The 54,755-nt window shown below is 55.3% G+C and carries 50 protein-coding genes, 1 tRNA gene and 1 riboswitch; of the genes, 24 read left to right on the forward strand and 27 right to left on the reverse strand.

Features of this window, described 5'->3' with window-relative positions:
* The coding region (gene glyS / locus ABDW13_RS15045; protein ID WP_343553369.1) for a glycine--tRNA ligase subunit beta at window positions 1–1,243 on the forward strand (1,243 nt) is incomplete at its 5' end.
* A gap of 101 nt (window positions 1,244–1,344) precedes the next feature.
* On the opposite strand, the gene ABDW13_RS15050 is transcribed toward glyS, so the two are convergent.
* The 9 genes from ABDW13_RS15050 to fdnG form a co-directional block, all read right to left on the reverse strand.
* On the reverse strand, window positions 1,345–1,632 hold the full coding sequence (locus tag ABDW13_RS15050) for a type II toxin-antitoxin system RelE/ParE family toxin (protein ID WP_343553370.1): 288 nt from the start codon (window positions 1,630–1,632) through the stop codon (window positions 1,345–1,347).
* Window positions 1,619–1,903, reverse strand: coding sequence for a type II toxin-antitoxin system ParD family antitoxin (locus tag ABDW13_RS15055; RefSeq protein WP_343553371.1), 285 nt, complete (start codon window positions 1,901–1,903; stop codon window positions 1,619–1,621). The genes ABDW13_RS15050 and ABDW13_RS15055 overlap by 14 nt, the downstream gene beginning before the upstream one ends.
* A gap of 111 nt (window positions 1,904–2,014) precedes the next feature.
* Window positions 2,015–3,868: a selenocysteine-specific translation elongation factor gene (gene selB, locus ABDW13_RS15060; protein WP_343553372.1), complete on the reverse strand. Its 1,854-nt coding sequence runs from the start codon at window positions 3,866–3,868 to the stop codon at window positions 2,015–2,017.
* Window positions 3,865–5,244 (reverse strand): L-seryl-tRNA(Sec) selenium transferase, encoded by a 1,380-nt coding sequence (gene selA, locus ABDW13_RS15065; protein WP_343553373.1) that lies wholly within the window; start codon window positions 5,242–5,244, stop codon window positions 3,865–3,867. Before selA ends, selB begins: the two co-directional genes overlap by 4 nt.
* 8 nt (window positions 5,245–5,252) lie before the next feature.
* Complete coding sequence (locus ABDW13_RS15070; protein WP_343553374.1) at window positions 5,253–5,864, reverse strand: glutathione S-transferase; 612 nt, start codon at window positions 5,862–5,864, stop codon at window positions 5,253–5,255.
* Between the two features lie 81 nt (window positions 5,865–5,945).
* A complete protein-coding gene (gene fdhE, locus ABDW13_RS15075) occupies window positions 5,946–6,872 on the reverse strand; it encodes a formate dehydrogenase accessory protein FdhE (protein ID WP_343553375.1) in 927 nt (308 codons plus the stop codon).
* A complete protein-coding gene (fdoI, locus tag ABDW13_RS15080; protein ID WP_343553376.1) occupies window positions 6,872–7,513 on the reverse strand; it encodes a formate dehydrogenase cytochrome b556 subunit in 642 nt (213 codons plus the stop codon). Before fdoI ends, fdhE begins: the two co-directional genes overlap by 1 nt.
* Entirely contained in the window at window positions 7,513–8,409 is an 897-nt protein-coding gene (gene fdxH / locus ABDW13_RS15085) for a formate dehydrogenase subunit beta (RefSeq protein ID WP_343553377.1), read from the reverse strand. Before fdxH ends, fdoI begins: the two co-directional genes overlap by 1 nt.
* 11 nt (window positions 8,410–8,420) lie before the next feature.
* Window positions 8,421–11,468 carry a formate dehydrogenase-N subunit alpha gene (gene fdnG / locus ABDW13_RS15090; RefSeq protein WP_343553378.1) on the reverse strand — a complete coding sequence of 1,016 codons (3,048 nt, stop codon included), beginning with the start codon at window positions 11,466–11,468 and terminating at the stop codon, window positions 8,421–8,423.
* Window positions 11,469–11,591: 123 nt separating this feature from the next.
* On the opposite strand from fdnG, the gene fdhD reads away from it, so the two are divergent.
* Window positions 11,592–12,434, forward strand: coding sequence for a formate dehydrogenase accessory sulfurtransferase FdhD (fdhD, locus tag ABDW13_RS15095; RefSeq protein ID WP_343553379.1), 843 nt, complete (start codon window positions 11,592–11,594; stop codon window positions 12,432–12,434).
* Here the strand turns inward: fdhD and ABDW13_RS15100 are convergent.
* A complete protein-coding gene (locus ABDW13_RS15100; protein WP_343553380.1) occupies window positions 12,431–13,207 on the reverse strand; it encodes a DeoR/GlpR family DNA-binding transcription regulator in 777 nt (258 codons plus the stop codon). The two genes, fdhD and ABDW13_RS15100, sit on opposite strands and share 4 nt — an antisense overlap.
* Before the next feature lie 174 nt (window positions 13,208–13,381).
* Between ABDW13_RS15100 and ABDW13_RS15105 the strand changes: the two genes are divergently transcribed.
* Window positions 13,382–14,722 (forward strand): aspartate aminotransferase family protein, encoded by a 1,341-nt coding sequence (locus tag ABDW13_RS15105; protein WP_343553381.1) that lies wholly within the window; start codon window positions 13,382–13,384, stop codon window positions 14,720–14,722.
* Between the two features lie 40 nt (window positions 14,723–14,762).
* On the opposite strand, the gene alsE is transcribed toward ABDW13_RS15105, so the two are convergent.
* From alsE to ABDW13_RS15125, 4 genes are read right to left on the reverse strand one after another with little or no spacing between them, the layout of a single operon-like run.
* Window positions 14,763–15,440 (reverse strand): D-allulose 6-phosphate 3-epimerase, encoded by a 678-nt coding sequence (gene alsE, locus ABDW13_RS15110; RefSeq protein ID WP_343553382.1) that lies wholly within the window; start codon window positions 15,438–15,440, stop codon window positions 14,763–14,765.
* Window positions 15,441–15,490: 50 nt separating this feature from the next.
* A complete protein-coding gene (locus tag ABDW13_RS15115; RefSeq protein ID WP_343553383.1) occupies window positions 15,491–16,750 on the reverse strand; it encodes a PTS ascorbate transporter subunit IIC in 1,260 nt (419 codons plus the stop codon).
* A gap of 42 nt (window positions 16,751–16,792) precedes the next feature.
* A complete protein-coding gene (locus tag ABDW13_RS15120; protein ID WP_343553384.1) occupies window positions 16,793–17,059 on the reverse strand; it encodes a PTS sugar transporter subunit IIB in 267 nt (88 codons plus the stop codon).
* An 18-nt stretch (window positions 17,060–17,077) separates the two neighbouring features.
* Window positions 17,078–17,518: a PTS sugar transporter subunit IIA gene (locus ABDW13_RS15125; RefSeq protein ID WP_343553385.1), complete on the reverse strand. Its 441-nt coding sequence runs from the start codon at window positions 17,516–17,518 to the stop codon at window positions 17,078–17,080.
* Window positions 17,519–17,809: 291 nt separating this feature from the next.
* Between ABDW13_RS15125 and ABDW13_RS15130 the strand changes: the two genes are divergently transcribed.
* The 3 genes from ABDW13_RS15130 to ABDW13_RS15140 all read left to right on the forward strand — a co-directional run bounded on the left by ABDW13_RS15130 (window position 17,810) and on the right by ABDW13_RS15140 (window position 20,763).
* On the forward strand, window positions 17,810–18,835 hold the full coding sequence (locus ABDW13_RS15130; protein WP_343553386.1) for a LacI family DNA-binding transcriptional regulator: 1,026 nt from the start codon (window positions 17,810–17,812) through the stop codon (window positions 18,833–18,835).
* A gap of 158 nt (window positions 18,836–18,993) precedes the next feature.
* Window positions 18,994–19,611 (forward strand): superoxide dismutase [Mn], encoded by a 618-nt coding sequence (gene sodA / locus ABDW13_RS15135; protein ID WP_343553387.1) that lies wholly within the window; start codon window positions 18,994–18,996, stop codon window positions 19,609–19,611.
* 189 nt (window positions 19,612–19,800) lie between these two features.
* The gene (locus tag ABDW13_RS15140; RefSeq protein ID WP_343553388.1) at window positions 19,801–20,763 is read left to right on the forward strand and encodes a VirK/YbjX family protein; all 963 of its coding nucleotides are present in this window, start codon (window positions 19,801–19,803) and stop codon (window positions 20,761–20,763) included.
* 6 nt (window positions 20,764–20,769) lie between these two features.
* Here ABDW13_RS15140 and ABDW13_RS15145 read toward each other — a convergent pair whose 3' ends face one another.
* The 12 genes from ABDW13_RS15145 to ABDW13_RS15200 all read right to left on the reverse strand — a co-directional run bounded on the left by ABDW13_RS15145 (window position 20,770) and on the right by ABDW13_RS15200 (window position 34,148).
* The gene (locus ABDW13_RS15145; RefSeq protein ID WP_343553389.1) at window positions 20,770–21,132 is read right to left on the reverse strand and encodes a YibL family ribosome-associated protein; all 363 of its coding nucleotides are present in this window, start codon (window positions 21,130–21,132) and stop codon (window positions 20,770–20,772) included.
* A gap of 107 nt (window positions 21,133–21,239) precedes the next feature.
* Window positions 21,240–21,785, reverse strand: a complete 546-nt coding sequence (gene mtlR / locus ABDW13_RS15150; RefSeq protein WP_343553390.1) for a mannitol operon repressor MtlR — start codon at window positions 21,783–21,785, stop codon at window positions 21,240–21,242.
* Window positions 21,786–21,845: 60 nt separating this feature from the next.
* A complete protein-coding gene (gene mtlD / locus ABDW13_RS15155; protein ID WP_343553391.1) occupies window positions 21,846–22,994 on the reverse strand; it encodes a mannitol-1-phosphate 5-dehydrogenase in 1,149 nt (382 codons plus the stop codon).
* 93 nt (window positions 22,995–23,087) lie between these two features.
* Entirely contained in the window at window positions 23,088–25,022 is a 1,935-nt protein-coding gene (locus ABDW13_RS15160; RefSeq protein ID WP_343553392.1) for a PTS mannitol transporter subunit IICBA, read from the reverse strand.
* Between the two features lie 471 nt (window positions 25,023–25,493).
* On the reverse strand, window positions 25,494–26,207 hold the full coding sequence (locus tag ABDW13_RS15165; protein WP_343553393.1) for a DUF3053 domain-containing protein: 714 nt from the start codon (window positions 26,205–26,207) through the stop codon (window positions 25,494–25,496).
* A 183-nt stretch (window positions 26,208–26,390) separates the two neighbouring features.
* Window positions 26,391–27,989, reverse strand: coding sequence for a gamma-glutamyltransferase family protein (locus ABDW13_RS15170; protein ID WP_343553394.1), 1,599 nt, complete (start codon window positions 27,987–27,989; stop codon window positions 26,391–26,393).
* A gap of 9 nt (window positions 27,990–27,998) precedes the next feature.
* Entirely contained in the window at window positions 27,999–28,880 is an 882-nt protein-coding gene (locus ABDW13_RS15175; protein ID WP_343553395.1) for an ABC transporter permease, read from the reverse strand.
* 2 nt (window positions 28,881–28,882) lie between these two features.
* Complete coding sequence (locus ABDW13_RS15180) at window positions 28,883–29,824, reverse strand: ABC transporter permease (RefSeq protein WP_343553396.1); 942 nt, start codon at window positions 29,822–29,824, stop codon at window positions 28,883–28,885.
* A 17-nt stretch (window positions 29,825–29,841) separates the two neighbouring features.
* Window positions 29,842–31,359 carry an ABC transporter substrate-binding protein gene (locus ABDW13_RS15185; protein ID WP_343553397.1) on the reverse strand — a complete coding sequence of 506 codons (1,518 nt, stop codon included), beginning with the start codon at window positions 31,357–31,359 and terminating at the stop codon, window positions 29,842–29,844.
* A gap of 16 nt (window positions 31,360–31,375) precedes the next feature.
* On the reverse strand, window positions 31,376–32,437 hold the full coding sequence (locus ABDW13_RS15190) for an oligopeptide/dipeptide ABC transporter ATP-binding protein (RefSeq protein WP_343553398.1): 1,062 nt from the start codon (window positions 32,435–32,437) through the stop codon (window positions 31,376–31,378).
* Window positions 32,434–33,429: an ABC transporter ATP-binding protein gene (locus ABDW13_RS15195; protein ID WP_343553399.1), complete on the reverse strand. Its 996-nt coding sequence runs from the start codon at window positions 33,427–33,429 to the stop codon at window positions 32,434–32,436. Before ABDW13_RS15195 ends, ABDW13_RS15190 begins: the two co-directional genes overlap by 4 nt.
* A complete protein-coding gene (locus ABDW13_RS15200) occupies window positions 33,426–34,148 on the reverse strand; it encodes a FadR/GntR family transcriptional regulator (protein WP_343553400.1) in 723 nt (240 codons plus the stop codon). The genes ABDW13_RS15195 and ABDW13_RS15200 overlap by 4 nt, the downstream gene beginning before the upstream one ends.
* Before the next feature lie 407 nt (window positions 34,149–34,555).
* A riboswitch (guanidine-I (ykkC/yxkD leader) is annotated at window positions 34,556–34,650 on the forward strand.
* Between the two features lie 63 nt (window positions 34,651–34,713).
* Here ABDW13_RS15200 and ABDW13_RS15205 point away from each other — a divergent pair.
* From ABDW13_RS15205 to ABDW13_RS15235, 7 genes are all read left to right on the forward strand, one after another.
* A complete protein-coding gene (locus ABDW13_RS15205) occupies window positions 34,714–35,772 on the forward strand; it encodes a putative urea ABC transporter substrate-binding protein (RefSeq protein ID WP_343553401.1) in 1,059 nt (352 codons plus the stop codon).
* 14 nt (window positions 35,773–35,786) lie between these two features.
* Window positions 35,787–36,599, forward strand: coding sequence for an ABC transporter permease subunit (locus ABDW13_RS15210; protein WP_343553402.1), 813 nt, complete (start codon window positions 35,787–35,789; stop codon window positions 36,597–36,599).
* Window positions 36,600–36,609: 10 nt separating this feature from the next.
* A complete protein-coding gene (locus ABDW13_RS15215; RefSeq protein ID WP_343553403.1) occupies window positions 36,610–37,356 on the forward strand; it encodes an ABC transporter ATP-binding protein in 747 nt (248 codons plus the stop codon).
* Between the two features lie 10 nt (window positions 37,357–37,366).
* Entirely contained in the window at window positions 37,367–38,074 is a 708-nt protein-coding gene (locus ABDW13_RS15220; RefSeq protein ID WP_343553404.1) for an urea amidolyase associated protein UAAP1, read from the forward strand.
* On the forward strand, window positions 38,074–38,709 hold the full coding sequence (locus ABDW13_RS15225) for an urea amidolyase associated protein UAAP2 (RefSeq protein WP_343553405.1): 636 nt from the start codon (window positions 38,074–38,076) through the stop codon (window positions 38,707–38,709). Before ABDW13_RS15220 ends, ABDW13_RS15225 begins: the two co-directional genes overlap by 1 nt.
* Before the next feature lie 79 nt (window positions 38,710–38,788).
* Window positions 38,789–42,388, forward strand: a complete 3,600-nt coding sequence (gene uca, locus ABDW13_RS15230) for an urea carboxylase (RefSeq protein WP_343553407.1) — start codon at window positions 38,789–38,791, stop codon at window positions 42,386–42,388.
* A 185-nt stretch (window positions 42,389–42,573) separates the two neighbouring features.
* A complete protein-coding gene (locus ABDW13_RS15235) occupies window positions 42,574–42,870 on the forward strand; it encodes an HTH-type transcriptional regulator (protein WP_343553408.1) in 297 nt (98 codons plus the stop codon).
* A gap of 41 nt (window positions 42,871–42,911) precedes the next feature.
* Here ABDW13_RS15235 and ABDW13_RS15240 read toward each other — a convergent pair whose 3' ends face one another.
* Entirely contained in the window at window positions 42,912–43,505 is a 594-nt protein-coding gene (locus tag ABDW13_RS15240) for an HD domain-containing protein (protein ID WP_343553409.1), read from the reverse strand.
* 62 nt (window positions 43,506–43,567) lie between these two features.
* Between ABDW13_RS15240 and ABDW13_RS15245 the strand changes: the two genes are divergently transcribed.
* The 11 genes from ABDW13_RS15245 to ABDW13_RS15295 all read left to right on the forward strand — a co-directional run.
* Window positions 43,568–44,029, forward strand: a complete 462-nt coding sequence (locus ABDW13_RS15245) for a MarR family transcriptional regulator (protein ID WP_343553410.1) — start codon at window positions 43,568–43,570, stop codon at window positions 44,027–44,029.
* Window positions 44,030–44,130: 101 nt separating this feature from the next.
* Window positions 44,131–44,559: an organic hydroperoxide resistance protein gene (locus ABDW13_RS15250; protein ID WP_343553411.1), complete on the forward strand. Its 429-nt coding sequence runs from the start codon at window positions 44,131–44,133 to the stop codon at window positions 44,557–44,559.
* 256 nt (window positions 44,560–44,815) lie between these two features.
* Entirely contained in the window at window positions 44,816–46,495 is a 1,680-nt protein-coding gene (gene eptB, locus ABDW13_RS15255; RefSeq protein ID WP_343553412.1) for a kdo(2)-lipid A phosphoethanolamine 7''-transferase, read from the forward strand.
* Window positions 46,496–46,654: 159 nt separating this feature from the next.
* A tRNA-Pro gene (locus ABDW13_RS15260) sits at window positions 46,655–46,731 on the forward strand.
* 1,031 nt (window positions 46,732–47,762) lie between these two features.
* The gene (gene dppA / locus ABDW13_RS15265) at window positions 47,763–49,373 is read left to right on the forward strand and encodes a dipeptide ABC transporter periplasmic-binding protein DppA (RefSeq protein WP_343553413.1); all 1,611 of its coding nucleotides are present in this window, start codon (window positions 47,763–47,765) and stop codon (window positions 49,371–49,373) included.
* Between the two features lie 199 nt (window positions 49,374–49,572).
* Window positions 49,573–50,592, forward strand: coding sequence for a dipeptide ABC transporter permease DppB (dppB, locus tag ABDW13_RS15270; RefSeq protein WP_343553414.1), 1,020 nt, complete (start codon window positions 49,573–49,575; stop codon window positions 50,590–50,592).
* A gap of 9 nt (window positions 50,593–50,601) precedes the next feature.
* Entirely contained in the window at window positions 50,602–51,504 is a 903-nt protein-coding gene (gene dppC / locus ABDW13_RS15275) for a dipeptide ABC transporter permease DppC (RefSeq protein ID WP_343553415.1), read from the forward strand.
* 12 nt (window positions 51,505–51,516) lie between these two features.
* Complete coding sequence (dppD, locus tag ABDW13_RS15280) at window positions 51,517–52,503, forward strand: dipeptide ABC transporter ATP-binding protein (RefSeq protein ID WP_222213140.1); 987 nt, start codon at window positions 51,517–51,519, stop codon at window positions 52,501–52,503.
* The gene (dppF, locus tag ABDW13_RS15285; protein ID WP_343553416.1) at window positions 52,493–53,500 is read left to right on the forward strand and encodes a dipeptide ABC transporter ATP-binding subunit DppF; all 1,008 of its coding nucleotides are present in this window, start codon (window positions 52,493–52,495) and stop codon (window positions 53,498–53,500) included. Before dppD ends, dppF begins: the two co-directional genes overlap by 11 nt.
* A gap of 477 nt (window positions 53,501–53,977) precedes the next feature.
* Window positions 53,978–54,667 carry a cellulose biosynthesis protein BcsO gene (bcsO, locus tag ABDW13_RS15290; protein ID WP_343553417.1) on the forward strand — a complete coding sequence of 230 codons (690 nt, stop codon included), beginning with the start codon at window positions 53,978–53,980 and terminating at the stop codon, window positions 54,665–54,667.
* On the forward strand, window positions 54,658–54,755 hold a 98-nt coding region (locus tag ABDW13_RS15295), incomplete at its 3' end, for a P-loop NTPase (protein ID WP_343553418.1). The genes bcsO and ABDW13_RS15295, both read left to right, overlap by 10 nt.

Genomic DNA, 54,755 nt, shown 5'->3' on the forward strand with positions numbered 1-54,755 from the left:
GCTGGTTTACACCATGAAAGGTGACCAGAAGTACTTCCCGGTGTACGACGCGGCGGGCAAACTGCTGCCGAATTTCATCTTCGTCACCAACATCGAATCGAAAGATCCGCAGCAAATCATCTCCGGTAACGAGAAGGTGGTGCGCCCGCGTCTGGCGGATGCCGAGTTCTTCTTCAATACCGACCGCAAAGAGCGTCTGGAAGAAAATCTGCCGCGTCTGGAAACCGTGCTGTTCCAGAAAGAGCTGGGTACGCTGCGTGATAAAACCGATCGCATTCAAGCGCTGGCGGGCTGGATTGCCGCGCAGATTGGTGCCGACGTGAATCATGCAACGCGTGCTGGCTTGCTGTCGAAGTGTGACCTGATGACCAACATGGTGTTCGAGTTCACTGACACGCAAGGCGTGATGGGCATGCACTACGCGCGTCATGACGGCGAAGCAGAAGATGTCGCCGTTGCCTTGAACGAGCAGTATCAACCGCGTTTTGCCGGTGACGATCTGCCATCCAATCCGGTGGCTTGCGCGGTGGCGATTGCCGACAAGATGGATACCCTGGCGGGCATCTTCGGCATCGGCCAGCATCCGAAAGGCGATAAAGATCCGTTTGCACTGCGTCGTGCTGCCTTGGGTGTGTTGCGCATCATCGTGGAGAAAAACCTGCCACTCGATCTGCAAACGCTGACCGAAGAAGCGGTGCGCCTGTACGGTAGCAAGTTGAGCAACGCGAAAGTGGTCGATGAAGTGATCGACTTTATGCTCGGCCGTTTCCGTACCTGGTATCAGGAAGAAGGCCACAGCGTTGACACCATTCAAGCGGTGCTGGCGCGTCGTCCAACCCGTCCGGCTGATTTCGATGCGCGCATGAAGGCGGTTTCACACTTCCGTACGCTGGAAGCTGCGGCCACTCTGGCGGCTGCCAACAAGCGTGTGTCGAACATCCTGGCGAAATCCACGGAAACCCTGAACGACAGCGTGCAGGCTTCCCTGCTGAAAGAGAACGAAGAGATCCAACTGGCGACCTTCGTGACTGCGCTGGGCGACAAGCTGCAACCGTACTTTGCAGAAGGCCGCTATCAGGATGCGTTGGAAGAACTGGCGCAGCTGCGTGAAGCGGTGGATAACTTCTTCGACAAAGTGATGGTCAATGCTGACGATCAGGCGGTGCGTATTAACCGTCTGACGCTGCTGGCGCAATTGCGTCAGCTGTTCCTGCAAGTGGCGGATATTTCGCTGTTGCAGTAGTTCGCCAGGTCACCATAAATGGCGACCCTACGATTGCGCGGTGTGGTTTTCGTAGGGTGCGATAAATAAACAGAGGGACGAGAAATCGTCCCTCTGTTTATTCAGAACCATATAGGAACTGTTATCTGTGATAATGCATCCTGCGAATGGTGAAGGACGCGCATGATAAATACGTTTTCAGACTCAACAAGATAATAAATTACATGTTCACGATGTGGCATTGAGAATATTGATTGGCCCAAATCAAGTCGTTTCCGACCTAACTCGTTTTCTTCGAGATGATAAAACCTTTGATAGAGCTTCCTGGCATAATCTTCGGCTTTGTTCATTCCAAAATTCCAATATCCGTAAAACCATATCGCTTTTAAATCCGCATCAGCTTCCTGCATTACCTGTATCATTCTCTTCATCGATGCCTACCCTGGCTCTCATTCTTTTAAGAAAAGTTTCTCCGTCCCAATCTTCAGCTACTCCGCTATCCAATCCTTGTTGAATCAATTTCCTTAAATTCTCCAGCTTCGATTCCGCCTGCTTCTCACGCAGCAAGCGCAGCGAATCGCGCACCACTTCGCTTTGCGTACGGTAGTCGCCGGACTCAACCAGAGATTCAACAAACTCGCGCAGTTCATCGCCTAAATCGATCGTCATGGTACGTGCCATCATCGCTGTCCTATGTAAGCGTATTTCTTACATTCTGGCACTTTTTTATACAACAGGGAATCTGCGTTGCAGCGCAGTTACAACCAGAACTGCGAGGCAACGCGAGAGAATTTAGGCGGAAGGGGTGTTAAACAGGCGAGCGTCGCGCAGCAGGTGATCGTTGCCACGGCGGCGAGTAAAGCCGCTGCGGTCAAAAAACTCCAGAATTTGCACCGCGACTTTTCTGCCGGTGCCAAGTTGGGTGCGGAAGTCAGCGGCGCTGGTGCTGCCACCTTGTGTGGCGCGGCTCCGAATCAGATCGGCGAAGATCTGGATCTGGTCGCTGCGGTAGTAGCGATCGCGCACGATCGCGGTGATGTGGCCAAGGCGCGCGGCGGTGAGCAGCAGTGTGCGAATCTCGCTTTCATCCTGCTGCACTTCCAGTGCAATATCGCGTACCCACAACGGTTGATCGCCAAACAGCGGGCCAACTTGCCGCCACAACACTTCTTCCTGCGGGTTAAAGCGCGGTTCGAAATCGGGCAGATGCAGCCAGCCTTGGCGCTGTTGCAGTTGGCCTTGATCCAATAATTGCTCAATCAGCGCCAGCACCCATTCAGCGGGCTGATGCGGTAACGCCACCCGGCGCAGGCGATCGTAGCCAATGCCGGGCACTTCCGGATGCTGTTGATGAAAATGCGCCAGTGATTCCAGCAGCTTCTGTTGCCATGTTGTGGTCTGCGCGGCGCTGAACAACGCGTTGCCCAGTTGCACCGGCGCAACGTCCGTAATCAACGTGTTTAACGCCGGTTCAGTCAGTTGCCGCGCCCACGCCAGCTCGGTGGTTTCAAGTGGTTGATAAGCCAGATGCGCGCGCAGGCTGGCGCTATCATCTTCAGCGACCGCCAACTGGTGCAGCCAGGCGAGATAATCCTCCTGACGCTTGCCGCGCTTTTTGCTGTTCAGCAGCAGCACGCGCGCGCCGCCCAGCGTTTGCTGCGCATTGCTGTCGCGAATGATCAGGCGATCGTTTTCTGCCAGCCACAGTGGCTGCTTCAGTACTATCTCGGCGATATAATCGGCCAGCAAAGTTACGCGTCCGGTGACGTGGCTGGCGGCGTGATGAATATGAATCGGCTGCGAAGTGCTTTTCAGCGGTTGCAACAAACGCAGCGCCACGGTTAAGCGCGTGCAACCTTCTGCTTGCTGCTGCGCCAGCAGCCAGTCGCCGCGCGTAATCTGCGCTTTCTCAACATCGCCAGCGATATTCAGCGCGATGCGTTCCCCGGCCTGTGCGCGAGTTACCGATTGGTTCTGCGCATGCAGCGCACGCACGCGCAGCGGCTGATTGAGGCTGCTGAGCCACAAGGTGTCGCCCACCGCGACTTCGCCCGACAGCGCGGTGCCGGTGACGACCAAACCGGTGCCTTTCAGCGTGAAGGCGCGATCGATGGCAAGGCGGAAGCGGTAGCGATCGTCGAAAGCCGTTTCCGGCAAACTGCCGAGATGTTGGCGCAGCGCATCGATGCCTTGCTGCGTGTGGCTGCTGGTTATAAATTGCGGCACCGCTTGCCAACCGAGTTGCTGCGTTAATTGCGCCACTTGCAGCTGCACTTCAGCGATGCGTGTTTCATCGACGCGATCGGCTTTGGTCAATGCCACGCTGAGCGGCGGCTGCCCGGCCAAACTGAGCAATTGCAGATGTTCGCGCGTTTGCGGCATCACGCCGTCGTCGCAGGCCACCACCAATAACGCATGATGAATGCCGCCGATGCCCGCCAGCATATTGGCGAGGAATTTTTCGTGGCCCGGCACATCGATAAAACCAAGCACGCGACCATCCGGCTGCGGCCAATAGGCGTAGCCGAGATCGATGGTCATGCCGCGCCGCTTCTCTTCTGGCAGGCGATCGGCATCGACGCCGGTTAAAGCCTGTAACAGCGCGGTTTTACCGTGATCGACATGTCCAGCGGTGGCGATAATCATGGTGCTAACGCCTGAATCAGCGCGGCTTCATCATCAAGGCAGCGCAAATCCAGCCACAGTTTGCCTTCCTGAATGCGGCCAATCACTGGACGCGGCAAGCTGCGCCAGCGTTGGGCCAGATTGGCAAGTGCGCTGCCGTGACCATCGCGCGCTGCGAAGGTAATAGCAAAGCTGGGGATGCGTTCAACTGGCAGCGATCCGCTACCGATTTGCGATGAACAAGCAGCGATTGCCAGTGAAAAATCCTCACCGTACGCCTGTTCTAATGCTGGCATTAAACGTTCTGCTTGTTGCTGGATATCGTGCGGAGAGCGGGTTAACCATCGCAGCGTCGGCAAGGCTTCACGCAAGGTATCGGGCTGGCGATAGAGTTGTAGCGTGGCTTCTAATGCCGCAAGCGTCATTTTATCCACGCGCAAGGCGCGCTTCAGCGGATGCTGCTGTAAACGATCAATCAATGCTTGTTTGCCGACGATGATGCCCGCTTGCGGCCCGCCGAGCAGTTTATCGCCGGAGAAGCTCACCAAACTCACGCCCGCAGCGATCAGCTGCTGCGGCATCGGCTCGGCGGGCAAGCCAAACGCAGTCATATCAATCAGCGAACCGCTGCCGAGATCGGTGATTACCGGCAGTTGATGTTCCGCTGCGATGGCCACTAATTCCGCTTCCGCTACCGCATGGGTAAAGCCCTGGATTTGGTAATTGCTGGTGTGCACCTTCATCAGCAAACCGGTGTTTTCGCCAATCGCTGCGCGATAATCTTTGGCGTGGGTACGATTGGTGGTGCCGACTTCCACCAGTTCACAGCCCGCCTGGCGCATCACATCGGGAATGCGGAATGCGCCGCCAATTTCGACCAGCTCGCCGCGCGACACAATTACTTCGCGGCCTGGCGCCAATGCCGCCAGCATCAGCAAAACCGCAGCGGCGTTGTTGTTGACGATGCACGCCGCTTCCGCGCCGGTTAGCTCGCACAGCAGCGCGCTGACGGCACGATCGCGATGACCGCGCGCCGCATCATCCAGCGCATATTCCAGCGTCACCGGCTGGCGCAGGCAATTTGCTACCGCGTTGATGGCGCGATCGCTGAGCTGCGCGCGCCCCAGGTTGGTGTGCAGCACCGTACCGGTGAGATTAAACACCGGGCGCAGCGCGCTTTGTTGTTGTTGCTGGCTGCGGCGCAGCGCTTCATCCGGCCAGCTCGCGTGCCAGTCGGGCAAGGCTTGATGCTGCTGGATATGCTCACGCGCCTCTTGCTGCATGTCGCGCAGCTGGCGCGTGGTGAAAGCGGTGCCGATTTGGTTAAGCAGCGGCTGCAACGCAGGATCGCGCAGCAGGCTATCGATAGCAGGTAATTGACTGTACAGGGATTTCATCGTGTGGCTTAGCTGGTGGGCGGAACGGTGCGGGCAAAACTTTCCCGCTCAAACAGGCTTTCTGCCAGTTTCACCAACGCCGGGCGATTAACGCACCAGTTTGGCATTACACGGCGGAAGTTCAGATAACCAATCATGCAGCCGGTGGCGATATCCGCCAGATTCAGCGTGCCGCTGTTGAGCCACTGGCCTTGCGCGGCAGCGGTTTCGAGTGCATCGAGGCCGCGCTGGATTTTTTCCCGATTGCGCAACAGCACCTCTTCAGATTGCTGATCGCCGGGGCGCATTTGCTCGCGCACGATCATCACCGCGGCATCGTTGATGCCATCCGCCAGTTTTTCCAGCTGGCGAATTTGCAGCGCGTGCAGCGCATCTTCGGGCAGCAATGCTGGTGCATCGCCGCGCAGTTCGAGGAATTGCGCGATGATCGAGGAATCGAACCAGGTCAACTGATTGTCGTCAATCAACGCCGGGACTTTGCCCAGCGGATTGTATTGCGGCACATGACTGTCGTCGGTCCACGGTGATTGGTTGACGAATTCAAAAACCAAGCCTTTCTCCAGCAAAATCACCGAAATTTTGCGTACAAAAGGGCTGGTGTAGCTGCCAATCAGTTTCATCGTTCGCCTCCGTGTTGAATTTCATGGATCGGTGCGCTCATCGTGAAGGTCGCCATGAATGGCGACCCTACGACGGCGCATTTAATCGCCTGGGAACATAAACGGATTCAGACTGCTGCGTGCGAAGCCTTCCTGTTCCATGCGCGCATCCAGCACCAGCGTAGCCAAATCATCGGCAACCGGTTCAACGGCGGGATCTTTTTCCTGATACAACATCTTCAGGTAAGTGCCGCAATCGCCGCAGCTTTCCGCTTTCACCGCGGCTTTTTCGCTATCCAGTGACCAATAATGCAAGTCGCCGGTATTTTCGCAGTTCGAGCACTTGCTGCGCACCACATACCATTCACTTTCACACAGGTTGCAGTGCAGATAGCGCAAGCCTTGCTGACCAACATCCATATGCACCACGCTGGTGACCGGCACGCTGGCGCACACCGGGCAGAACTGGCGATGTTCGCCATATTCCGCACGCGCTTTGCCCGGAATTAACGCCGCCATCTGCGCCCAGTAAATCGACAACGCCGCCCAGATGAACGGAGATTTGTCGCTGCTGACTTGCGCGAAATCGCCTTCCAACAGCGCATGCGCCAGATTTTCCAGCTCGCTGGTGGAGGCTTTTTCCAGATTCTCCAGCACCGCCAGCGCCTGGCCGCTCATCTCCGGTTTTAGCTCGGCGATCAGCGAATGCAGCAAACGCTGCCAGTGCGCGGTACGTGGGAAGGTGTGGATATCGAGCGGCGGTTTGCCTTGCTCGGCGCTGTCGGCCAGCCGCTGTTGCAGATCAATTTGCAGCGGATGGTCATACAGCACGATCTCCTGCGCCTCGGCAATCATCGCGGCAAAGCGCAGATAATCGCCCAGCGGATTCTTCGCCGCCAGATCGCGCAAACGTGCCGCACGGCGGCTATACAGATTTTTCAGCCGAGGGAAAAGTAACGGCGGAACTTGCTCCGCCGTCAGTTTTGCACCTTTCTCCAGCTGGTCCTGCGGGATGATGCGAATACTCATCAGGGACGTTTTTCCTGTTGTGTTTGGCGTTGGCGCTGCTCGCGATACCAGCGTGGATGATGTTTCTTCGCCCACGCAGCCGGAACCCAGCCCTCAACCATGGCGGTAATGGTGCCTTTTACCCACAACGCGGCATAAATGTGCACCATAATCACCACGATCAGCGCCACAGCTGAGACCGAATGCACCACTAACGCGATGCGAATCAGCGGAATGGTAAAGGCACCGGCAAAGTACGGGCGCCAGATAACAATTCCGCTCACCAGCAGCAAGACTAAGCTGATGATAGCAGCCCAGAACACACACTTCTGCCCGAAGTTGTATTTGCCGGTGTCGCCGACCTCTTCATTGCGCACGATTTTGTGGATGTTTTTCGCCCACACCAGATCTTCGCGGTTTATCAGATTATGCTTCCAATAACGCAAGAACATGATGATAAAGGCGGCAAACATCACCGTACCGACGAAGGGATGCAGGATACGCGCCAGCTGCGGCGTGCCAAGCACGTGCATCAACCAGTTAAACGACGGGAAGAAGAAACCTAATCCGCTCAGCGCGGCAAACACAAAACAGAACGCCACAATCCAGTGATTGATGCGTTCCGGCGCACTATAGCGCACCAGGCGATCGCGTTTTTTCATTATTCGCGCTCCTCTTTTTCGTGCAGGTTATCGTCATCCTCTTCCACGCGGTTAGGTCCAACGCCAACGTAGTGGAACACCGCTGCGGCGAAGGTGGCGGCAAAGCCCACCGCGGCCAGCGGTTTCCAGATGCCTTTCCAGAAGGTTACCGCTTTGCTGATGCTCGGATTGTCCGGCAAGCCGTGATACAGCTGCGGTTTGTTGGCATGGTGCAACACGTACATCACGTGCGTGCCGCCAACACCTTCCGGATCGTACAAACCAGCATTGGCATAACCGCGCGTATTCAGCTCGGCCACGCGTTCACCGGCCAGCGCCTGCATATCGCTTTTGCTGCCGAAGTGAATCGCGCCAGTCGGACAGGTTTTCACGCACGCCGGTTCTTGCCCAACATTGACACGATCGACGCACAAGGTGCATTTATACACGCGGTTGTCGTCTTTATTCAGACGCGGCACATCGAACGGACAGCCGGCAATGCAGTAGCCGCAGCCAATGCACTGTTCTGACTGAAAATCGACGATGCCGTTGGCGTACTGAATGATCGCGCCTTCAGACGGGCAAGCTTTTAGGCAGCCGGGATCGGCGCAGTGCATGCAGCCATCTTTGCGGATCAGCCACTCTAACTTGCCGTTCTCCTCGACTTCTGAGAAGCGCATCACCGTCCAGGATTTCGCGGTCAAATCTGCCGGGTTGTCGTACACCCCAACGTTATGTCCGACTTCATCACGGATGTCGTTCCACTCCGAACACGCCACCTGACAGGCTTTGCAGCCGATGCAGGTGGTCACGTCGATCAGCTTCGCCACTTCCTGCTGATGGTTACGCGCCTGCGGGGCAGGCGTGAATCCATTGGTGGCAGAGCGGCGGATAATGTCTTGAGATTGATAAGCCATATTCGTTCTCCTTACACCTTCTCGACGTTAACGAGGAACGCCTTAAATTCTGGCGTTTGCGTGTTGGCATCACCGACAAATGGCGTCAAGGTATTGGCGATAAAGCCTTTTTTCGCCACGCCTTGATAGCCCCAGTGAATCGGAATGCCGATGGTATCGACGATTTTGCCGTCAACATCCAATGGACGGATGCGCTTGGTCACCACCGCTTTGGCTTTGATGTAGCCGCGATTGGAGCTGACTTTTACCGTATCGCCCTGCGTGATGCCCAGCTTGTTCGCTAGCTTCTCGCCGATTTCAATAAACTGTTCCGGCTGCGCGATGGCATTGAGCCGCGCGTGTTTGGTCCAGTAATGGAAATGCTCGGTGAGACGATAGGTAGTGCCGACATACGGGAACTGCTCGGCTTTGCCCATCGCGGCCAAATCGTCTTTGAACACGCGTGCCGCCGGGTTCGAAATCACGTTTGGATGCAGCGGGTTGGTGCCAATCGGCGTTTCAAACGGCTCGTAGTGTTCTGGGAACGGACCTTCAGCCATTTTATCCAGCGCAAACAGGCGACCCATGCCTTCTGGCTGCATGATGAACGGACCGACATCGCTGCCAGGTGCGGCGGCGCTGTAATCCGGCACATCCATGCCGCCCCATTTCGCGCCATCCCACTTGAGGATCTGGCGTTTAGGGTCCCACGGATTGCCTTGCGGATCGGCCGAGGCGCGGTTGTAAAGAATGCGGCGATTCAGCGGCCATGCCCAACTCCAGTTGAGCGTGTTGCCCAGCCCGGTAGGATCGGTGTTGTCGCGGCGCGCCATCTGGTTGCCATCCGGCGTCCAGCTACCGGCAAAAATCCAGCAACCGCTCATGGTGCTGCCGTCATCTTTCAAATGCGCAAAGGTGCTGAGCTGTTGGCCTTTTTTCGCCAGCAGCGTGCCTTTGTCATCGAAGATATCGGCCAGCGCTTTGCCGTTGTTCTCCATCGCCACTTCTTCTGGCGCCGGATTCTCTGGCGTCAGGTAATTCCAGCTCATGTTCAGCACTTGCTCTGGCAACGCGCCGCCTTCACTGGCGTACATTTTGCGCAGACGCGAGTAGATGCCAGAAAGAATTTCACCGTCGTTTAGCGCTTCGCCCGGCGCATCCTGACCTTTCCAGTGCCATTGCAGCCAGCGGCCAGAGTTAACGATTGAACCGTTCTCTTCGGCGAAGCAGGTGGAAGGCAAGCGGAACACTTCAGTTTGAATCTGCGACGGATCGACATTGTTAAATTCGTCGTGATTCTCCCAGAAGGTGGAGGTTTCGGTGTTAAGTGGATCGATCGTCACCAGGAACTTCAGCTTCGACAGCGACGCAATCACTTTGCCTTTGTTCGGGAACGAGGCAACCGGGTTAAAGCCCTGGCACAGATAGCCGTTGACCTTGCCCTGCGACATCATCTCGAAGTACTGCAACACGTCGTAGCCTTTGTCCCACTTCGGCAACCAATCGAAGCCCCAGTTGTTCTCTTTCTGGGCTTTGTCGCCGTAAAAGGCTTTCATCTGGCTGACAAAGAATTTCGGGTAGTTGCTCCAGTAGTTGACCTGGCCCGGCAGCAGCGCTTTTGGCGTATTGGCGGTTAGATAGGTTTGCAGGTCGGTTTGCTTCTCCGATGGCAGCGTCATGTAGCCCGGCAGACTTTGCGACAGCAGACCGAGATCGGTTAAGCCCTGAATGTTGGAGTGACCGCGCAGTGCATTGATGCCGCCGCCAATCATGCCCATATTGCCCAGCAGCAACTGAATCATCGCCATGGTGCGGATGTTCTGCGCGCCAACCGAGTGTTGCGTCCAGCCGAGTGCATACAGGAATGAGGTGGTGCGATCGCGCGCGCTGGTTTCGCCCAGCAGTTCACAGACATGCAGGAAATCAGCTTTTGGCGTGCCGCAGATGCGCTCGACGATTTCCGGCGTATAGCGGCTGACATGCTGTTTCAGCAGGTTCCACACGCAGCGCGGATGCGTCAGCGTGGTGTCGCGTTTGGCAAAGCCATCGTCGCCCAGCTCGTAGTTCCAGCTGGTTTTATCGTACTTGCGATTCGCTTCGTCGTAGCCGCTGAACAGGCCATCTTCAAACTGATAATCCTCGCGCACGATCAGGCTGGCGTTGGTGTACGCCTCAACATATTCGCGCTGGATTTTTTCGTTTTGCAGCAGCCACAGCAGTACGCCCGACAGGAACGTGATGTCGGTGCCCGAGCGGATCGGCGTATAGAAATCGGCTACCGATGCGGTTCGTGTGAAACGCGGATCGATAACAATGATTTTGGCTTTGTTGTGAATTTTGGCTTCCATCGCCCAGCGGAAACCCACTGGATGCGCTTCAGCGGCGTTACCGCCCATCACAACAATCAGATTGGCATTACGGATGTCGACCCAGTGATTGGTCATCGCACCGCGACCAAATGTTGGAGCAAGACTTGCTACCGTTGGTCCGTGTCAAACGCGTGCCTGGTTGTCGACCGCTAACATGCCAAGCGATCGGGTAAATTTCTGGGTTAAATAGCCGGTTTCATTGCTGGAGGCCGAAGCGCACAGCATGCCGGTGGAGAGCCAACGGTTAACCGTCACGCCCGCGGCGTTCTGCGCGATAAAGTTAGCATCGCGGTCGGCTTTCATCAGTTTAGCGATGCGATCAAAGGCATCATCCCAGCTTATACGCTGCCATTTGTCGGAACCTGGCGCGCGGTATTCTGGGAAGTGCAGGCGACTGTCGCTGTGGATGAAGTCGAGCAGGCCAGCACCTTTCGGGCACAATGCGCCGCGGCTCACCGGATGATCCGGATCCCCTTCGATGTGGAAAATGGTTTCTTTGGCGTTTTTCGCGCCGTCACCGAGGCTGTACATTAACAAGCCGCAGCCGACTGAGCAGTAAGTGCAGGTGTTACGCGTCTCGCGCGCGCGCAGCAGTTTATACTGTCGCGTTTCCGCCAGTGCTACTTCTGGCGCAAAGCCCAGCAGCGCTGCCGTTGTCCCTGCCATACCGCCAGCGCATACCTTGAAGAATTTTCTTCGGCTGACGTTCATGGATTATCCTTTCAACATGAATGATTGATTTTACTTTTGCGGTGCAGCGCATCGGGCGTCAGAATAACCCGATGAATATTGCGGCAATAGCGGCTTAATAATACCACTACTTTAGTAAGGTTGTTGCATGAGGCGAAAAAAGTGACAGAGAAGGAACAAGAAAGTCACAGTAATGTGAATGAGATCTCAGGCGCGGTGCAGGCACAGGTGCGACAGCGCCGTGATATCAGCCTTGCGGAAAATGATTGGCTGGCGCAGGAAGTGCCGGTTGCGCTGGTGTATAACGGCATTTCGCATGTAGTCATGATGGCGACGCCAAACGATTTGGAAACTTTCGCATTAGGTTTCTCGCTCTCGGAAGGCATTATTGCGCGCCCGGATGAAATCTTCGGTATCGATGTGGTGCCGGGTTGTAATGGTATTGAAGTGCAGATTGAACTCTCCAGCCGCCGCTTTATGGCGCTGAAAGAGCAGCGCCGCGCGATGGCCGGACGCACCGGTTGCGGCGTGTGCGGCGTGGAACAGCTCGATCAAATCGGCAAACCGCTGCAACCGTTGCCGTTCACGCAAACCTTTGATTTAGCCAATCTCGATACTGGTCTGGCGCAACTGCGCGACTATCAACCGATCGGCAATCTTACCGGTTGTACACACGCGGCGGCGTGGATGTCGCCAGCCGGCCAATTGCAGGGCGGTTGTGAAGATGTTGGGCGCCATGTGGCGCTGGATAAACTGTTGGGACAGCGCAGCCAACAAGCGTGGCAGCAGGGCGCGGTGCTGGTATCGAGCCGCGCCAGCTATGAGATGGTGCAGAAATCGGCGATGTGCGGCGTGGAAATTTTGTTTGCGGTCTCGGCTGCGACGCAGCTCGCAGTTGAGGTCGCCGAGCGTTGCAATTTAACGCTGGTAGGATTTAGTAAGCCGGGACGCGCCACGGTGTATAGCCACCCGCAGCGTTTACGTTAAACCACCTGCACCTGCGGCAGCGCCTGTTGCAGGGCGCTGAGCGCGCCAGGTTTTGCCGGGCCGCCGTCGCAAATCACCAGATCGATCTCGCCAATCGGGGCGTAAACCGTGCGGCTAATCACGCCAAGTTTGCTGTGATCGGCCAATAAAATGGTGCGATTGGCTTGCTGCACCATGGCGCGGGCAATCGCCGCTTCGTGCGGATGAAAACTGCTGGCACCGTTTTTCGCCTCAATGCCCACCGGCGACAACAGCGCGACATCGGCGCGATAACGATAAATTTCGCCGAGGGTCAATTCTCCGCGCGTTTGCTGCGCGCCTGCCATCATCATGCCGCCGATCAAAATTACCTGATTATTCAAACTTTCATGCTCTTCCGCCGCGCTTAACGCCAGCGCGGCTTGCAGGCTGTTGGTGATGATGGTTAAGCCCGACATGGTGCGCAATTCTTCTGCCAGCATGGTGGTGGTGGTGCCGGCATCGAGAAACAGCGTTTGGCCCGGTTGCAGATGCTGGGTTGCGGCCACGGCAATCGCGCGTTTCTCTTTGGCCTGCGCGTTGCGGCGCACCTGCAACGGCGGCTCCGGCTGGCTGTCCACCGCCATCAAGCCACCGTGCACCCGCCGCGCCAAACCTTGCGCTTCCAGTTCAATAATGTCGCGCCGCGCGGTCTCGCGGGAAATGCCGAGTTCTTTGATGATGCGTTCAGTGCTGAGCTGATGTTGCGTGGTCAGCAGCGCGCGAATGCGGTGTAAACGGATTTCCTGCAACATGACTTTTCCCTGTGGCGTGTTCAAGCTGGGCCTAAGCTTACCTGAGTGTCATCACGGCGTCATGTGTATTTGGTTGTATTTGTGTATTTGGTTGCATTTGTCGCCAAAGCAGGCATGATAATGCGCAATGGCTATTTCGCATGCACCCCTTTCACCTTCGCAACGGGAGTTACCATGGCTACACGTTCTACCATCATGGACACCAACAGTTTTCGTGCTGAGCACGCCGATGGATTGGATGCGGCAACCCGCAAACTAACCGATAAGCGCAGCAAAGTGTTGGGCGAGTCGTATCGCCTGTTTTACCGCAAGCCGGTGCACTTAGTGCGCGGCGAAGGGCAATATTTGTGGGATGCAGCGGGTGATAAGTATCTTGATGCCTACAACAACGTGGCGAGCATTGGCCACTGCCATCCGGCGGTGATTGAAGCGGTAAATCAGCAGATGAAGATGCTGAATACCCATACGCGTTATCTGCACGAACGTATCCTCGATTACACCGAAGAATTATTAGCCACCACGCCGGACGCCATCGATCGCGCCATGTATATGTGCACCGGATCAGAAGCCAACGATTTGGCGATTCGCGTGGCGCGCGCTTTCAGTGGCGGCACTGGCATTATCGTCTCGCAGGAGGCATATCACGGCACCAGCGACCTAACATCTGGCGTATCCCCAGCACTTGGCAGCGGACAACCGCTGGCGGCGACCACGCGTTTGGTGTCGCCGCCGGATGCTTATCGCGTCAATGCGCCGGATTTGGGCGAGTGGTTTGCTCATGAAATCCAGAAGCAGATCGACGATATGAAAGCGCACGGTATTAAGTTTGCTGGTTTCCTCGCCGATTCGATTTTCTCCTCCGATGGCGTGCTGCCGAATCCTCGCGGCTTCCTGCAAAAAGCCGTTGATGTGGTGCACGCCAACGGCGGTATTTTCATCGCCGATGAAGTGCAGCCTGGTTTTGGTCGTACCGGTGATGCGTTCTGGGGCTTTGCGCGTCACGGCGTGGTGCCGGATGTAGTGACCACCGGCAAACCCATGGGCAACGGCATTCCGGTTTCTGGCCTGCTGGCAAAAAGTGATGTGCTGGCAGCATTCAGCGATGAGATTCCTTACTTCAACACCTTTGGCGGCAATCCGGTGGCGATGGCGGCAGCGCAAGCGGTGTTACAGGTGATTAAAGAAGAAGGTTTGCAGGAGCACAGCCGCGTGGTTGGCGCCAAGCTGCTGACTGAGTTGCAGAAGTTAATGGATCGCCATGAATCGATTGGCGATGTACGCGGCGCAGGCCTGTTTATTGGCTTTGAGTTGGTGCAAGATCGCGCCAGCAAAACGCCGGATAAAGCATTGGCGCTGGATTTGATTGAGAAGCTGCGCGAGCACCGCGTGCTGACCTCGGTGGCTGGTCCGTATGGCAACGTACTGAAATTGCGTCCGCCGTTGGCGTTCCAGGAAGCGGATATCGATTGGCTGGTGGGTGCGCTGGATAAGTCGTTGACTGAGTTGGGACGTTAAACGTGATTTAGTAAGGTGGCCATTTTTGGCCACCTCATTTTCATGCTGCGGTTTCCTCGGCAAAAATGTTTTCCATCTTCTGCCATGCCTGCGCCACATCATCATCCAGATTAAACAAACCTGATGTGCCAACAATAAACACATCCACGCCGGACGCCGCGATTTGTTTAAAGGTGCGCGCATTGCACGAACCATCAATTTCCGTCAGATAGTGATAACCGTGCTCTTCACGCATGGTAATTAACTGGCGAATCTTATTTAAGGTTTCCGGAATAAATTTCTGACCAGCGAAACCAGGATCAACCGACATCACCGTGACTTTATCCAGCAGATGCGCATATTCGCGAATGCTATCCGCTGGCGTGGCCGGATTTAATACCACGCCACAACGGCGACCGGCATCTTTAATCTGTGTTAATAAGCGGAAGATTTTATTATTGGCAGTTTCCGGATGGAAGCTAATCACATCGGCACCGGCATCAATACACATCGGAATAATATCTTCCGGATGATTCACCATTAAATGCACATCAATCGGCACATCGGTAATTTTACGCAGGTTCTCAATAAAGAACGGCGATAGCGTAATATTCTTCACGTAGCTGCCATCCATAATATCGACATGATAAAACGCGGCTTTGCTATTCATGGCTTCAACTTGCTCACGAAAACGCGTTAAATCCATACACATTAGTGACGGTGAAAATTTGGCGTTCATGTTATTTATCCTCATTACAACAACAGCGCCCGCAGGCGCTGTTACTGACATCAATGGAAGAACGAAATAATGTGGCCGAGAACAATACCGACGATACCGAAGTCGGCATCACCGAAGGTGGTGGATGCGAAGCCCAGATCGCCCATCAGTGGCAGCAAAATCGCTGGCAGGAAGGAGATCAGCAGACCTTGCACAAAGGCACCGATAATCGCGCCGCGACGGCCGCCGGTGATGTTGCCGTAAACGCCTGCGGTGGCGCCGCAGAAGAAGTGCGGCACTAAGCCCGGCACGATAACGCTCAAGCCAAACAGCGGGCACAGGAACATGCTGATCAGACCGGCGGAGAAGCTCGACAGGAAGCCGATGATCACCGCATTCGGTGCGAACGGGAATACGGTTGGGCAATCCAGCGCCGGTTTGGCATTGGGTACCAGTTTATCGGCGATACCTTTAAAGGCTGGCACGATCTCGGCAATTACCATACGCACACCGGCGAGGATGATGTAAACACCCGCGGCAAATGTGATTGACTGGATGATGGCGAACACGATGTAGTTCTGGCCGCCGCTGACGCTTTCGGTAAACTCTTTGCCCGCCACCAACACCAGCGCGATAAACAGAATCATCATGGTCAGCGAGATCGCTACCGATGAGTCGCGCAGGAAGTTGAGGGTTTTCGGGACTTTCAGCTCTTCAATTGACGGGCTGCCTTTACCGACCACTTTACCGACCAACGCCGACAGCAGATAACCGGTTGAACCAAAGTGACCGAGCGCCAGGTCATCTGAATTGGTGATTTTGCGAGTGAACGGCTGCAAGATCGCCGGGCACACCACCATCATGGTGCCGAGAATCAGCGAACCGATCAGCACCAGCCAGAAACCATGCACACCGCCAACCGACAGGATCACCGCCAGCATCGCCGACATATACAGCGTGTGGTGACCGGTCAGGAAGATGTATTTCAGCGGGGTAATGCGCGCCAGTACAATGTTAACCAGCATACCGAATACCATGATCATCGCGGTTTCGGTGCCGTAACTTTTCTGAGCCAGCGCAGCCATCGCATCGGTGTTTGGCACCACGCCCTGAATATTAAAGGAGTGTTCAAACAGCTGACTGAAGATGGTCAAGGTGGCCGCAATTAAGTTGGCCCCGGCGATGAGAATAACAAAGCCCATGATGGTTTTAAGCGTACCGGAAATAACATCAGACACCGGTTTCTTTTGCAGTAATAAACCAAACAGGGAAAAAAGGCCGACAAGTATTGCGGGTGTTCCGAGAACATCCTTTATAATAAATTGCAGCATGAATTACTCCATGTTGTGTCGCGGACTTACCTTGCGACGTAATTAGATATTTTCAGCCAGGATTTCTTTGATTTTGGCGTTATCTAACAGATTAGTCAGTCCAACCACTTTCGCGCTGTGGCTGGCTAATTGATCGGCAATATCTTTAGCGGCAATAATTAAATCGGCGTGTTCAGATTTTGCTGAAGTCAAATCGGTATGGCCGACTTCGGCTTCTTTACCTAATTCAGCGACAATTTTCTTCACGTTCATTTCAACAATAAAGCTGCTGCCTAAACCATTTCCGCACACAATTAATACTTTTTTCATTTTTAAGTTCTCTGGTGATTAATTTTTAATGACAGCTTCAATCGCTGGCAGGGTAGAAGCCGACAGCAATTGCTGCAGGCGGGATTCGTCGCTGAAGACATCCGCTAACGCGGTGATCATCTGAATATGATCGTCGCCCGAAACGGCGCACAGCATGATGACCACATAAACCGGATCGTTCTCATCGGCTTGGAAACTCACGCCATTTTTTACGTGTAGCAGCGACAGGCCGTTTTTACGTGCACCTTGTTCTGGTCGGGCATGCGGCATCGCCAGGCCAGGTGCCAACACGTAATACGGGCCGAGTTCGGCATGCGAAGTAAAGATGGCGTCGAGATAAGCCGGGCTGATGGCTCCTTCAGCCAGCAGCGGTTCTGCGGATAAGCGCACCGCTTCCTGCCAGTCGCTAACCTGCTCGACTACGCGAATGTGTTGCGGGGTGAGCCATTGAGTGAGCATCAGTAATTCCTGTTTATTCGTCGATGGAGTGCAATGTAGGTTATTTTCTCGCCCACTTTCTGTGATGATTGTCGCAAAAGTTAGCGCTAACACGGAGTTTGTTAGAAAACGTGTTATCGCTAACATTTTTGCGCAGTGGGTTTGTCATTGTTGCAAGCGCCTGACATGCTCGGCTTTACTTAAACCTTTAACAGGTGAGGGATGCCCGAATCTGTGGTTTTTAACATAGCGCGTTAACAATTTTGGTTTTAAGCTGCGTCCAGAAAAATAGCGAGTAGCACAGGAGAGGGGATGACAGAGAAACGACGGCGCAGCACGGGAAAAAGTACCCTGGCCGATGTTGCCCGTTTAGTCGGCGTCAGCACCATGACGGCATCACGTGCTTTGCGCATGCCGGAGAAGGTTTCGCCTGAAATTCGCGCCAAAATTGATGCCGCAGTCACTGAGCTTTCGTATGTACCGAACGTGCAGGCGAGCAATCTGGCGTCGGCGACTTCGCGGCTGATCACCATGGTGGTGCCGTCGTTCGCCACGCCAGGCAGTGCGATTGTCTCGGAAGCGTTGCAGGAAGTGTTACGACCGCAGGGCTACAACATGATGCTGGCGGAAGCCAATCACTCTGCGGCGGAAGAGAGCCATTTGATCGAAATGTTGCTCTCCTACAATCCGGCGGCGATGGTGCATTTCAATTTTGATAACGCGGCGGAAGCGCATCGGCTGCTGAGTAATTCCGGCTTGCCGGTAATGGATATTGGCGGCGTACATCAGGATTCGGCGGGCATCAGCATTGGGATTGATTACGCCAAAGCGATTCGCCAACTGGTGCAAAGCCTGGTCGAACGCGGCTATCGCAATCTCGGCTTACTGTGCACGCAAAGCAACAACACCATTTTCCGCCAACTGTTGAACGGCTGGCACAGCGGCATGTTGGCGATGAATCAGGCGCCGCATCGCGTGGTAACATCGCCGAAAATGCCGACTTTCGCGGCCGGACACAGCTTGCTGGCGGAAATCCGCCTGACCTGGCCGGAGCTGGATGTGCTGATTTGTACCAGCGATGAAGTGGCATGCGGCGCGGTGATGGCGTGTCATGCGGCGGGGATTGCCATCCCTAGCCAGTTGGCGATTGCCAGCATTGGCGGCGGGCCCATCGCAGCGGTGTGTTCGCCGCCGCTCACCAGCATTGTGCTGCCGTATGAAGAGATGGGGCGCATGGCGGGCAAACGTCTGTTGTCGGCGCTTAAAGGCGATGAACCACCGGCCATTAACGAGTTAGCGGTGCAGCTTAAGCTGCGCGCCAGCACGCACAAGGTGTAGCGCTGCGTGCGCATCTTTTTCCAGATTCTTCAAATCCTTATCAATTCTAAGGCATTGATAACCCTTTTACGGATCATGTTTTTAACTATAATGATCCGACTGCTTACGCGGCCCACCCGATCGGTGGTGCTGCAAAACACTAAATGGAGAGGAAGAACATGAGTTATTCACTGCCATCCCTGCCGTACGCATACGACGCACTGGAACCGCACTTCGACAAGCAGACGATGGAAATCCATCACTCTAAACACCACCAGGCTTACGTGAACAACGCTAACGCAGCGCTGGAAGGTACCGAATTCGCCAACCTGCCGGTTGAAGAACTGATCGCTAAACTGGATCAGCTGCCAGCAGACAAAAAAGGTCCACTGCGTAACAACGCCGGTGGCCACGCTAACCACAGCTTCTTCTGGAAAGGCTTGAAACTGGGCACCTCGCTGCAAGGCGATCTGAAAGCTGCCATCGAAAAAGATTTCGGCAGCGTTGAAGCTTTCCAGGCTGAGTTTGAGAAAGCCGCTACCACTCGCTTCGGTTCAGGCTGGGCGTGGCTGGTGAAAAAAGGTGACAAACTGGCTGTGGTTTCTACCGCAAACCAGGATAGCCCGCTGATGGGTGAAGCGGTCGCTGGCGTTTCTGGCTTCCCAATCATTGGTCTGGATGTGTGGGAACACGCTTACTACCTGAAGTATCAGAACAAACGTCCTGATTACATCAAAGCTTTCTGGAACGTAGTGAACTGGGACGAAGCAGCGGCACGTTTCGCTTCTGCTAAGTAAGTTCCGGCGCGAGCCAACTGCATGCAAACCGGTGACTGAGTCGCCGGTTTTTTTTCGTCTTAACTAAACCTTTACTAAACGAAGTCACTATTTTCCTACCTGATGATACCGCTGCGAAAGCTATTAACCTGCCGTTGATAATTTGGGGCATATACTGGCGGCAATCCGTCTCGCAAAGCCTAAATAATCATGTCTATTATCACAACTTCTGTGACGAATAATGATTCGTCAGCACCACTGTTTTTGCCGTTAATAAGCGGAAAGTTCAGGCCGAATAAACTTTGGAATAGCGCAAGCTTTCGCACGAAATTTGCCTTAAGGTCGTTAGTGTTTCCTATAACTACTTTTAGTTACCTTAACCAATTAGCGAAACTATCGGCGCTGCCGCAGTTATTAACCGTACAAGGTTTACTGCCGGCGAAACCCCATCGTCCCTATTTGCGAGCAGGCTTCAGTGTGGCACAGCGTGCGCAGGCCATCATTGACCATTATACCTTGATGGAACAACTGGATAACGTCACGCTGCGCCAGCTGTTACAAAGCCCAGGCGACAATCCGTTGGCTAATTTAGAGGGCAAAAATGGCGAGGCATTTGTTATTCATTGCTGCCCAGGACGTTTCGATCGTGAAGGCGAAGTGACTTTGGAATTGCGCTTTGAAACGGTGTTGATTGCGTCATTATCTTTCTCAATTATTAATGAGCACAACCAGCGCACATTATTAATTGGTGGATTGCAGGGCCCGCGCAAACATATTTCTAACGATGTGATTCGTGATGCCACCAAAGCGGCACACGGCGTATTCCCAAAACGTTTGCTGATGGAAGCGGTATTTAATTTAGCGGAAATGTGCCACGTTGCTGCGATCTGCGCGGTCGGTGATAACACCCACGTATTCCGCAGCCTGCGTTATCGTCACAGCAAAGGCGATAAGTTCTTTGCCAGCTACAGCGAGTTCTGGTTATCGCTGGGTGGCGTGGCGCGTGAGGATGAGATTTTTGCGTTGCCGCTACGCGTTGAGCGTAAAGATCTGGAAGAGATTGCCAGCAAGAAGCGCGCTGAATATCGCCGTCGCTATGCCTTGCTGGACAGCCTGAATCAACAAGTTGCTCAGGCGGCGGGCATCGAACGCGACGTGTCACACGCCGCGTAACTCAGTTTAGAACGGCTGCTTCGCGTAGCCGGTCATCACTTTCAGTCCCATCTCACGTCCGAGCGCGGTCATTGGGTGCACCACCACCAAGCCGCGCACGCTTTTCTTGAATGCGCCCATGTTGGCTTGTTCTTTCTTGGTGATTTCGCGGCTAAAGCCCAGTTTCTGCAACTGTTGTGCTTCTTTGCTCAGCTTCTCGGTGCGTACATTGCGCAGACGCTCAATTTCCAGCTCCAGCTTCTCTTTTTCACGCAGCAGTTCACCGAGTTTCTCGGCATCACCGGACGCCAGCAGTGGCGCTTCTTTGCGATTCAATGCATCCAGCTGGTCGCTGAGCAGTTTGATCTCGGCTTTTTCTTGTTCTTTCATTGGGGGAAAACTCGTTAAGGAAAACAGGCAAAGGATACACAAATCTGCGTGCTTTTGCAGCGTGACAGTTTCGTAAAGCAGGTCGCCATGAATGGCGACCGGAGAAATCACATCGCAGGCTTTTTAAACACCTGTTTATGCGAAATGCGGGAAATCAGTTCGGTGAGCGACAGCACCATGGTGGAACGCACCATCTGCAGATAACGTTGCTGCTGCATGACGCGCAAATCATCATCGTCGCGATTGAAGTCGGGTTGTGGCGGCCAGGCGACCACGCAGTGCAATTCGCCGAACGGGCCGAGGATTTCATCGTCGGTAAACCGGTAATCACTGATGTCGTGATTCAGCTCCTCGCGCAGCGCCAGCAGCAGTTCACAATCCTCGTATTCATGACGATTGATCACGCCAAGACCGTAAATTAACTTCAGGCGAACCGAGAGTTCGCCTAACGGACCATCACCCAGCAGCAGCGGCTCTACAGCGTACTTAACCGCGTAATCGTCCTTGCGAAACACTTGCAGCACCAGCAGATTAACCGCTTCAGTCAACAGTTCAACGGCGGCGATCAGGAAGCTTCTCACCGAACGACCGGCGTTCAGGCGCTCAAGCACCCGGTTTTCAAAAGCCTGCTTCTCTTCCATTATTGCCTGCATCGTTCAGCTACCGCCAGCGGGCACAAAGACGTGCCCGAGTTAACCACTAAAGGGCGCGCATTATGCCATAGCGTTGTAAGCACTCACCACTGAGGTGACCACTTCGCTATTGGCATCCAGACCAGAAACTTCTGCCAGCGTGGCCTGCGGACCTTTATCTGCCAGTAAGGTTGCCAGTTCCTGCGCTTGCGGATCGGCATCGCTGCGATAGTGCATCGCGGCGGCAATGCCTTGCACCAGATTGGCGTGCGGCAGGTTGTATTCGATGGTGCCGAGTGTCGGTTTGATCAAACGATCGCCGGCGCTCAGTTTACGCAGCGGCTGGCGGCCAACACGCTCAACGTCATCCTTCAGATACGGGTTTTCAAAACGCGTGAGGATTTTTTGGATATACGCCGCATGTTTGTCCGCTTCAAAGCCGTAGCGCTTGATCAGCACTTCGCCACTTTCCTGCATCGCGCCTTGCACCACAGCACGCACTTTTTCATCCAGAATCGCATCACGAATGGTTGCGTGACCGGCTAACTGGCCGAGATAGGCGGTGATGGCGTGGCCGGTGTTCAGAGTGAACAGTTTGCGCTCCACGAAAGCCATCAGGTTATCGGTCAGTTCCATGCCCGGAATGTTTGGCAACTCGCCTTTGAATTGGGTTTTATCCACAATCCACTCGCTGAAGGTTTCAACGGTGACTTCCAGCGGATCGGTGGTGCCGGCTTCAGAAGGTGGCACGATGCGGTCTACCGCTGAATCGACAAAGCCAACATGCTCTTCAACCCACGCGTGATACTGCTCTGGCAGCGCTTTCAGCACGTGCTGCTTAAGCTGGCTGGTGCCACGCACCATGTTTTCACAGGCGATGATGTTAAGAGGGCGGGTGTTACCGTTGTCGCTGCGTTTGGCCAGACCTTTGGCCACGCCACCGGCGATGCGCTCGAGAATCTGCGGACCCACCGCCGTGGTAACAATATCAACCTCAGCGATCAGCGTAACGATATCATCACTGGTGCTGTTTACGGCGCTGACGCCTTTCACAATTTCGACTTTCGCCTGCTCGCCAACCACATGAACCGGATACTCATGACGGGCGTTAAGGGCATCAAGTACCACCTGATTGACGTCAGCAAACACCAGTTCGATCCCGGCATCTGCCAGCAACTTACCGATAAAACCGCGACCAATGTTACCTGCTCCAAAATGTAACGCTTTCATAAATTTGACCCATATCAAATGACGAAAGGGCGGGCAAATCCGCCCCGAAAAATGGGACGGGCTTGCCCGCCCCCGGGAAGGTAAAACCTGGAATTACGCTTTGACGGTGCTGCCAGACAGCAGATCCAACACGTCCTGCACGCTGGTGGTGTTTGCCAGCTTCTCAATCACGCTGTCATCGTCCAGCGCGTTAGTCAGGCTGGTAATTACCTGGATGTGTTCGTTGTTGCGTGCGGCGATACCGATAACCAGACGCGCCACATCTTCAGCTTCTTCACCAAACTGCACGCCCGCTGGATATTGGCAGAACACCACGCCAGTTTTCAGCACGCGATCTTTCGCTTCAACCGTACCGTGTGGCACTGCGATAGACTCGCCGAGGTAGGTTGGCGTCAGCTTTTCACGTTCCAGCATTGCTTCAACGTATTCCGGCTGCACGTAGCCGCCTTTCACCAGTTGCTCACCGGCAAAGCGAATCGCTTGCTCTTTGTTGCTGGCGCTCAGACCGAGGAAGACGTTGTCTGCACCCAGTTTGAACAGGTGCGCGTTGCCTTCGTCGTAGCTGTCAGCCAGCGTAGTCTGTACGGTTTCGCGATGCGTTTCGCTGCGGTTGGCCGCCACTAAACGTTCGGTCAGATTGCTGTACAGCGCGCTATCAAGGAAGTTGTTCAGCGAAATATGCTGCGCCTGCGGTGCCTGACGCATCGCACGTTCGGTCAGATCGCGGTGAGTAATCACCAAATCGACGTCGCCTGGCAGTGAGTTAATCGCGCTGTTGGTGACGGAAATGTTGCTCAGACCGGCATCCTGCACTTTCTTACGCAGCACGCCCGCACCCATGGCACTTGAACCCATACCGGCATCACAAGCGACGATGATTTTACGTACATGAGCCACATCAACGCTGTTTGCGTCGCCCGCAACCGGAGAACCGGCAACGGCCTGCCCTTTCGACTGCGCTTTCATGTCTTTCATGCGCTGCGTTGCCGCTTCGATATCGTCATCTTCTTTCACTTTGCTGGTTTTCAGCAGGATTGAAGAGACCACGAAGGAGACCGCAAATGCCGCGATAATTGCCGCGATGTTAGCGAAGTAAGCACCTTTTGGCGTCATCGCCAGCACTGCCAGGATAGAACCCGGAGAAGCTGGAGATACCAGACCGCCGTTCAACAGCGTCAAGGTGAACACGCCAGTCATACCGCCGAGGATAACTGCCAGCAGCAAGCGTGGCGCCATCAACACGTACGGGAAGTAAATTTCGTGGATACCACCAAGGAAGTGGATGATCGCGGCGCCGCCAGCAGATTGTTTAGCGCTACCGCGACCAAACATCATGTAGGCAACCAGCACGCCCATACCTGGACCTGGGTTAGCTTCAATCAGGAAGAAGATGGATTTACCCGCTTCGCTCGCCTGCTGGATGCCCAGTGGAGAGAAGATACCGTGGTTGATGGCGTTATTGAGGAACAGGATTTTCGCCGGTTCAACAAAGATCGACGTCAGCGGCAGCAGGTTGTTCTGCACCATCAGATTCACGCCAGCGGCGAGAATGTGTGATAGACCTTCAACCAATGGACCGATTGCCAGGAACGCCAGCAGCGCCAACAGCATACCGATGATACCGGCTGAGAAGTTGTTAACCAGCATCTCGAAGCCGCTTTTGATCTTACCATCAACAACGCGGTCAAAAGATTTGATCGCCCAGCCGCCTAGAGGGCCCGCAATCATTGAGCCGAGGAACATCGGCATATCGGCGCCGACGATCACGCCCATGGTGGTGATCGCTCCGACCACGCCACCGCGGTCGCCGCCTACCAGACGTCCACCGGTGAAACCAATCAGCAGTGGCAGCAGATAAGTGATCATTGGGCCGACGAGTTTCGCCAGCGTTTCGTTTGGAATCCATCCGGTTGGGATGAACAGCGCAGTGATGATACCCCAGGCGATAAACGCACCGATGTTAGGCATCACCATATTACTCAGAAAGCGACCAAAGCTCTGAACCTTGACCTTTACTGATGAGGACATAAACCCACCCCTTATTGAGACGCGCCGCAATAAGAGAGCGCGTTTGTTTTTGTTTGAACGTTACGGCGGGGGCCGTGGCATTACTGTATGCACGCGGACTCTAGCACTAGTTTATTACGCTGCGTAGAGCACTGGCTAAGTGTGATGCAGATCACGCTAATTCGGGGTGGTAGGGGGGCGATAAAGTGACGCTGATCACAAAAAATCACTGTAAGAAAGCAACGATGACGAATTTTTAAGCAAATCAAGGCGATGAATGTGACTTAAGTCACCTTTCAACGTTGCGGGTTTGTTCCATAAATGTGATGTTGATCACAAACAATTTGTGGTCATAAATGCGCCAGATCACACAATGGCGATGCAGAAAAGGACGTTGTAAGGAAGTGACGAAAATCTGAAAAGCGGCGGGCACATGGCAGAATGAAAAAGGCGGCCATTTGGCCGCCTGCTAATGCAATTTCACCGGGGATTTTACAATCCGCCTTGTACCGCATTCTGCGCTTGCGTCAGCGCTTGTGCATTGCTGGAAAGATTACTCATCAGCGTGTTGTACTGCGTCGCTTGATCCTGAGTCGGGAACTGCACGCCGCTGTCGTTAAAGCTCACACGTGAACCCTGCGATTGCAGATAATCGCCGGTTTGCACCGCCGCCTGGCTCAGCGCCTGCAATTGTGGCAACAGTGGAATCAGCGTACCGGCTGGCTGCGTCACCACTTTGGTATATGCCGCGTCATACACTTTCTTCAGATCGTCTGGCTGCTTCAGCGTGGCCTTGCTGCTGTCGGCCTGCATTTTGGCGCTTTGAATCTGCTGAGTCAGCACATTCAGATTGCCGCTGGCCTGGCGCAAACTGTCACGACGGGTGAGATAATCTTGTGGCACATGAATCGCCGCCAGTTCGTCCACTACCGGACGCATACCTTGTTCAATTGCCTGATTAGCCTGCTGTGAGAAGCTATACAGGATGGCGTAATCGCTAGCGTAGTTACCGAAGGTCTGTTTCTGGTTTTCACTCAGGCTTGGCAGATGTTCGCCGCTGCGCATCACGGTGTTCTGAAGGAAATCGCTAAACGCTTTACGCTGATCGCCTTCTTTGTCGCCGCAGGCAGTGAGTTGCAGCACAATGAGTGTGCCAACCATCAGCATCCCAATACGCATCCAGATGCGGTTAATTCCTGACGCCATGTTTCAACTCCTGTCGTGACAAAATGGCACTATTCGATTCGGTGAGAAAGGTCCTAAAGAATAGTGCAATGGCATGAGCTGTACAACGGGAGCGCTAAGCATGGTGCGCATTAATGCGCACCATACGTGGAAATTGCTGGTTTTATAGGGTCGCCATTTATGGTGACCGCCACAAAGCGATAATTAATACACCAGCGCCTGCCCATCTTTGCGGCTTTCGGTAGCAGCGATATAGAAACCTTGCGGATCGCGCACAATCGCCTGCGCGCCGCCGAAGTTATAGCCGAGCAGCGGATCTTCCAGCGTGATGTGATGCCCCATTTCGCGCAGCTTCGCCAACACATTGCGGTCAATGCCAGGCTCAACCACCACTTCGCGCCCTTGCACCACGCGCCAGCGCGGCGCATCGATTGCTGCCTGCGGATTCTGTTTATGCAGCATCACGCGCAATGCCATTTGCAGATGTCCCTGCGCCTGCATCGGGCCGCCCATCACACCAAACGACATCAGCGGTTGGCCTTCACCATCCAACGCAAAGGCAGGAATGATGGTGTGGAACGGACGTTTGCCGCCTGCCACCACGTTGGGATGTTGCGGATCGAGCGAGAAACCGCAGCCGCGATTCTGCAAACTGATGCCGGTTTCTGGCACCACCACGCCAGAACCAAAGCCCATGTAGTTCGACTGTATAAAGGAAACCATCATGCCGCTGGCATCGGCGGTGGAGAGATAAACCGTGCCGCTCTGTTTGGGCGAACCAAAGGTGAAATCGCCGGCCTGATCGGGATTAATCAACTGCGCGCGTTGCTTGAGATACTCATCGCTCAACAGCAATTCCGCTGGGAATTCCAGATGATCGGCATCGGTAACGTAGCGTTCCAGATCAACCAGCGCCAGCTTCATCGCCTCGAACGACAGGTGCAACCAAGGCACCGAATCTGGCTCATAGCGACCGATATCCCATTGCTCCAGAATGCCGAGCGCAATCAGCGTGGCGATGCCCTGACCATTCGGCGGCAACTCCTGCACTGAACCGCCAGCGAACGGACGCGATAACAGTTCCACCCAATCGGCACGGTGATTTTTCATGTCGTCGAGACTCAGCGCCGAACCGTGTTGCTGGGCAAACGCCACGATCTTCTCTGCCAACTCGCCGTGATAAAACGCTTCGCCACGGGTTTCAGCGATTTTCTGCAAAGTGGCCGCCTGCGCCGGATTGCGGTACAGCTCACCGGCACGCGGCGGACGGCCTTCCGGTGCGAAACAGGCGGTGAAACCCGGCTGATCTTTCAGCTTGTTGTAGCCACGTTGCCACAAATGCCCAATCAGTGGCGAAACCGGGAAACCGTCGCGCGCATACTCAATCGCCGGTTGCGCCAGCGTAGTGAGCGGCAGCGTGCCGAAACGTTCAGCCAATTCTACCCACGCAGAAACCGCGCCCGGCACGGTCACCGCTTCCCAGCCGATTTCCGGCATAGCCTCCAATCCGGCAAAGCGTTCTGGGTTCCACGCTGCTGGTGAACGGCCAGAGGCATTCAAACCGTGCAACTGTTTGCCGTCCCAGATAATCGCAAATGCATCGCTGCCGATACCGTTGCCGGTAGGTTCCAGCACGGTTAACGCCATGGCGCTGGCAATCGCTGCATCCACCGCATTGCCGCCCTGTTGCAGCATGCGAATCCCGGCCTGCGCCGCCAGCGGCTGAGAGGTGGCGACCGCATTGTGTCCCATCATTGGCACGCGGTGTGAGGCATAGCTGACGTTAAAATCCAGTTCACTCATGAGGGTTCCTTAATGTGAGTCATTGCGCGGATCGAGCGCATCGCGCAAGCCGTCGCCCAGCAGGTTGAAGCCCTGCACGGTAAGAAAAATTGCCAGACCGGGGAAAATCGACATCCACGGTGCCTGTTCGAGAAAGCCTTTGGCGGTGTTCAGCATTGCGCCCCATGAAGGCGAAGGCGGTTGCTGGCCGAGGCCGAGGAAAGAGAGGCTGGCTTCGGTGATGATGGCGGAAGCAATCGCCAGCGTGGCCTGCACCAGAATCGGCGACAGTACATTCGGCAGCACGTAACGCAGGATGATCCAGCGATCGGGCAACCCGATTGCGCGCGCGCCATCGATGTACTCTTCATGGCGAATGGCGATCACCTGGCCGCGCGTTAGACGAGCGAAAATCGGCATGGCGGATAAACCAATCGCAATCATTGCATTCGACAGGCTTGGGCCGAGAAACGCGCCGAGCGCAATCGCCAGAATCAGGAATGGGCAGGCCAGCAAGGCTTCAATAAAGCGCGAAATAATGCCGTCGCACCAGCCTTGCCAGTAACCGGCAATCAACCCAAGCGGCACGCCGATCAGAATGGCGATCATCACCGAAATACAGCCCGCCAGCAGCGAGGTGCGTGCGCCCCAAACCAGACGCGACAAAATATCGCGTCCCAGTTCATCGGTGCCGAACCAGTGCAGCACTGACGGCGCTTTGCGCACTGCGAGGAAATTAGCTTTGATCGGATCAAACGGCGCCAGCCACGGAGCCAGTAACGCCACCGCGACAAACAGCAGCACGATCACCGCACCAATTAACGCACTTTTATTACGCAGAAACTTTTTCAACACCCGGCGATTGGGCTTGGCCGCCACGGGCAGCGCGCCAGCCGTTAACACTTCGCTCATGATTAGCCTCGCATTTTCGGGTTGATTAACAGATACAACACGTCGGCCAGCAGGTTGAGCAGCAGGAAGCCAATCGCTACCACCAACACCACGCCTTGCACCACGGCGTAATCACGGTTAAACACCGCATCGACAATCATCTTGCCGAAGCCGGGCAGGGTGAAAACCTGTTCGGTTAACACCGCGCCGCCTAGCAATTCACCAAACAGCAGCGTGGTCAGCGTGACGATTGGCATCAGCGCATTGCGAAACGCATGCTTGAGCACCACTTTGCCGCTCAGCAAACCTTTGGCGCGCGCGGTGCGGATGTAATCGGCCTTCAGCACCGAAATCATCGAGGCGCGCGTATGGCGCATCAGCGTGGCGGCCAATCCCGTGCCGAGCACCAGCGCGGGCAGCAACAGCGTTTTCAGGTTCTGCGCCACGTCTTCACTGATTGGCACAAATCCCGATGCCGGCAACCATTGCAGATGCACCGAAAACAGCAGAATCAGCAGAATACCAAGCCAGAAGTGAGGCACTGAAATCCCGGAAAGCGCAACAAAGTTGGTGGTGTGATCGACCCAACTGTCTTTGCGCACCGCGGCGATAATCCCCATGCTGATGCCGATCACCAGCGCGATAATCATCGCCAGCAACGACAACTCCAGCGTCACCGGCAATTTGCTGGCGATCAGCGACGTCACCGGCTCTTTGGTGCGCAGCGACATGCCGAGATCGCCGGTCAGCGCGTTACCAATCCACGAAAAATATTGCGTGGGAATCGGATCATCCAGGTGGTATTCGGCGCGCAGCTGGGCGATGACCGCTGGATCACGCTCCTCGCCCGCCATCGCCAGTACCGGATCGCCCGGCAGCAGCTTTTGCAGCGCGAACACCATAATGCTCACCAGCAACAGCGTCGGAATCGCCAGCAGCAGCCGTTTTACAATCAGTTCCAGCATCCTCGCTCCTTAGCGGTTTACTGCGCCAGACTCACGCCAGCCAAACGCACCAATCCGTCCGGCCAGGCTTTAAAGCCCTGCAATTTTTTCGACATGCCGAAAATGCGCGGCTCAAAGTAGAGGTAAGCAATCGGCATATCGCTTTGCAGCTGATTCACCACTTTGCTGTACAACGCCTGGCGCTGCGCCTGATCGTTAGTCAAACGTGCGGCATTCAGCCACTCATCCACTTGTGGATTGTTGTAGCGCCCATCGTTGAGCGTGCCTTTGCTGTTGATAAATGAGTAGATGCTGCCATCCGGATCAGGACGACCAGACCAACCCGACAAGCTGAGTTGGTAATCACCGCGTTGCTGACGATCCAGCAGCGTGGCGAACTCGCTCATTTGCAGATTGAGGTTGAAGCCTGCTTCGCCGACCATCGCCTGAATCACCTGGCCGACTTGCTGCGAAGTGGGGTTGTTGCTCACCAGCAGCGTCAGATTGAGCGGCGTGGTCACGCCAGCGGCCTTCAACAATGCTTTCGCTTTTTCCACATCGCGCGCGGCAATCGGCGTGTTGACGTGATACGGGCTAACCGGCGAGAACGCCTGATTGGCGGGCGTGTACAAACCTTCAAACGCCACCTGATTCAGCGCATCGCGATCGATTGCCAGCGAGAAGGCTTCACGCACGCGTGCATCTTTCAGCGGGCTGTTGGCGTCCACTTTGCCGTTGTTGATGTTGAAGGTGATGCCTTGATAACCGAGGCCGGTGACTTTCGCCAGCGCCAGCTTGCTGTCGCTTTCCACGGTTTTCACATCGCTGGCGGCCACGCCTTCGGTGAGATCGAGATCGCCCGCGCGCAGGTTCGCCAGGCGTACTGACGCATCAGGAATCGGCAGGAAAATCACTTTGTCGAAGTGGTACGCGCCTTTGTTCCAGTAGTTTTCATAGCGCTTCAGCACGATGCGATCCTGCTGCACGCGGCTGTCAAATTGATACGGACCGGAACACACCGGATGGGCGGCGAAATTAGGCTTCTTCGCCGCTTCTGGTGCCAGCATCGCACCCGCGCGATCGGTTAACTGGCTAAGCAGCGCCGCATCCGGGTTTTTCAGGTGGAATTTCACCTGCATCGGCCCGCTGACTTCGACGCTCTCAATTGAAGATATCTCACTCTTACGCAGCGAACCCGGCAGCGTCAGCGCGCGCTCAATGTTGAATTTCACCGCTTCTGCATCAAATTTTTCACCGTCGTGGAAGGTCACGCCGCTACGCAGATTCATGGTCAGCGTTTTGCCGTCGTCACTCCACGCCCAATCGGTGGCGAGGCCCGGGATCACTTTGAGATTTTGATCAACATCGACCAGACGATCGCACATCGCCGCAAACACAAAGCGGCCGTAGTAGGTGCGCGCCAGATGCGGATCGAGCATATCGGGATCGGCGCCCAAACCGATGCGAATCACGCTATCAGCCTGACTGTGTGCACTAGCACCGAGCAATAACAGGCCGCTGAGGGCGGTTAATAACGTATGACGAGCTTGCTTCACGGTGTATCTCCAGAGGTTAGGCTTGCTGATTCACCGCCTGCTCAAACAGGGCGCGGCGACGTAAAAAGGCGGCGGAAGGCGGCGCAAGAGTGATGACGCTGCGATCGCGATTAATCTCCTGCCAGCGATGGCAGGCAATTTGACGGCCACCGCTCAGCACCTGATTGATCGGCTCAAACTGGCGGCATTCTGCGTTGGCGTACGGACAACGGGTGTGAAAGCGGCAGCCGCTCGGCGGATTGGCCGGATTCGGCAAGTCGCCCTGCAACATCGGAATGGTGCGATTGGCGCCAGGCTGCATTTGCGGCGCGGAAGCGATCAGCGCTTGGGTATACGGATGCAGCGGCGCATCGAAAATCTCATCGACGCTCGCCAGTTCAACAATCTGGCCGAGATACATCACCGCCACGCGATCGCTCATATGGCGGATCACCGCCAAACCGTGCGCCACGATGATCATCGTCAGGCCAAACTGCTGCTTCAGGTTCTCCAGCAAGTTGACCACTTGCGCCTGCACCGACACATCCAGCGCCGAAACCGGCTCATCGCCGAGCAATAATTTCGGCCGTGATGCCAACGCGCGGGCGATGCCAATGCGCTGGCGTTGACCGCCGGAAAACTCGTGCGGATAACGTTCCGCCCACGCCGCAGGCAAACCCACGGTGCGCAGCAGTTCCGCCACGCGCGCATGGCGCTGATCGCGGCGCATTTTTTCGTGCAGCCACAGCGGCTCGCCGACAATTTGTTGCACCGTCATGCGCGGATTGAGGGAAGCAAACGGGTCCTGAAAGATGATCTGCAATTCACGCCGCAGCTGATTGAGCCGCGCGCCGCTGGCATCGGTGATGCTTTCGCCCTGATAAAATACGTCACCGGCGCTGGCGGCCAGTAAACGCAGCAGCAAACGGCCAAGCGTGGATTTACCGGAACCGGATTCGCCAACAATCGCCAGCGTTTCGCCAGGCATCACCTGCAACGAGACGCGATCCACCGCCGTCACGCCGCGATTGCGGCTGAACAGGCGATTGCCGCCGGAGAAGGTTTTGCTTAAATCGCGGCACTCTAAAATCGGCTTCATGCAATCTCTCCCAGCGTGACGTGTTGTTCTAATGGCGCGCGAAAACAGGCGACCTGATGATCGTTCGCCAGCGCGCGCAGCGTTGGGCGGCTATGATGGCAGCGCGTTTCGGCGAACGGACAACGGGTGGCGAAGCGGCAACCGGCGGGCATGTTTTCTGGCAGCGGCACCTGGCCGGGAATGGTCGCCAGCGCGCCTTCACGGGCGCTGAGGCTGGGAATCGATCCCATCAAACCAATGGTGTAAGGATGTTGTGGATCGTTGAAAATGCGCTCAACGCTGCCACTCTCCACCACTTGCCCGGCGTACATCACCGCTACGCGCTGCGCCACTTCTGCCACCACGCCGAGGTCGTGGGTAATCATCAGCACCGCAGTACCGGTTTCCTGTTTTAGCGTGTTAAGCAGCGCCAGAATCTGCGCCTGGATGGTGACGTCGAGTGCGGTAGTCGGTTCGTCGGCAATCAACAGTTTTGGCTGGTTGATCAACGCCATCGCAATCATCACGCGTTGCCGCATGCCGCCAGAAAGTTGATGCGGATAGGCTTTTAAGCGCAGTTCTGGCGCCGGGATTTGTACTTTTTGCAGAATCGCCAATGCTGCTGCCATCGCCTGGCGCTTGTTGACTTTACGATGGCGCATCACCGCTTCACTGAGCTGATCGCCCAAGGTAAAAGCCGGATTGAGCGAGGTCATCGGTTCCTGAAAAATCATCGCCAGCTGATTACCGCGCAAACTGGCATAGTCGTCGCTGCTGAGTTGACGCAGATCGCGGCCATCAAACTGCATTTCGCCCTGCAAGATTTGTGCGCTGTCCGGCTGCAAACCCATTAAAGTCAATGAGGTAATGCTTTTGCCACAGCCCGATTCGCCCACCAGCGCCAGCGTTTCGCCGGCATGCAGCACCAGAGAAATATCATCCAGCACCGTGACGGGTGAACCGCGAAACTGCACGCGCAGATTGCGCAGCGATAAAACAGGATGGGCACTCATGGCATCTCCTCACGGTGGGAATACAGGGTTTCCATCAGCGCCTGTTGCAGCGTCAGCAAGTGTTCGCGCATCGCCGCTGCCGCTTCATGTGGTTGACGCTGGGCGATGTGATTCACCAAGCGCTGATGATGGTCGTCGTAGATATCGAGGCGCGCCGGAGTGCGCGCCTGCACGCGAAAATGCTGCCAGCCGGGATCGCGGCGCACCGCATCAATCGCATCAAACAGGCCCAGCATCAGACGATTACCCGCCGCCTCGGCGATGGCGCGGTGAAAGGCGCTGTCCCATAATTCATGCTGATCGCCATCTTCCGGCGCGGTAATGCCGTGCATGCGTTCCAGCAGACGCTTCATCAGCGCGATCTGCTCTTTGGTGGCGCGCAGGGCGGCAAGACTTGCCAGCCCCGGCTCCAGCTGCAAACGCGCTTCCATCACTTCGAGTAGATTCGATTGCTGCGGCAAATCCTGTAGCACCAGCGGTTGCACCGGCGCGGCCGGACCAACAAAGGTGCCTTTGCCTTGTTTGCGCCAGATGCGGCCCTCTTCTTCCAGCACATCCAACGCACGGCGGATTTCACGACGACCGACGCCAAAGCGCTCGGCTAATTCACGCTCGGTCGGCAGCGCGCGATCGGGCGTGTGCTCCTGCTGCTGAATCAGCTGGCGCAGCTGCTCAAGCGCTGTGCTGGAGTTGCGGCTGGTTTCTGGCGTGTCATTCATGATTGGTTCGCCTGTTTATGCATCAGAAAAAGATCGGTAATCGCCGCGTATCCAGCACTTTTCCTAATGAAAGGCGCATGCGGCCGCTTTCTTAGCGTAGGCAAGAAGTGAACCAATATTTAATTGGTTCGGATTGGGCTGTCATGAATGTGTAATAACCTCATGATCGCTAAGTAAAAGTTTTTTCAGTGCCAGTTAAGAATTGCGAGCCGTGTCAACTTCCGCCACCACGCGCTGCTTCACGGTGGTGCGCGCACGCTGCTTATCTGTGCAATAGCGGTAACTTGTCGATGAGCGTTCCGAAAATAGTTGATGTTTTTCATGCGGATATAACATTGGCATCTATTTTGTATGTGTTAACGCAGATGCAGGAGCGATAGCGGGCAACCGACGTCGCCAGACAATTTGCAATGGGTCACTAGGGTTCCGATCGAAAGATGCTGGTCCGAGAGTGACCGACCGTCCTCTGACGGTTACACGGCGGGAAAAAAGCCCGGGAGGAAAGCGAGATCGTTGCTCGCCGCCTCCTGCTATTTTTTCGCCCGTTAACGCCAGAGGAATCATCATGATGAAAGCCTGCCTCCGCCTGCTGTTGCTTTGCTCCCTCGCGCTGTTCAGCGTCAACACGCTGGCCGCCGACAAACCCTCCTTCAAGATTTGCTGGTCAATTTACGCGGGCTGGATGCCGTGGGATTACGCGCAGCAAAGCGGCATCGTCAAAAAATGGGCCGACAAATACGGCATCGACATCCAGTTCGTGCAGGTCAATGACTACATCGAATCGGTGAATCAATACACCGCGGGCGGTTTTGACGGTTGCACCATGACCAACATGGATGCGCTGACCATTCCGGCTACCGGCGGCGTCGATAGCACCGCGCTGATCGTCGGCGATTACTCCAACGGCAACGACGGAATTTTGCTGAAAGGCGCAGGCAACATCTCGGCGCTGAAGGGCAAACCGATCAATCTGGTCGAGCTTTCGGTTTCGCATTACCTGCTGGCGCGCGCGCTGGAGAAATCCGGCATGAGCGAGAAAGACGTCAAAGTGGTGAACACCGCCGATGCGGATTTAGTCGCAGCGTTTGGCACCGAGGATGTGCACTCCATCGTGACCTGGAACCCGCTGTTAGCCGAAGCCGAGAAGCAGCCAAACAGCCATCTGATTTTCTCCTCCGCGCAGATTCCGGGCGAAATCCTCGACCTGTTGGTGGTGAATACCGCCACGCTGAAAAAGTATCCACAGCTCGGCAAAGCGCTGACCGGCGCATGGTATGAAACGCTGAAAACCATGTCTGGCCCAACTGACAGCGCCAAGGCGGCACGCACACAAATGGCGCAGGCATCCGGCACCGATCTGGCGGGCTTCGATCAGCAGCTTGCCGCCACACATCTGTTTAGCGATGCCAAAACCACCCTCGATTTCGTTGATAGTCCACAACTGAAAGCCACCATGCAGATGGTTGCTGAGTTCTCGTTCAAGCACGGTTTGCTGGGCGAGGGCGCGCCGAGCGCTGATGTGGTTGGCGTGGAGACGCCTGCCGGGAATTGGGGCAACGCCGATAACCTCAAACTGCGCTTCACCGATGAGTACACCAAACTGGCCGCCGACGGGCAGCTGTAAGCGAGGCGATGCCGATGCGTAAGTTGATCAACTACCAACCGCTGCCGCTGGGGCGTTTGCTGCTCGGCCTGCTGCCGCTGCTGGCGGTGCTGCTGGCCTATCTGTTCGCGTCGGATGCGCGTCTTAGCCTGAATGCCGCCGATAAGTTATTGCCGGGATTTAACGCGATGGGCGATGCCATCAGCCGCATGGCGTTTCAGCCCAGCCCGCGCACCGGCGAATATCTGCTGTGGAGCGACACCTTCGCCAGCCTGCTGCGTTTACTCAGCGGCGTGTTGATCAGCGCATTGCTGGCGCTGGCGTTGGGTTTGTTTACCGGCGCGCTGCCGGTAGTACGTGCGGTGCTGGCACCGCTGGTGACGCTGTTCGCGCTGGTGCCGCCGCTGGCGATTCTGCCGATTCTGTTTATCTGCTTTGGCCTGGGAGAAGTGTCAAAAGTGGTGCTGATTGTTATCGGCATTACGCCGCTGATTACCCGTGATTTGCAGTTGCAGGTGCAGAAAATCCCGCGTGAGCAGTTGGTGAAGGCGCAAACCCTCGGCGGCCACAGCGCGCAGATCATGTGGCGGGTGATTCTGCCGCAGCTGATGCCGCGCTTGTTTGATGCGGTGCGATTGTCGCTGGCGTCGGCGTGGCTGTTCCTGATTGCGGCAGAAGCCATCGCCGCCACCGAAGGGCTGGGCTATCGCATCTTCCTGATGCGGCGTTATCTGGCGATGGACGTGATTCTGCCGTACGTGGCGTGGATCGCGCTGCTGGCTTTCCTGCTCGACCTGCTGCTGCGGCTGATTAGCCGTCGCTGCTGGCCGTGGTATCACGCGAAATAAGGAGCGGGCCATGCCGTTACTGCAACTGAAAAATCTCGAAAAGCATTATGGCGATCAAGTGGTGCTGGAGCGCCTCAACATCGAAGTGGAAGAGGGGGAATTTGTGGCGATTGTCGGGGCATCCGGCTGCGGCAAAACCACCTTTCTCAACATGCTGCTGGGCACCGAATCGCCGACCAAAGGACAACTGCTGCTGGATGGCGAACCGATTCCCGACGAGCCGGACGCGCATCGTGGCGTGGTGTTTCAGCGCTATTCAGTGTTCCCGCATTTAACGGTGCTGGGCAACGTGATGCTGGGCGATGAGTTCAGCAGCGCGAGTTGGTTGGGCCGCGTGTGGGGCAAAAAACGCCAGGCGATTCGTCAGCGGGCACAGGCCATGCTGGCGCAGGTTGGCCTGGAGCACGCGCAGAGCAAATATCCGCATCAGCTTTCCGGCGGCATGCAGCAACGTTTGGCGCTGGCGCAGGCGTTAATGAAGCAGCCGCGCATTTTGCTGCTCGACGAACCGTTCGGCGCGCTCGATCCCGGCATCCGCAGCGAAATGCACCAACTGATCACTGCATTGTGGCAGCAACACAACTTGACGATTTTCATGATCACCCACGATTTAAAAGAGGGATTTAGCCTCGCGTCGCGTCTGCTGGTGTTCGACAAGCTGCGCCACGATCCGCACGCGCCTGAAGCCTGGGGCGCGACTATCACTTACGACCTGCCGCTGGATCGCGCACAGCCATCCGAGCCGCTGGTAGCTTAAAGGAGCAACCATGAATTCCTACCAAACCCATTTACCGAGCGGCGCGCACTGGTCATTGGTGATGCGCAGCGGCAGCGCGCTGACCCTTACCGATGTTGCAGGTGGCGCGAATGTCGGCATGCTGTTTTACAACCCGGAAAACCTGCTGGAGCGCTACAACGCGCCCGATACCTTGAAGTGCCAGCACACTTTTCGTCTCACCGCCGGACATTGCCTCTACTCCGATATGGGGCGCATTTTCTGCGGCATTGAAAAAGATACCTTCGGCTGGCATGAAAGCGTGTGCGGCACCTTGAACGCTGAGCAAACTGCCGCGCGTTTTGGTGCCAGCAACTACCAGCAAGCGCGCAATCAGCGTCATCAAAACGGCTACGACAGCTTCCTCGTCGAGCTGGCGAAATATGGCCTTGGCCAGCGTGATATGGCGTCGTGCCTCAATCTGTTTGCGCAGGTGCGCGCCGATGATAACGGCACTTTGCGGCTGGAACGTCAAGGCGCGGCGGGAGCCAGCGTGCGTTTGCGTTTTGCGATGGACACCTTGGTGCTGCTGCACACCTGCCCGCATCCGCTGAGTGCGGCGGCCGATTATCCGCGCCAGCCGGTGCAGATCAATATTGATGCGCAGCGCGCGCCGCTGCCCGCTATTTGTCTCGAACGCGAAGAAAATCAGCGCGGTCTGCGCAATAACGCGTTGTATCAACTGCAAGGAGAAGTGTGATGATTAACGAAAGTCAGCTCGATCCCGCCGAAGCGCGCGTGCAGCAGCAAATCGATGCCGGTGATTACTGGTTGCAGCGCATCGAAGCCGGCCAGACGTTGCGCATCACCGATCTTGAAGGCAACCAAGCCGCCGATACCTTGTTCTTCAACGCCGATGACACCGCCGAGCGCTACAGCATGAGCGACACGCTGCGCGGCCAAAACAATGTGTTTCTTACTTCCGGCAGCGTGCTGCGATCCAACGCCGATCGCCCGATGTTGACCATCACCGCCGATACCTGCGGCCGTCACGATACGCTGGGCGGCGCCTGCTCCTGCGAAAGCAATACCGTGCGTTATGACCTCGAAAAACGCCACATGCATTCGTGCCGCGACAGCTGGATGCTGGCGGTGGCAGAGAAGCCAGAGTTTGGCCTGACGCGGCGCGACATCACCCATAACATCAACTTTTTCATGAATGTGCCGGTGACGCATGAAGGCGGATTGACCTTTGCCGACGGCATTTCTGCGCCGGGGAAATACGTTGAGATGGTGGCGCAGATGAACGTGCTGGTGCTGATTTCCAACTGCCCGCAGCTCAACAATCCCTGCAACGGTTACAACCCAACGCCGATTTTAGTCAGCGTGTGGTGATTTTCTGACGCAACGGGACGACCCGTTTTTTGCCGTCAATGCCACGCAGGACGACCTGCCGCAATATGAGAATTCAGTCATGATTGATCGCGTATTAATTGCCAACCGTGGCGCGATTGCCGTGCGCATTATTCGTACCCTGCAAGCCATGAATATTCGGGCGATTGCGGTGTATGCCGAAGCCGATCGCCACGCGCGCCATGTGCGGCTGGCGGATGAAGCCTGGTCGCTGGGCGACGGGCAAGTGCGGGACACGTATCTCAATCAGGATAAATTGCTGGAGATTGCCGCGCAGAGTGGCGCGCAGGCCATTCATCCTGGCTACGGATTTCTCAGTGAGAATCCTGAATTTGTGACGCGCTGCGAAGCGGCTGGCGTGCATTTTCTTGGCCCAAGCGCCGAGCAGATGGCGGCGTTTGGCTTGAAACACCGCGCCCGCGCACTGGCGGAACAGAATGCTGTGCCCTTATTGCCGGGCAGCGGTTTGCTGGCTTCGTTAGACGAAGCGCAGGCGATGGCTGAACACATCGGTTATCCGGTGATGCTGAAAAGCACGGCGGGCGGCGGCGGCATTGGCATGCAACGCTGCGATGATGCTGAGCAATTGAGCGCTGCGTTTACCCGCGTTAAACGCTTAGCCGGTAACAATTTCGCCGACGATGGCGTGTTTTTAGAGAAATTTATCGCCCGCGCGCGTCACATCGAAGTGCAGATTTTTGGCGATGGCGCGGGTGAGGTGATCGCGCTGGGTGAACGTGATTGTTCGGCGCAGCGCCGCAATCAAAAGGTGCTGGAAGAGACGCCCGCGCCGGGTTTGAGTGACGCGGTGCGCGCAGAATTGCAGGCCACGGCGGTGCGACTGGCGCGTGCGGTGAATTATCGCAGCGCCGGCACGGTGGAATACGTTTATGACGATGCCAGCCAGCAGTTCTGGTTCCTTGAAGTGAATACCCGTTTGCAGGTGGAACACGGCGTCACCGAAATGGTGTACGACGTGGATTTGGTGCGTTGGATGGTGGAACTGGCACAGCAACAGCTGCCGCCGCTCGCCAGTTTACAACCTGTCGCGCAAGGCCACGCCATTCAGGTGCGCGTGTACGCGGAAGATCCGGCTAAACAGTTTCAGCCCAGTGCCGGATTGCTTAGCCATGTGCAATTTCCTGCGACACTGGAACAGGCGACGCTGCGCATCGATAGCAGCGTAGAAAGCGGCATGGAGGTTTCACCGTTTTACGATCCGATGCTGGCAAAAGTGATTGTGCACGCCAGCGATCGTGCCAGCGCGTTAACCGGCATGATGCAGGCGCTGAACGCCACCGAACTGTATGGCATCGAAACCAATCTGCTGTGGCTGCGCCAGTTGTGCTTGCTGCCCGAAGTGCAGCAAGCACGCATCATCACCGCTACGCTCGGCAGCATGCAGTGGCAGCCGCCGACGCTGGATATTCTCAGTGGCGGCACCTTAACCACGGTGCAGGACGCGCCAGGTCGCATCGGTTATTGGCATGTTGGCGTGCCGCCTTCCGGACCGTTTGACAGTCGCGCATTTCAGCTCGGCAATCGGCTGTTAGATAACGATGCAAACGCCGCCGGTTTGGAGATCACTTTGCGCGGCCCGACGCTGCGCTTTAATCAGCCATGCAGCTTTGTGCTAACCGGCGCGCCGATTGATGCGTTGCTCGATCAACAAAGCTTGCCGATGAATCAGCGTTTAACCGCGCAAGCCGGGCAAACGCTGACGTTGGGCGAGGTGCACGATGGCAGCCGCAGCTATTTGCTGCTGGCGGGCGGGCTGGACACGCCGCGCTATCTTGGCAGTCGCAGCACCTTTACCTTGGGGAAATTTGGCGGCCACGCCGGACGTGCGCTGCGCGCTGGCGATGTGCTGCATTTGGCTGCGCCGCAAGTATTGAGTGCGGCCCGTTTGCCCGACGAACTGCTGCCGCAACTCAATGGTTGCTGGCAGTTGCGGGTGATTTACGGCCCGCACGGTGCGCCGACCTTCTTCACCGAAGACGATATTGCGGAATTTTTTGCCGCTGAATGGCAAGTGCACTACAACTCCAGCCGCACCGGTATCCGCCTGATTGGCCCGAAACCCACCTGGGCGCGCAGCGACGGCGGCGAAGCGGGCATGCATCCTTCAAACATCCATGACAATGCTTACGCCTTTGGTACCGTGGATTTTACCGGCGATATGCCAGTGATCCTCGGCCCGGACGGCCCTTCGCTCGGTGGCTTTGTCTGCCCGGCGACGGTGATCCAGGCCGATCTGTGGAAGCTTGGTCAACTCAAAGCCGGCGATCATATCCAGTTCCTGCCGATCGATCTCGCCACCGCCGATCAACTGGCGCAAGCGCAGCATGACGAGATCATTAAACTGCAATGTCAGCCGATTACAGTGAACGCGGCGCTGCCTTTAATTGATCCGGTGTTGCACCATCATGCGGCAATGGAAGCGCGTCCTTCGCTCACGGTGCGTGCGGCGGGCGACCGTTTCCTGCTGGTAGAATATGGTGATTTGCAGCTGGATATCGCCCTGCGCTTTCGCGTGCACGCGTTGATGCAGTGGCTGGAAGCGCATCCGCTGCCGGGACAGCTGGAATTGACGCCCGGCATTCGCTCGCTACAAATCCATTATGACGCGCAGCTATGTGCAAGAAGTGAGCTATTGGCGCAAATTTTGCACGCTGATTTAGCGTTGGGTAGCTTAGCCGACGCGGCGGTGCCATCGCGTACCGTATGGCTGCCGTTGAGTTGGGATGACGTAGCCTGTCGGGAAGCGATTGTGCGTTACGACCAATCAGTGCGACCTAACGCGCCGTGGTGCCCAAGCAATATCGAATTTATTCGCCGCATCAACGGGCTGGAAAGCATTGAGGCGGTGAAAGAGATTGTGTTCAGCGCGTCGTATTTAGTGATGGGGCTGGGCGATGTCTATCTCGGTGCGCCAGTGGCGACGCCACTCGATCCGCGCCATCGCTTAGTCACTACCAAATACAATCCGGCGCGCACCTGGACGGCAGAAAACTCGGTGGGCATCGGCGGCGCCTATATGTGCGTGTACGGCATGGAAGGGCCGGGCGGCTATCAGTTTGTCGGACGCACCATGCAGATGTGGAATCGTGATCGTCCAACCGCCGCGTTTATCCAACCTTGGTTGCTGCGCTTCTTCGATCAGATCCGTTTTTATCCGGTAGATGCCGACGAATTACTGCACATTCGTGAGCGTTTCCCGTGGGGCGATTATCCGTTGCGCGTCGAGCAGGGCGAATTCCGCCTCGCCGATTATCAGGCGATGTTGGCAGCCGAAGCCGCAGAAATCGATGCCTTCCAGCAACAACGCCAGCAGGCATTCGATCACGAACTGGCACGCTGGCGCGCCGAAGGGCAATTTACCTTCGATAGCCAATTGCAAGAGCAAAGCAGTGAAGAAGTGGTAGTGCCAAGCGGATACCACAGTGTTGAAAGCCAGGTGGCGGGCAGCGTGTGGCAATGGTTGGCGGCAGAAGGCAGTGACATTGAAGCGGGCGCCACGGTGGGCATTCTCGAATCAATGAAGATGGAAATCCCGATCGTGGCGCCGGTGAGTGGAAAAATCCATAGCCTTTATCGCCAGGCCGGGCAGCAAGTGCAGGCGGGACAATTACTTATGGTGATCGACCCTTCTGCGGCATAAGTAAGAATAAAAAATAATCACGAATCAGGCAGCAAAGCCGGGGATCTGTCCCATACTTAGAGACCCGGACTATTGTTGCATTGCTCGGACATCTTTGTGCAGTGTGCAACTTACGGTTTCAGCGCCGACTGGCGCTTACCTCTCTACTTTCACGTGATTCATAGTGAGTTTTTAAGGAGTTCTCTATGGAAATAAAAGATCCAATGGTCGAGTTGCTCAGCAGCCTTGAGCAGATTGTTTTGACACGTGACGCTAAGCCATCCGTATCAGAAATTTCGCTCAATCAAACTACAGTTCCCGAGCCGCAGCGTTTACGCGAGATGACCGGTATGCAGGTCGATGAATTCGCCCGTGTGATGGGTGTTAGCGTTTCGTCAGTGAAAAGCTGGGAGGCGCAACGCACGCGTCCTTCCGCTACGGCGCGTAAACTGATGAAACTGCTACAAGCTAATCCGTACCTGGGTCGCCAATTGCTGGAGTAATTCCAGCGTTTGCTTCTCGAACCCGCCCAATGGCGGGTTTTTTAATTTATGCCGCCATACTTTGCTGCCTGCTTCACAAACCAACTTTCCGGCACGCTGTGCGGCGGCTGCGCCAACTGCGCCAAACCTTGCTTGATTGTTTGATCGGCCTGCTGCCACAAATGCGCATCACCTTCGCGTAACAGCTGAATCTGCACCTGCTTCTCCACCAGATAAATCCGGGCGAAATCGGCATCGAACTGCACGATGGCGCGGGTGTTATCAATGATGTCGGCCAGTTTGATGGTTTGTGCATCGGGCGATGCGGCGGCGGTGTGGCGGAAATGCGCCAGCTTACGCGCGGCGCGATTTTTAGCGGTGGGCTGCGCGCTGTCGGTGAGCATATCCACCAGTTCCGCCACGCGCGGACCAAAATGACGTTCGATATCTTCGATGGTACTGGCGGTATCTTCCACCGTGTCATGCAGCCAGGCGGCGGCAATCATTTCTGGATCGTCGGTGATGCTGCGCACCAGTTCGACCACGGCGGCTGGATGCACAATGTATGGCTCGTCGGTATATTTTCGGCGCTGACCCGCAGCGGCGTGCGCCTGCGTGGCATAACGGCGCGCTTGCTCTTCCAGTGAATCCTGCATATTTCACTCCCCCAGAACAAAGTTGCTTGCAATTAACTAGCGCGCTATTTATATTTGGTTCCATGAACAGTAATCAAGATGACAAAAAAGTGAAGCAGGCGCCACTCCAGCTCGATCAACAGCTCTGTTTCGCGCTCTATTCCGCCAATCTCGCGATGCACAAAGTCTATCGCCAGCTGCTGTCTCAGCTGGAGATTACCTATCCACAATATCTGGTGATGTTGGTGTTGTGGCAACAGGATGATGTGACGGTTTCGGAGATTGGTGAGCAACTTTTTCTTGATTCGGCGACGCTCACGCCGTTGCTAAAACGGTTGGAAGCGGCGGGTTTGCTGCATCGCCATCGTTCACGCCAGGATGAGCGTCAGGTCGTGGTGACGCTGACAGAGCAAGGGCGCGCGTTGCGTGAGAAAGCGCAAAGCATCCCCGAAGCGATTCAGTGTGCGGCGGCCTGCGATGAAAGCGCGATGGCGCAACTGAAAAGTCAGTTAGACGATTTGCGCGACAGTTTGAACCGCGCCTAGTACTGCGTTTGGGATGTTGTTGTTATGGCATCCAACATAATGAAGTTCCGGTTTGCGCATATAAGTAGTGCGCGATTATATAGCGAATAAACGAGGTTAATATGTCTTTAGAACAAGTTGTTTATACTGCAAAAGCCAAAGCTACCGGCGGCCGTGATGGTCGTGCTACCTCTTCTGATAACGTGCTGGATGTGAAACTGGGCGTGCCAAAAGAGATGGGCGGCGCGGGCGGCGAAGTGACCAACCCAGAGCAGCTGTTTGCTGCCGGTTATTCGGCGTGCTTCCTCGGCGCAATGAAGTTTGTTGCTGGTCGCGACAAGATTTCCATGCCAAAAGATGCGTGGATTGAAGGCGAAGTCGGTATCGGCCCAATCCCTAACGGTTTCGGTATTGAAGCCAAACTGAATATCCATCTGCCAGCAATGGATGCAGCCGAAGCGCAGAAACTGGTTGATGCGGCACACATTGTTTGTCCGTACTCAAACGCCACGCGCGGCAACATCGATGTGACGCTGAACATCATCAACTAATTGTTGCTGATAATAGAAGAAGGCCCCATTTGGGGCCTTTTTGCGTTGGTGTAAGCCCGCTCTCAAGAATCTTCTGGTCTTACCATTGGTTAAATGTTCTACTACTCCGCTTCGCATTATCACCTGCGCACCCATCGGATTCGTCCCGATCCTGCACGTTATAACTCGCAATTCGGCGATTAAAGCGAACTCTGTTGTCTTTAAACAGTCACATAACGGTTGATACAACGACACCAGGTCGGGAAAAACTAATTTCATGAATTATATTAAAAGTTTAACGCAGCAAAAGCTGTCACTGCTGCTTGCGTTATATCTCGGCATCTTGTTGAATTTGCCGATTTTTTATCGCCGTTTTGACGGATTCTTGACGAAATCCACCGCCTCTAACTGGTTCTCTGCTGCCGCTGAAGTGATTGCCGCCGTTTTGGCCACCTTCTTCCTGATGCGTTTAATTTCGCTGGGAGGAAAATGGGCTTACCGCATTCTTGCCACGCTGATCGTGGTGATTTCAGTTGCCGCCGCTTATTACATGGCGTTCTTCAACGTGGTGATTGGCTACGGCATCATCGCTTCGGTGATGACCACCGATATCGATCTGTCGAAAGAAGTGATTGGTATGCACTTCATTTTGTGGATGGTGCTGGTCAGCGCGCTGCCGCTGCTGCTGATTTGGCGCAATAATCTGAGCCAAACGCTGATTGAACAACTTAAAACGCCAGGGCAACGTCTTAAGCCTACGGTGATTATGCTGTTGAGCGTGGCGCTGGTATGGCTGCCGATTCGCTATTTCGACAAGTTGCAGAAGGTGAATGAAGAGATCACCAATATCGACTTGCCAAGTTACGGCGGTGTCGTGGCGCACTCTTATTTGCCATCGAACTGGATTGCCGCGCTGGGGCTGTTTGCCTGGACCAAAGCCGATGAAGAGTGGGATGGCAAAGAGCTGGTGGATCCAGCTAAACAGTTTACCTATGTCGCACCGCCGGGCATCGACGACACTTATATGGTGTTTGTGATTGGCGAAACCACGCGCTGGGATCACATGGGCATGCTTGGCTACGATCGTGATACCACGCCGAAGCTGTCGAAAGAGAAAAATCTGGTGGCGTTCCGCGGTGAATCTTGTGATACCGCCACCAAGCTGTCGCTGCGTTGCATGTTCGTGCGCGAAGGCGGCACCATGGATAATCCGGGCCGTACGCTGAAAGAGCAGAACATCTTTGCCGTGCTGAAAGAACTCGGCTTCAGCTCTGAATTGTTCGCCATGCAGAGTGAAGTGTGGTTCTACGATAACGCCGATACCAATAACTTCTCCTTCCGCGAGCAGATTGGTTCGGAGAAGCGTAATCAGGGCAAAGCGGTTGATGACATGTTGTTAGTGCCGGAATTGCAGGCTTCATTGCAGCGTTTCCCGAAAGGCAAGCATGTGGTGATTCTGCACACCAAAGGCTCGCACTACCTTTATTCGCAACGTTATCCGCGTAGTTTCGCGCGTTACCAGCCGGAATGCATGGGCGTGGATGAAACCTGTAGTAAAGCGCAGTTGATTAACGCCTATGACAACTCGATTTTGTATGTCGATACCATGCTGGATAGCGTGCTCGATCAGCTGCGTGATAAGAAAGCGATTGTGTTCTACGCCTCCGATCACGGCGAATCGATCAGCGAGAATATGCACTTGCACGGCACGCCGCGTGAGATGGCGCCGCCGGAGCAGTTCCGCGTGCCAATGATGGTGTGGGCGTCAGACAAATACCTGGCCGATCCTACTAATCGCAGCAACTTCGAACGCTTGCAAGCGCAGCAGCGCGTGGGCAAAACCCATCGCCACGTTGAGCTGTTTGACACCATTCTGGGTTGCCTCGGCTATACCTCGCCAAATGGCGGTATTAAAGAAAGCAATAACTGGTGCGCAGCGCCAGCCAAAGCGCTGTAATGTGGATGGGGTTGTAGGGGCGCTATTCATGGTGACCGCTGTTCAGAACTAGTTGAGCGGTAGGACTTTTAAGGCACTGCTTGCTTTCCAGGCGATCAAACGGCTTTTCTGCAAAAGGGATTGACGCTTTTTTAGCAGCGCAGTAATATGCGCCCCCATCGGCGAGTAGCGCAGCTTGGTAGCGCAACTGGTTTGGGACCAGTGGGTCGGAGGTTCGAATCCTCTCTCGCCGACCATCTTTCGAAGAAACCTGCTTTTATAAGCAGGTTTTTTTTCGTCCTTATTTTATGTATTGCTGCACCGATCAGGCTGAAATACCGGGCCGCTCCGTAAAGTCGCCGTGGACACATCCCTGTGGGCTCTGCCGACGGAGTACTCGCCCCATCCCTGGGGCTCGCCCGCTAGCGGGCAACGCTTCGCGTTGTACAAAAATGCTCCCGGCATTTTTGTCCATGCGTCGGAAGCTTTACTTCGCGGCCCGCATTCCATCCTTTATTCAATTCTGCTGCGTTCTGTTTTACAGCGAAGCCAATCGTACAGGCGATGGAATGGCGACTCGGTTAGCAAAGCGTCCGCCGCAGGGATGCGGCGGCCGAGGCTACAGGGACGTATTCACGCCGTCTTTGCGATCGAGTCGCCTTTCCTGAGCAACGCACCAATAATCAGCGAAACTTGTGCATTCATCCCTTTCAGCAATCAAATCCGCAATAGCCACTATTATCCCTATTTTAACTATTCAATCCCTTACCAAATCTAAGCTGCCCGCTTAATTCGCGACACATTCTTCTTATGACCGGTTTCTGCATCATGCTGATTTCTTATGCCATTTCACTAGCAGATTCCGCTGCCTGAACGTCATAACGCACGCAGAATCGTTCAGATATTCAACATTTACCAATAAGTTTTGTGTGTTTTTTAACGGTGATAATCACTGTCATTTGGCCGTATAGCCAGATAATCACACGGGTTTGAGTGCTTTATCACCTTTTTTAATTTTGGCTCAGCCGCAGAAGGGTGTTTTTTATCGTTGCTTGCACTTACTCACACTCTGTGTAAATAACCCCACACTGTATTGACGTTCATTGCAACTGTTGACAAATTGATGCGTCAATAAAATGTAGAGACGGGCCGCTCAGCAGATTCCACGGTGCCTGGGCCATCACAATAACCGCTCACATTTGATTACTCTTAATTGACCTGCCCGAACCGCATAAAAAAATCAGAGGTTGGGCGACGCACACAACATCACATCACAATGGAGCAAAACATGATCAACTCCCTGGCTAAATCCAGGATGCTGAAGGTCGGTCTTAGCCTGATTGCTATGACCGTTGCCGCTGGTGTCCAGGCGAAAACCCTCGTTTATTGTTCAGAAGGTTCGCCTGAAGGTTTCAACCCGCAGCTGTTTACATCGGGCACCACGTACGATGCGAGCTCCGTACCGATCTACAACCGTCTGGTTGAGTTCAAAACCGGTACCACCGAGTTGCAGCCGGGTCTGGCAGAAAAATGGGATGTGAGCGCGGACGGTAAAACTTATACCTTCCACCTGCGCCAAGGCGTGAAGTGGCAATCCACCAAAGACTTCAAGCCAACCCGCACCTTCAACGCTGATGACGTGGTGTTCTCCTTCGAGCGTCAGCTCGATAAAAACAACAAATATCACGGTGTTTCTGGCGGCAGCTACGAATACTTCGAAGGCATGGACATGCCGAAGCTGATCGCCAAAATCGAAAAAGTTGACGATTACACCGTACGCTTCACCCTGACACGTCCAGAAGCGCCGTTCATTGCTGACCTCGGCATGGACTTCGCCTCAATCCTGTCTAAAGAGTACGCCGACAACATGCTGAAAGCGGGCACGCCTGAGAAGCTGGACCTGAATCCAGTGGGCACCGGTCCATTCGTGTTGCAGCAGTACCAGAAAGATTCACGCATTCTGTACAAAGCCAACCCAGACTTCTGGGGCACCAAGCCAAAAATCGATCGCTTAGTGTTCTCAATCACGCCTGATGCCTCTGTGCGTTACGCTAAATTGCAGAAAGGCGAATGCCAGGTGATGCCGTATCCAAACCCGGCAGACATCGCGAGCATGAAGAAAGACGACAAAATTAACCTGATGGAGCAGCCTGGTCTGAACGTCGGTTACCTGTCGTTCAACACCGAGAAAAAACCGCTGGATAACGTGAAAGTGCGCCAAGCACTGACCATGGCGGTTAACAAGCAAGCCATTATTGATGCCGTTTATCAGGGCGCTGGCCAGGCCGCGAAAAACCTGATTCCACCAACCATGTGGAGCTACAACAACGACATCAAAGACTACGCTTACGATCCTGCCAAAGCGAAAGAGTTGCTGAAAGAAGCCGGCATGCCAGATGGTTTCTCCATCGATCTGTGGGCGATGCCCGTTCAGCGTCCATACAACCCGAACGCACGTCGCATGGCGGAAATGGTTCAGGCCGACTGGGCGAAAATTGGCGTGAAAGCCAAGATCGTGACCTTCGAATGGGGCGAGTATCTGAAGCGTGCTAAAGCCGGTGAACACCAGACCGTGATGATGGGCTGGACCGGTGATAATGGGGATCCGGATAACTTCTTCGCGACGCTGTTCAGCTGTGCAGCGGCGAAAGACGGTTCTAACTACTCACGTTGGTGTTCTAAGCCGTTTGAAGATCTGATTCAGCCAGCTCGTGCTGAAGCCGATCACAACAAACGTATTGAACTGTACAAACAAGCTCAGGTTGTGATGCATGATCAAGCGCCAGCGCTGATCATCGCGCACTCAACCGTTTATGAGCCAGTGAGTAAGAAAGTGACCGGCTACGTGGTTGATCCATTGGGCAAACATCACTTCGAAAACGTCGATATCCAGGAATAACCTTTCGGATTATCGCGGTCAGGGCCAGTGTTACTGGCCCTCGGGCGGCACCTGCGCCGCCCGCATTCCGCACTTTTTTTCCGGCTAATTCTAATTATTGAAGCGCTTCTTGCGTCGCGTCCGGCTATGGCTGGCTGCGGGTGTTAAGCAATGTTGTCCCCGGCGTTAGCGCCATGGGAAATGTCAGAGAACCAGGCTTATGCTGCAATTCATACTCCGACGTTTGGGCTTAGTCATCCCAACGTTCATCGGTATCACACTGTTGACCTTCGCGTTTGTCCACTTGATCCCCGGCGATCCGGTACTGATCATGGCTGGCGAGCGCGGCATCTCTCCCGAACGTCACGCGCAATTAATGGCGCAATTTGGCCTCGACCAGCCGATGTGGAAGCAATATCTCACCTACATCAACGGCGTATTGCATGGCGACCTCGGCATCTCGCTGAAAAGTCGTATCCCGGTTTGGGACGAATTCGTACCGCGCTTCAAAGCTACGCTGGAACTCGGCATCTGCGCGATGCTGTTCGCAGTGGCGGTCGGCATTCCTGTCGGCGTGCTGGCGGCGGTAAAACGCGGCTCCATCTTCGATCACACCGCCGTCGGCATCTCGCTGACCGGTTATTCGATGCCGATTTTCTGGTGGGGCATCATGCTGATCATGCTGGTGTCGGTGCAGTGGAACCTGACGCCTGTTTCCGGGCGCGTCAGCGACACCATCTTCCTCGACGACAGTCATCCGCTCACCGGCTTTATGCTGATTGATACCTTGCTGTGGGGCGAAGAGGGCGATTTCAAAGATGCGGTGATGCACATGATATTGCCGGCTATCGTGCTCGGCACCATACCGCTGGCGGTGATCGTGCGTATGACGCGCTCCTCAATGCTGGAAGTGCTGGGTGAAGACTACATCCGCACCGCGCGCGCCAAAGGGTTGACGCGTATGCGCGTGATCGTGGTGCACGCACTGCGTAACGCCATGCTGCCGGTAGTGACGGTGATCGGTTTGCAGGTGGGTACCTTGCTGGCCGGTGCGATTCTAACCGAAACCATCTTCTCGTGGCCGGGACTCGGTCGCTGGCTGATCGAAGCGCTGCAACGCCGTGACTATCCGGTAGTGCAGGGCGGCGTGTTGCTGGTGGCGATTCTGATCATTGTGGTCAACCTGCTGGTTGATCTGTTGTACGGCGTGGTCAATCCACGTATCCGTCATAAGAAATAAGGGGGAATCATGTCTGCTGTTGATCCCGCAAGCGTAACTGCTGCACCCAAGCCGATGACCCCGTTGCAGGAATTCTGGCACTACTTTAAACGTAACAAAGGCGCGGTCATTGGCCTGGTTTACATCGTTCTGATGCTGTTGATTGCCATCTTTGCCGATGTGCTGGCTCCGCATGCACCGGCTGAACAGTTCCGCGATGCGTTGCTGCATCCGCCAGTTTGGCAAGAAGGTGGCAACTGGAGCTACATCCTGGGTACCGATGACGTTGGCCGTGATGTGTTGTCGCGTCTGATGTACGGCGCGCGCCTGTCGCTGCTGGTTGGCTGCATGGTAGTGGTGTTGTCGCTGATTCTCGGCGTGATTTTTGGTCTGATGGCCGGCTATCTCGGCGGCGTGGTTGACGCGATTATCATGCGCGTCGTCGATATCATGCTGGCGCTGCCAAGCCTGCTGCTGGCGTTGGTGCTGGTGGCGATCTTTGGTCCGTCGATTGTTAACGCCTCGCTGGCGATTACCTTCGTGGCGCTGCCGCACTATATCCGTCTAACGCGTGCCGCGGTTTTGGTGGAAGTGAACCGCGATTACGTTACTGCCTCAAGCGTGGCGGGCGCCGGTACGCTGCGCCAGATGTTCGTCAATATTCTGCCTAACTGCCTGGCACCACTGATCGTGCAGGCGTCATTAGGTTTCTCCAACGCCATCCTCGATATGGCAGCGTTGGGCTTTCTCGGTATGGGGGCGCAACCGCCAACGCCGGAGTGGGGCACCATGCTCTCCGACGTGTTGCAGTATGCGCAAAGTGCCTGGTGGGTTGTGACATTCCCTGGTGTCACCATTCTGCTAACGGTTCTGGCATTCAACCTCATGGGCGATGGTTTGCGTGATGCACTCGACCCGAAACTCAAGCAGTAAAGAGGCACCGAGATGGCGTTATTAAATGTAGACAAACTATCGGTGCATTTCGGCGACGAAAAGACACCGTTCCGTGCGGTTGACCGCATCAGTTATCAAGTTGAGCAAGGCCAGGTCGTTGGCATCGTCGGTGAATCGGGCTCGGGTAAATCCGTCAGTTCACTGGCGATTATGGGCCTGATCGATTACCCCGGCCGCGTAATGGCCGAAAAGCTGGAATTCAATCAGCGCGACTTGCAGAAAATCTCCGAAAAAGAGCGCCGCCAACTGGTGGGCGCGGAAGTGGCGATGATTTTCCAGGATCCGATGACCAGCCTTAACCCGTGCTACACCGTGGGTTTCCAGATTATGGAAGCGCTTAAGGTGCATCAGGGCGGCAGCAAAAGAACTCGTCGTCAGCGAGCGATTGATTTGTTGGATCAGGTCGGTATTCCCGATCCGGCTTCGCGTCTGGATGTTTATCCGCATCAGCTCTCTGGCGGTATGAGCCAGCGCGTGATGATTGCGATGGCGATTGCCTGCAAACCGAAACTGTTGATTGCCGATGAGCCGACCACCGCGCTCGACGTCACCATTCAGGCGCAGATCATCGAACTGCTGCTGGAGTTGCAGAAGCAGGAGAACATGGCGCTGATCCTGATTACCCACGATCTGGCGCTGGTGGCCGAAGCGGCGCAGCACATCATCGTGATGTATGCCGGCCAGGTGGTCGAAAGCGGTAAAGCGGTGGATATCTTCAAAGCGCCGCGTCATCCATACACGCAAGCGCTGCTGCGCGCGTTGCCAGAGTTCGCCGCGGATAAAGCGCGTCTGGCTTCGCTGCCGGGCGTGGTGCCGGGTAAATACGATCGTCCAACCGGCTGCTTGTTGAATCCGCGCTGTCCGTATGTGACCGATCGCTGCCGCAGCGAAGAGCCTGAGCTGCGTGATATTCCGGGCCGCCAGGCCAAATGTCACTTCCCACTGGATGATGCCGGGAGACCGACTTATGAGTCTTGATAACACCAAGCAGGATTACCTGCTGCAGGCGATTGACCTGAAAAAACATTACCCGGTGAAGAAAGGTCTGTTTGGCCAGGAACGTCTGGTCAAAGCGCTGGATGGCGTCTCGTTCAACCTCGAACGCGGTAAAACGCTGGCGGTGGTGGGCGAATCGGGTTGTGGTAAATCCACGCTGGGTCGTCTGCTGACCATGATTGAAACGCCAACCGAAGGCCAGCTGTATTGGCACGGTCAGGATTTGTTGAAGCACGATCCGCAGGCGCAGAAACTACGTCGCCAGAAAATCCAAATAGTGTTCCAGAACCCGTACGGTTCGCTCAATCCGCGCAAGAAAATCAGCCAGATTCTGGAAGAGCCGCTGGTGATCAACACCTCGTTGACCAAGGCAGAGCGCAAGGAAAAAACGCTGGAGATGATGGCGAAAGTCGGCCTGAAGACCGAGCATTACGATCGCTATCCGCACATGTTCTCTGGCGGCCAGCGTCAGCGTATTGCGATTGCGCGTGGCTTGATGCTCGATCCTGATGTGCTGATTGCCGATGAACCGGTCTCGGCGCTCGACGTTTCTGTACGCGCGCAGGTGCTCAACCTGATGATGGATTTGCAGCAGGATTTGGGTTTGTCGTATGTGTTCATCTCGCACGACTTGTCTGTGGTCGAACACATCGCTGACGAAGTGATGGTGATGTATCTCGGCCGTTGCGTGGAGAAGGGCAGCAAGGAGGCGATTTTCAGCAATCCGCGCCATCCTTACACCCAGGCGCTGCTGTCCGCCACGCCGCGCCTCAATCCAGACGATCGCCGTGAGCGCATCAAGCTGACCGGTGAATTGCCAAGTCCGCTGAATCCGCCGCCAGGTTGTGCGTTCAATGCTCGCTGCCGTCGTCGTTTTGGCACCTGCGTTCAGCTTCAGCCAAAACTGAAGCAATATGGCGATCAGCAAATTGCCTGCTTCGCGGTCGATCAAGACGAAAATCAGCCAGTGGGCGTGTAATAAATCACGGCCATAAATGATTAAAGGCTCCTGCGGGAGCCTCTCTTTTAAGCCCAATAATACATCAGTAAAATTAACGCCAGATAAGCATATTCTTTTGGAAACTTTAAAAGCATTACTTCACTGCATCTGTAATCAATTGGTCCTGATCAAGATATAAATCGTTAAGGCAAATTCTTATTTTCGTCAGGATTTCGTGAGCACTATCACACAGCAACAAAATCCGCGACTTGCAGCGCAATAGCGTATTTTCAGTAGCTTAGGTTAAAATCCCCGCCGTGATTATTTCTGTTAATCGATATTAATTAATCTCCGTCCCTAAATATGTGCATGCTTCTTGCATATCCGCTTTTTCAATCTTTAAGATAGAATTCTTTTATTGAATGCGACGTTTTAATAATCAGATTTGTCTCACCGTCTTTTAATGTGTGTGATATATTCGCGGAAAATTCCCTCCCGCTTTTACAGGCTCTGATCATGAAGAACTATGACGATCTGCAGCGTTTCAAAGAGAAAACCCAGACGCTTGATATCGCCTTTAAGGATATGTCCGGGCAATCGCAAGAAGCCGATCAAAGTCAGTGGGCGTTGCTTCGCCAATTGGCAACCGAACAAGAGCCGGAATTAGGTAGCGGGCAACGTATCGATTTGCCACAGCCACAGCCGATTCGCGGTGATGAATTTGCCGCGCCGACAGCGCCTGCACCAGCCGCACCTGCGGTGGCCGCTGCGCCTGCCGCCACGCCGCGTGGATCGATTCTTGATAGCTTAGGTGCATCCACGCCAGCCGCTGCACAGCCCGCGCCTGCGGCGACATCTTCCTTATTCCCGCCGGCGCCACCGGCTAAACCGGCGTCTGCACCGGCGTCATTGGCACCTAAAGCCACGCTGGTTGAGCGCGCGGCGACGACATCGCTGTTCCCGCCAGCAAAACCCGCAGCGGCACCAGCTGCGCCTGCGGCAGTTGCGCAGCCGGTTATCGCGCCAGCACCGGTTGCCCCAGCGCCGGTGCAGACCTTTGCTGCACCGCCGCCAGCGCCTCGCCCAGCCGCGGCTGAGCCTTCGCGTTTTGGCGCACTGTTCCGCTCGCGGAGTGCTGAGCCTGCTAACCTTGCCAAAGAAACACCATTAAAACCGCTACTGGAGAAGATTGCGCTATGCCGTTAGTTTGTGTGTGCTCGCCAAAAGGGGGAGTAGGGAAAACCACCATGGCGGCCAACCTTGCGTGGAGTCTGGCTCGCGCTGGCAGCAAGGT

The organism is Pantoea sp. (assembly GCF_039594315.1).
GTDB lineage: Bacteria > Pseudomonadota > Gammaproteobacteria > Enterobacterales > Enterobacteriaceae > Pantoea.

Coding starts and splice junctions, on each gene's coding strand:
- ABDW13_RS15050 (WP_343553370.1), bottom strand. CDS start 1,632: ATGCAGGAAGCTGATGCGGATTTAAAAGCGATATGGTTTTACGGATAT.
- ABDW13_RS15055 (WP_343553371.1), bottom strand. CDS start 1,903: ATGGCACGTACCATGACGATCGATTTAGGCGATGAACTGCGCGAGTTT.
- selB (WP_343553372.1), bottom strand. CDS start 3,868: ATGATTATCGCCACCGCTGGACATGTCGATCACGGTAAAACCGCGCTG.
- selA (WP_343553373.1), bottom strand. CDS start 5,244: ATGAAATCCCTGTACAGTCAATTACCTGCTATCGATAGCCTGCTGCGC.
- ABDW13_RS15070 (WP_343553374.1), bottom strand. CDS start 5,864: ATGAAACTGATTGGCAGCTACACCAGCCCTTTTGTACGCAAAATTTCG.
- fdhE (WP_343553375.1), bottom strand. CDS start 6,872: ATGAGTATTCGCATCATCCCGCAGGACCAGCTGGAGAAAGGTGCAAAA.
- fdoI (WP_343553376.1), bottom strand. CDS start 7,513: ATGAAAAAACGCGATCGCCTGGTGCGCTATAGTGCGCCGGAACGCATC.
- fdxH (WP_343553377.1), bottom strand. CDS start 8,409: ATGGCTTATCAATCTCAAGACATTATCCGCCGCTCTGCCACCAATGGA.
- ABDW13_RS15100 (WP_343553380.1), bottom strand. CDS start 13,207: ATGTTGCAGGAAATCCGTTTACACCGCATTCGCGCGCTGCTGACCACG.
- ABDW13_RS15105 (WP_343553381.1), top strand. CDS start 13,382: ATGGCTACACGTTCTACCATCATGGACACCAACAGTTTTCGTGCTGAG.
- alsE (WP_343553382.1), bottom strand. CDS start 15,440: ATGAACGCCAAATTTTCACCGTCACTAATGTGTATGGATTTAACGCGT.
- ABDW13_RS15115 (WP_343553383.1), bottom strand. CDS start 16,750: ATGCTGCAATTTATTATAAAGGATGTTCTCGGAACACCCGCAATACTT.
- ABDW13_RS15120 (WP_343553384.1), bottom strand. CDS start 17,059: ATGAAAAAAGTATTAATTGTGTGCGGAAATGGTTTAGGCAGCAGCTTT.
- ABDW13_RS15125 (WP_343553385.1), bottom strand. CDS start 17,518: ATGCTCACTCAATGGCTCACCCCGCAACACATTCGCGTAGTCGAGCAG.
- ABDW13_RS15130 (WP_343553386.1), top strand. CDS start 17,810: ATGACAGAGAAACGACGGCGCAGCACGGGAAAAAGTACCCTGGCCGAT.
- sodA (WP_343553387.1), top strand. CDS start 18,994: ATGAGTTATTCACTGCCATCCCTGCCGTACGCATACGACGCACTGGAA.
- ABDW13_RS15140 (WP_343553388.1), top strand. CDS start 19,801: ATGTCTATTATCACAACTTCTGTGACGAATAATGATTCGTCAGCACCA.
- ABDW13_RS15145 (WP_343553389.1), bottom strand. CDS start 21,132: ATGAAAGAACAAGAAAAAGCCGAGATCAAACTGCTCAGCGACCAGCTG.
- mtlR (WP_343553390.1), bottom strand. CDS start 21,785: ATGCAGGCAATAATGGAAGAGAAGCAGGCTTTTGAAAACCGGGTGCTT.
- mtlD (WP_343553391.1), bottom strand. CDS start 22,994: ATGAAAGCGTTACATTTTGGAGCAGGTAACATTGGTCGCGGTTTTATC.
- ABDW13_RS15160 (WP_343553392.1), bottom strand. CDS start 25,022: ATGTCCTCATCAGTAAAGGTCAAGGTTCAGAGCTTTGGTCGCTTTCTG.
- ABDW13_RS15165 (WP_343553393.1), bottom strand. CDS start 26,207: ATGGCGTCAGGAATTAACCGCATCTGGATGCGTATTGGGATGCTGATG.
- ABDW13_RS15170 (WP_343553394.1), bottom strand. CDS start 27,989: ATGAGTGAACTGGATTTTAACGTCAGCTATGCCTCACACCGCGTGCCA.
- ABDW13_RS15175 (WP_343553395.1), bottom strand. CDS start 28,880: ATGAGCGAAGTGTTAACGGCTGGCGCGCTGCCCGTGGCGGCCAAGCCC.
- ABDW13_RS15180 (WP_343553396.1), bottom strand. CDS start 29,824: ATGCTGGAACTGATTGTAAAACGGCTGCTGCTGGCGATTCCGACGCTG.
- ABDW13_RS15190 (WP_343553398.1), bottom strand. CDS start 32,437: ATGAAGCCGATTTTAGAGTGCCGCGATTTAAGCAAAACCTTCTCCGGC.
- ABDW13_RS15195 (WP_343553399.1), bottom strand. CDS start 33,429: ATGAGTGCCCATCCTGTTTTATCGCTGCGCAATCTGCGCGTGCAGTTT.
- ABDW13_RS15200 (WP_343553400.1), bottom strand. CDS start 34,148: ATGAATGACACGCCAGAAACCAGCCGCAACTCCAGCACAGCGCTTGAG.
- ABDW13_RS15205 (WP_343553401.1), top strand. CDS start 34,714: ATGATGAAAGCCTGCCTCCGCCTGCTGTTGCTTTGCTCCCTCGCGCTG.
- ABDW13_RS15210 (WP_343553402.1), top strand. CDS start 35,787: ATGCGTAAGTTGATCAACTACCAACCGCTGCCGCTGGGGCGTTTGCTG.
- ABDW13_RS15215 (WP_343553403.1), top strand. CDS start 36,610: ATGCCGTTACTGCAACTGAAAAATCTCGAAAAGCATTATGGCGATCAA.
- ABDW13_RS15220 (WP_343553404.1), top strand. CDS start 37,367: ATGAATTCCTACCAAACCCATTTACCGAGCGGCGCGCACTGGTCATTG.
- ABDW13_RS15225 (WP_343553405.1), top strand. CDS start 38,074: ATGATTAACGAAAGTCAGCTCGATCCCGCCGAAGCGCGCGTGCAGCAG.
- uca (WP_343553407.1), top strand. CDS start 38,789: ATGATTGATCGCGTATTAATTGCCAACCGTGGCGCGATTGCCGTGCGC.
- ABDW13_RS15235 (WP_343553408.1), top strand. CDS start 42,574: ATGGAAATAAAAGATCCAATGGTCGAGTTGCTCAGCAGCCTTGAGCAG.
- ABDW13_RS15240 (WP_343553409.1), bottom strand. CDS start 43,505: ATGCAGGATTCACTGGAAGAGCAAGCGCGCCGTTATGCCACGCAGGCG.
- ABDW13_RS15245 (WP_343553410.1), top strand. CDS start 43,568: ATGAACAGTAATCAAGATGACAAAAAAGTGAAGCAGGCGCCACTCCAG.
- ABDW13_RS15250 (WP_343553411.1), top strand. CDS start 44,131: ATGTCTTTAGAACAAGTTGTTTATACTGCAAAAGCCAAAGCTACCGGC.
- eptB (WP_343553412.1), top strand. CDS start 44,816: ATGAATTATATTAAAAGTTTAACGCAGCAAAAGCTGTCACTGCTGCTT.
- dppA (WP_343553413.1), top strand. CDS start 47,763: ATGATCAACTCCCTGGCTAAATCCAGGATGCTGAAGGTCGGTCTTAGC.
- dppB (WP_343553414.1), top strand. CDS start 49,573: ATGCTGCAATTCATACTCCGACGTTTGGGCTTAGTCATCCCAACGTTC.
- dppC (WP_343553415.1), top strand. CDS start 50,602: ATGTCTGCTGTTGATCCCGCAAGCGTAACTGCTGCACCCAAGCCGATG.
- dppD (WP_222213140.1), top strand. CDS start 51,517: ATGGCGTTATTAAATGTAGACAAACTATCGGTGCATTTCGGCGACGAA.
- dppF (WP_343553416.1), top strand. CDS start 52,493: ATGAGTCTTGATAACACCAAGCAGGATTACCTGCTGCAGGCGATTGAC.
- bcsO (WP_343553417.1), top strand. CDS start 53,978: ATGAAGAACTATGACGATCTGCAGCGTTTCAAAGAGAAAACCCAGACG.